Here is a 57,671-nt window from a genome sequence, read left to right as displayed (position 1 = left end):
CCGGCATGGCAAGCACAGCCAGCAAATTAAAGATATTTGAGCCAAGAATATTGCCGACGGCAATGTCGTGTTCATTTTTTAATGCGGAAGAAATACAAGCGGCTAATTCTGGCAAGCTGGTGCCAATGGCGACGACGGTTAAACCAATAACCAGATCACTGATACCTAATATTTGTGCAATACCAGTCGCTCCCCAGACTAATAGCTTTGAGCCACCCAACAGGGTAATCAAGCCAATCAAAAACAGTAAGACAGATTTTTTCAGCGAGAGGTTAGGCTGATCATATTCTTGGGTGAATTCTAATTTAAGCGGGTCGTCCTGTGTGCTTTGCACCGCTAACCAAGCCATGCCACCCAAAGTTAGTAGGAAGCCGGAAAACAGAATAATGCCATCAATTCGATCTAACTCCATATCCCACAGCAATAATACTAGGGCCAGGATCATGATAAAGACCAATACCGGGAATTCTCTTCTTAAAGTCACTGAGTGAACTACCAACGGGGAGATGAGAATGGTCACGCCCAATACCAACCCAACATTGGTGATATTCGAACCAATCGCATTACCAATGCCTAATGCGGGAGCGCCATCAAAAGCGGCAAGGGCAGAGACCATCATTTCAGGGGCAGAGGTACCAAAGCCAACAATGGTCACTCCAACAATAAGAGGAGCGACACCTAGATTGGAGGCAATACCTGCCGCACCATCAATAAATTTATCCGCTCCCCAAATCAGTAAAACAAAACCACTGATAACAGCGAAGGTAAACAAGAGTGAAGTCATTTAACTACCGATGATGGAACCTTGAAACGAAAAAGAGCCGGAATAAATCCGGCTCTTTTTATTATAACGATGAAGATTAGTATTGTCCCGAAGGCTTACTCATCATCAAATAGATCGTAATCATCTGTATCTGGTGGATTACCATCGTAAACTAGATATTGGCGACGTTGCAGATAAGCATTTCTTACATAAGCATATTCATCATCGGTTGCCTCATTCAGAACACGTTCTGATTTCAGAAGGTTGGCACGTGTATCAATAACCCGAGTTGCGGTAAACGCATTACGTGCACCTGGACCTTCTACATACATGACAGGATCTGTGAACATATCGCCAACTAAGCCAAATGAATCACGCACAGTTCGTGGACCAAAAAAAGGTAGTACGACATATGCGCCAGGCTCAGCACCCCAAGCGCCAAGAGTTTGGCCGAAATCTTCGTTACGCTTACGGTTTCCTGCATGACCAGCCACATCAAAAATACCTGCAACACCAACCGTACTGTTTAACAGGAAACGGCCTGTATCATCCGCTGCTTGACTGAATTTGCCTTGCAATAAACTATTAACGGCGACGGTAATATCATTCAGATTGCTGAAAAAGTTGCTGACGCCCCAACTAATCGCATCAGGTACTATTGCGTCATAACCTTTTGCTACCGGTTTCAATACAGCACGGTCAACCGTATCATTGAATTTATACATTGCACGGTTGTAGCTTTCGAACGGATCTCGTTCGTCGGGATTTTGTACGGTGGCGCAACCTGTAAACAGAACAACCATACTAATTAGGCTGATTCTGAAAAAACCTCTTAATTCAAACATTGTGGCATTCCCTGAAACTTAAATATGCAGAGAATAATCTCACGGCAGTTCTAGGCTAATCAAGTAGTCTGTTGTACGAATACAAGTAAAGTATGACGCTGTTGTCATTTTGCAACATGAGAATGATAATGCTTCAGCTTTTTTGACTGAGGATTTGCGCTGTTTTAACTTGGGCGGGAAGATGATTGTCGTACATTAATCCAGCAAAAACCGCAGTGCATTTCTGCCAACTATTTTCATGTGCATAGGTAATACAATCTGTTTTACGTAAATTCAGCGCATTTAAAGCGGCCTTTTGCAGGTCCCAGTCGAGCTGACCCGTTTGGCCTGCAATGATAATATCTTTAGGTCCTGTTACCGGAAAGGCGGCGACTGGGAGACCACAGGCCATGGCTTCCAAAATCACCAAACCAAAGGTGTCGGTTTGGCTGGGAAACACAAATACATCGCCACCTGCTAGATATGAAGCAAGTTCCTGTGCAAATTTGGCTCCGGTAAACACCACATCAGGATAACTTTTTTGCAGCATTTCTAAATCGGGGCCATCACCAATCACCACTTTGCTGCCTGGTAAATCAAGATCCAAAAAAGCTTCAATGTTTTTTTCAACTGCCACACGACCCATATTGATAAAAATAGGTCTAGGTAAATCATAATGTTTAGGATTATTTGGGGTAAAAATCGTGGTATCTACGCCACGCCCCCAAACATACACATCCTGAAACTCATAGTGCTGCAAGCGTTGCTGCTGAGAAATTGTGGGTACTAAGGTTCTCACTGCAGGACGATGAAAGCGGCGTATCCAGGCATAACTCCAACTGAGCGGTATGGGTAAACGCAGCCGTACATATTCTGGAAATTGGGTATGGAATGAGGTGGTAAATTGAATCTTATGACGTAAGCACCAACGCCGGGCAGCCATGCCTAATGGGCCTTCGGTCGCAATATGCACGGCATTGGCTTGCACATTGTTCAACATATTAGAAAGTTTACGATAAGGCAGTATAGCTAGTCGAATCGAAGGATAAGTCGGGCAGGGGATGGTTTTAAAATTCAGAGGGGTAATCATAATTACCTCGTAACCCATCTCCTGCAAATGCTCACGGGTTTTGCCTAAGGTGCGCACAACCCCGTTGACCTGAGGCTCCCAGGCATCTGTCACAATCACTAATTTCATTAAGCGGCTTTGGCGATCAAGACTTGCTGATTGAATAACTCTGCCCAAGGAATGATTTCCATCTGACCATCCGGGTGTTCCACCAAAGCCGTACAGCTTTCCACCCAGTCACCGCAGTTGTAATAATCAATGTCTTGGATTCGGGTAATTTCAGCACGGTGAATATGTCCACAGACCACGCCATCCACGCCTTGTTTAGACGCTTCATGGGCCACAGCTTCTTCAAAATTACTTATGTACTGAACGGCATTTTTCACTTTATGTTTCAAAAACGCTGCCAACGACCAATAAGAGAAGCCCATCTTGCGACGGAAGTAATTTACCCAGCGATTGGCGCGCAATAAAAACTCGTAGAGCCGGCTTCCAATTTTGGCTAACATCGGTGATATTTTCACCACGCTATCGAATTGATCGCCGTGAATAATCAGCAATTTTCGTTTATCAGCGGTGGTATGAATGATTTCGTTATGAATCTGCACATTACCGAAAACCGCACCATCATAATCCCGCAATATCTCATCGTGATTGCCGGGGACAAAGATGACCTTGGTATTGTGCTTGGCTTTACCGAGCAGGGTACGGACAACGTTATTGTGTTCCTGAGGCCAGTACATGCGCTTTTTCATTTCCCAGACGTCGATAATATCGCCGACCAGATAAAGATATTCACATTCCACATTATGTAAAAAGTTAAGGAGGAGCTCTGCACTGCAACCTCGGAAACCCAAATGGATATCCGAAATGAACACGGTGCGAACTTTCAGCTTTTGCTTGTGACTTAGTTGTGTTTGCATAAGGCACTCTTTCACTTAAAATTCTGAGCAAACCTTATCTATTAGATATTGCAGTGTGATGACTGTTTTGTTGCGTTACCATGACAGTAACTTCACGCGCTACACTGCGGGCGATACCGAACTTAATCAGGACACTATTATGAGCAATCCATTACTGGAAAATCACCGTTTACCGCCATTTTCCGCAATAAAAGCCGAGCATGTTGTGCCCGCTATTGATCATGCGTTGAGCACGGCACGCAATAAAATTGACACTATTCTCAGCACGCTGACAGAACCGACATGGGAAACATTGGTACAGCCAATGGAAGATATGGACGCACTGATTGACACTGTCTGGTCGCCAGTCAGCCATATGAATTCAGTGGTGAATTCCGAAGAACTGCGTCAGGCCTATAACGCCTGTTTGCCAAAGCTCAGCGAATTTTCCACTGAGCTGGGTCAGAATGAAACGCTGTATCAAGCCTATAAAGCCATTGCCGAAGGCGCTGAATATCAGAAATTAGACACAGCACAGAAAAAAGTTATTGATAATGCCGTTCGTGATTTTCGCCTATCGGGTGTTGAGCTGGATCAGCAACAACGTGATGAGTTTAAAAAACTGTCACAGCAAATGACTGAACGCACAGCTAAGTTTGAAGAAAATCTGCTGGATGCCACCCACGCCTGGCGCAAGCTGATCACCGACGAGTCTTTATTATCCGGTTTACCGCCATCCACTATTGAAATGGCCGAGCAAATGGCCAAGCGTGAAGGTGAGGAAGGCTGGTTATTTACCCTGGATTTCCCATCGTATATGCCGGTGATGTCGTATGCCGATAATCGTGAATTACGTGAAGAAATGTATACCGCGTTTGCCACCAAAGCCTCAGACCAAGGTCCGAATGCCGGCAAATGGGATAACACCGAAGTGATGCTGGATATTCTGAACTTGCGTCACCAACTGGCTAACCTGTTGGGGTTTGCCAATCACGCCGAACGTTCTTTGGCCACCAAAATGGCACAATCACCACAACAGGTTCTGGACTTTTTACAGGATCTGGCCAAGCGCTCAAAACCGATTGCCGAGCAGGAATATGCCGAATTACGCGCCTTTGCCAAATCCACTGCCGATCAGGATCAACTTGAAGCCTGGGATGTCACCTATTTTGCTGAAAAACTACGTCAACAACGTTATTCGATTTCACAGGAAGAATTAAAACCGTACTTCCCGGAAGACAAAGTAGTGAATGGCCTGTTTGCTGTGGTCAATCGTTTATACGGACTGGATATTCGCGAACGCACTGATGTGGATGTCTGGCATAAAGACGTAAGGTTTTTTGAAATTATCGCTGAAGATGACAGTGTTCGTGCTCAGTTCTATCTGGATTTATATGCTCGTCAGCATAAACGCGGCGGCGCATGGATGGATGAATGTAAAGCACGCCGTCGTAGCGCCGAAGGTATTGAAATTCCAGTGGCATTTCTGACCTGTAACTTCTCCGAACCCGTCGGTGATAAACCGGCTTTGTTTACCCATGATGAAGTGACTACGCTGTTCCATGAATTCGGACATGGCTTGCATCATATGTTGACTAAAATTGAATATGCTGGAGTCTCTGGTATTAACGGTGTGGCATGGGATGCGGTCGAGCTGCCCAGTCAATTTATGGAAAACTGGTGCTGGGAACGTGAAGCTTTGGATTTGATTTCCGGCCATTACCAGACTGGTGAAAAACTGCCTGATGACTTGTTCGACAAAATGATTGCCGCACGTAACTTCCAATCAGCAATGATGATGTTACGTCAGCTGGAATTCTCGTTATTTGATTTCCGTCTGCATCTCGAATTTAATCCCAATGAGCCAAATCAGGTCGACAAGATCCTCGAACAAGTGCGTGATGAAGTCACCGTGGTGAAACCGCCTAAGTTCAATCGTTTTGCTCACAGCTTTGCCCATATTTTTGCTGGCGGATATGCTGCTGGTTATTACAGTTACAAATGGGCCGAAGTGCTGTCAGCCGATGCGTTTTCCAAATTTGAAGAGAAGGGCATTTTTGATCGCCAGACCGGTCTGGAATTTCTTGAAGCCATTCTGGAACAAGGTGGATCCCGTGAACCAATGGAACTGTTTATTGAGTTCCGTGGCCGCGAACCGCAGATTGATGCATTGTTAAGACATACCGGCATTGCCGCGTAAACAAAAAAGGGCCGAAAGGCCCTTTTTTATGATGTAAGCATTCTGATTTTTATGAATTCATACAAATTTGAGCGGATTCCTGAGCAGTTTGAATCATCGTCGCCGCCTTATCTTTCGAGAGTTTGCCTGCTTCGATATCCTGCAGCATCTGTTGATTTAAATCATGCGTAGTCTGTGCGATATCTGCTCCCTTTCCTACCGGCATAATGGCTTTTTCACTATATTCTTCAGGGAACTGGAGCAACGCATCTAGCTGGCAAGTTGCCATTTTAGTCACATAGGCATTAGCCTCATCATCAATTGCACGGGCAGACATTTCAGGTCTATCAGCACTCAACTTCTGCACAACCAATGGTTTTAATTGTGAGGTGTAATTTTTTTTATAATTTTCTTTATCCTGATCATCTATTGCCAAAGCTTGCTGTGCAGCAAAAATAAAAGGTAACGCCAGTAATAATTTTTTCATTTTATATCTCTTAAAAAGTACAGCCAGACTAAAGCATCAAACTTTAAAACAGCCGTAATCAAATTCGTGTGAACTGCAGAAGATTCAGCAAACTAAATCTGCACACAGCTTTACACACTGCGATGCTGAAAAGCAAAAGAGCACCGAAGTGCTCACTTTATAGCTAATAACATAGGGGGTTAGCGTAGCTGACTATCCTTACTACCCCGTCGATTAAACAGCTTAAACGCCTTGTCTTCTTTATCGATAATTTCCTGACATTTCACGCACAGTCGAACACCGGGAACCGCCTCCCGTCTTGCTTGGGGGATCTCCTTCTCGCACTCTTCACAATGCGTCAGACTTTCACCTTTTGGCAAACGGGAACGAGCCTGTTGAATACCATCTTCAACACTGGCATCTATCTGATCCTGAACGGCACCATCTCGAGACCAACCTCCAGCCATAACAACCTCCAACTGATTGTCTTCAAAGCTTTTATTTAAGCATATTAAACTTAATATTGGATTGAACAAGACAAAATGCAAAATGAATAAATTATTGTTTGGTTTGAAGTAGCATTTTAAATTTTCAACATTACTCAATTTATTGATTGAATTGATATGAAATTTAAAACATATTTCGGTTTGAACTAAAACAGGATTTTATTCCCGATATATATAGCTTGTATTGATTGTAAGTGCTTATAGTCATTATAATTTATAAACAATAGAATCGATCTGATTTATGTTTAACTTTGCATATTAAGAGAAAATCATAACTGGCAACGTTCAGCCATTTTGATCTCAAAAAAAACAAACTAGCGAGAACCCCCATTTTATTTGCCTTTCACTGTTTCTTACAGCGTTGATTGGGACTTTGCACTATATTTTTCATTTCCCGGAGAAAGATTTTGAGTCATTACAAACCATACAATGGTCCGGCAGCAGGTTGGGGCGCGTTGGTCAGCGTGGCCAAAAATTGGCTAGGCAGTAAAAATGCCATGCACAACATTCGCGCAATGCTGAAAACCAATCAGGATCACGGGCTAGATTGTCCCGGCTGTGCCTGGGGTGAAACACCTGAAAAAGGCATGATTAAATTTTGCGAGAATGGTGCTAAAGCCGTCAACTGGGAAGCTACCAGCCGTCGAGTGGATCCGGCCTTCTTTGCCAAACATACCGTTACCGAGTTATTACAACAAAATGATCATTGGCTGGAATCACAAGGCCGCATTACTCATCCCATGCGCTATAACGCTGAATCAGATCATTATGAGCCGACCACATGGCCCAAGGCTTTTGAATTGGTTGCTCAGCATTTAAACAGCATGGATACCCCCCATCAAGCCGAGTTTTACACCTCCGGCCGAGCCAGTAATGAAGCCGCTTTTTTGTATCAATTGTTCGTCCGTACCTTGGGCACCAATAATTTCCCTGATTGTTCCAACATGTGCCATGAAGCCAGTGGCATCGCGATGTCTGAAACCTTAGGCGTCGGTAAAGGGACTGTCGAGTTTGAAGATTTCGAGCATGCCGATGCCATCTTCGTTATCGGTCAAAACCCGGGTACTAACCACCCGCGTATGCTGGAACCTTTACGTGAAGCGGTCAAACGTGGCGCTCAGGTAATCTGCTTTAACCCGTTAAAAGAACGTGGTCTGGAACGTTTTCAACATCCTCAAAACCCCTTGGAAATGCTTAAAAATGATTCTGAACCTACCAATACCGGGTATTTCAGACCAGCATTGGGCGGCGATATGGCCGCAATTCGAGGCATAGCAAAATTTCTCTGGGAATGGGAAAAACAAGCACTCGAGAATGATAGTGCAGCCGTTTTTGATCGCGAATTTATTGCAGAGCATACCAGTGGCGTAGATGACTATCTGGCAGTATTAGACAACACCAGCTGGCAGCATATAGAAACCCAATCCGGTCTTAGTTTGGCCGAGATTGAAATGGCTGCCAATATGTATCGCAGAGCCAATCGGGTCATTATGTGCTGGGCCATGGGAATCACCCAACATTTACATTCCGTACCTACTATTCATGAAATTGTCAGCCTGCAATTATTGCGTGGCAATGTAGGTAAGCCAGGAGCAGGTCTTTCTCCTGTCCGTGGCCACAGTAATGTGCAAGGTGATCGCACTATGGGTATCGACGAACAACCACCGGAGTGGTTACTCGATGCATTGGAAAATCGCTTTAAAATTAAAATGCCTCGTGAGCATGGTCATACAACGGTTAAAGCTATTTCCGCAATGGAACAGGGTGATATCAAAGTCTTCTTTGGACTGGGAGGAAACTTTGTACAAGCCGCACCAGATACACCGCGCACCCATGCTGCGATGAAAAATTGTGATCTGACAGTTCAAATTTCGACCAAATTAAACAGAAGTCATTTAGTCACTGGTAAGAATGCTTTGATGTTGCCTTGTCTGGGCCGGACAGAAATTGACTATCAGATGAGCGGCAAACAGGGTATCACGGTGGAAGACACCTTTAGCATGGTGCATATTTCCTATGGTCAATTGAAACCTTTCTCACCATTAATGAAATCAGAAGCTGCCATCATCGCTGGTATTGCTGAAGCCACCTTGGGTAAACACCCAGTAGACTGGAAATGGTTGGTAGAAGATTATGATCGAATTCGTGATTTGATTGACGAGGTCATTCCCGGGTTTACTAACTTCAATGAGCGTATCGCCAAGCCAGGCGGGTTCTATTTGGGTAATCCAGCCGCTGAACGTCAGTGGCAAACGACCACCGAGAAAGCACGTTTTATTGCTAACACCCTGCCTGAATCACTGATTCACAAACAGATTTCTGATACGGGTGAAGTGCCCGATTTGATTTTGCAGACCATGCGTTCACATGATCAGTACAACACGACTATCTACAGCATGAACGATCGTTATCGTGGGGTATATGGCATGCGTGATGTGATCTTTGCTAACGAAGCTGATATTCAGCGTCTGGGACTGGAGCATGGCCAAAAGGTGGATATCTATTCACTTTGGGATGATGGCAAAGAACGCCGTGTGAGAAATTTCACCATTTTGAGTTTTGATGTTCCTCAAGGTCAGGCGGCTGCCTATTATCCGGAAACCAACCCGTTGGTGCCGCTGGATAGTTATGGTGATCATACCTTTACTCCGACATCCAAGTTTGTGGCGATTAAAATTACACCTAGCCAGGCATTGGATGCTGCGTGAGTTTTTAAATAAAACTTATAATCAAGGTTGGTTGGGTGGAGCTTGCGAAGCCCAACAATTGTGGGTTTCGTAAATTCAATAAGTTTATTGACTTAATGACTTGGGACGCTGCCGCGGGGCGTTCATTTCTTTTGTTTGCCCAAAAGAAACGAACCAAAGAAAAAGGCACCCCATGTGTTGGCCTGCGGCTCCCCGATAAAAATACTTATCTCAGGGAAATCGAAAAAACTCGCTACGCTCAGACATTCCGATTTCTAATCCTGAAATAACCATTTTTATCGGCAACACAAAAGGGGGATCCACTAGCCTCACGTTTTGGGATTCTTCCTTAATGCCCTTATGCGAAGCCGAGCATCGCAGAGCTGGTCGGATCAGCATGATGGTTGTTTGGCCGAAGTGAGTTTCCGTCATTCCTGCGCAGGCGGGAATCTAGTGCTTTCATAGGCTTGCGCTAAGTTTTTCTAAGCCTACAAAGTCATTGGTTCCATGACTTGGAACGCTGCCGCGGGGCGTTCATTTCTTTTGTTTGCCCAAAAGAAACGAACCAAAGAAAAGGGCACCCTATGTGTTGGCCTGCGGCTCCCCGATAAAAATAGTTATCCCAGGTAAATCGAAAAAACTCGCTGCGCTCAGACATTCCGATTTCTTATCCTGGGATAACTATTTTTATCGGCAACACAAAAGGGGATTTAGGGAGTGTCTGTAGGTTGGGCTGAATGCAATGAAGCCTAACAATCTTGAAGTCATTTTTAAAAATGTTGGGCTTTGTTCCTCAGCCGCAACCTACCAAATATTAATAATGATACCGACAAGAAATAATCGTAATCGCTGAATCCTCAATGGCATAAACCAAGCGATGGGTATCATCAATCCGTCGTGACCAGAAACCGGAGAGGTTTTCTTTTAAGGCCTCCGGTTTGCCGATCCCTTCAAAGGGACTACGTTGAACATCGGTGATCAATTTGTTGATTCGGCGTAGTGTTTTTTTATCCTGACCCTGCCAGTAGAGATAATCTTTCCAAGCCTCGTCAGTCCATGACAATAAGCGTTTAGTCATCCATCAACTCTCGCGGTTTAGCCTTGCCAGCTTTGAATTGTTCAATGGATTTGTTCAGATGTTTAACGTTCTCGGGTGAGCGCAGTAAATGCACGGTTTCCATCAAGCCGTTGAAGTAGTCCAACGACATCACCACCGCATCTTCAGCATCACGGCGGGTAATGATGGTGGTATCAGCATCGTTCACCACACCATCGAGAACGGTTTTTAAGCTATTTCTGGCTTCAGAAAATGAGACGATTTTCATATCGGCACCTTTGTACAATCAGTTGTACAAGTATAGGAGGATAGGGTTACTTGTACAATAAGTTGTTCAAGTTTTTATCGTCAGGAAATTAATCTTTGGTAGGTTGCGGTTGAGCTTATGATTTGGATCGCTGCCGCGGGGCGTTCATTTCTTTTGTTTGCCCAAAAGAAACGAACCAAAGAAAAGGGCACCCCATGTGTTGGCCTGCGGCTTCACTGCGTTGCGTTTTTTGTCAGGGAGACTCACCAAACTCGCTACGCTCAGACAGGTAAGTCTCTAATCCTGACAAAAATCCGCTACTCGTCAACACAAAAGGGGAGTTGTGGAGCTCACCTGAACGTTAATGCCCCTGTTGCCCTTATGCGAAGCCGAGCATCGCAGAGCTGGTCGGAACAGCATGACGGCTGTTTGACCGAAGGGAGTTTCCGTCATGCCCGACCAGATCGAGAAGCACAGGGAACCCGCAGGGCGAGTATGGGCTGGCCTTTTTTGGTTCGTTTTTTGGCCACGCAAAAAATGAACAGCGGGCTTTAGTCCATAATTAAAAATCAAGTTTTCGTACAATTACATTAATGGCAATTGCTTATGCTCAAGGTTAGGTGCTCATTGTGCTCACCATTCTCATGGGGGAAAGGGCACGATGAAAACGTTAGAAAATTATTACTGGTATGGTCGATAAATTTCAGTCTCTCAATGGCGAATTAATCCAAAATAAGTCAATAGAGATAGCTGCTAAGCCAAATCATGTCCTAAGCTGGTAAGCTACAACATTACTATTCAAAAATCATATCTCATGAAATACACCGACCTAAGAGACTTCATCACCAACCTTGAAAAACAAGGCGAGCTAAAACGCATCACCACCGAGGTAGATCCCCATCTTGAGATGACGGAGATTTGTGATCGGGTGTTGCGTGCTGGTGGTCCGGCGATTCTGTTTGAGAACCCGAAAGGCAGCAAGATTCCGGTATTGGCCAATTTGTTTGGTACACCTAAACGAGTAGCTCTAGGCATGGGGGAGGATTCGGTTGAGGCGTTACGTGAAGTCGGTAAGTTGCTGGCATTTCTGAAAGAGCCTGAACCACCTAAGGGCATGAAAGACGCTTGGGATAAGTTGCCGATCTTTCGTCAGGTTTTGAATATGGGCCCGAAGGTGGTGAAAAAAGCACCGTGTCAGGAGCAAATAATTGAAGGTGATGCCATTGATCTGGCTGAGTATCCTATTCAATTATGTTGGCCCGAAGATGCGGCACCGTTAATTACCTGGGGCTTGGTGGTCACCAAAGGTCCACATAAAACTCGGCAGAATTTAGGTATTTATCGCCAACAGGTGATCGGTAAAAATCGGGTGATTATGCGTTGGTTATCGCATCGTGGTGGGGCGCTGGATTTTAAAGAATGGCAGCAAACCCATCCGGGAGAACCGTTCCCGATTGCTGTTGTGCTGGGATGTGACCCGGCGACTATTTTAGGTGCTGTGACGCCTGTTCCCGATACACTCTCTGAATATGCTTTTGCGGGTCTGCTACGTGGCAGCAAAACCGAACTGGTGAAATGTATCGGCAGTGATCTGCAGGTGCCTGCTCATGCCGAAATTGTGCTGGAAGGATTTATCTATCCGGATGATATGGCGCCGGAAGGACCGTATGGCGATCACACCGGTTATTACAATGAAGTGGACAGCTTTCCGGTGTTTACTATTGAACGCATAACTCAGCGTAAAAACCCGATTTATCACAGCACCTACACTGGTCGACCACCAGATGAGCCGGCAATTCTGGGTGTGGCATTAAACGAAGTGTTTGTGCCGATTTTGCAGAAGCAGTTTCCAGAGATTGTCGATTTTTATCTGCCGCCTGAGGGTTGTTCATATCGCATGGCAGTGGTCAGCATGAAAAAACAATATGCCGGACATGCCAAGCGGGTGATGATGGGAGTATGGTCGTTTTTACGGCAGTTTATGTATACAAAATTCGTGATCGTCGTCGATGATGATGTGAACGTACGCGATTGGCAAGATGTGATTTGGGCGATTACTACACGAATGGATCCGGCACGCGATACCGTTTTAATTGAAAATACACCGATAGATTATCTGGATTTTGCTTCGCCGGTATCGGGGCTGGGTTCCAAAATGGGCATGGATGCGACCAATAAATTGCCTGGCGAAACTAACCGCGAGTGGGGTAGACCGATTGAGAAAGATCCTGCAATTGTTGCTCGGGTTGATGCGATTTGGTCAGAGTTGGGATTGGATGAAGACGACTCAGCCCGGTAGCTGAATACCGATAAAAGCTAATAGATTCAACACTGCCATTATGATCAGTAACCAAATGGTCAATTGCATACCAATGATTCGTCGGGGAATGATGGATTTGCTGATGCCATTGGCATGAATTACTCGACCAATGATAAACAAAATGCCGAGTACATGGATTAACCAGATTGGGCCTTGGTTAAGTTCAAAAACAATTAACAACAGCAAGCCAATTGGCAGATATTCAACTGCATTAGCATGCGCCCTAATCGCGCCGAGTAGATCTTTATTTCCGCCGTCACCTAATGCCACTTTATGTCGACGTCGTAGCGCAATGACATTGCGTGCTAAAGCGACAATGAGAAATGCTGCTAGTGAGATATAAATGGTGACATGCATAAACCCTAGTCCCAGACATTTAGTGAGAGACTAAGGGTGCCTTATTCAGCCGTCGTTGATCCAGATTTATTTTCTTTCTGATTTTGCCACCAATGCGAATGACTGTTTTGTACATGATGATTGCTATGTACCGGCCGCATCATGCGGTTACTGATAAGCGCCACAATTAGCAACGATGCCATCACATACATGGTTGTGTTATAGAGACTTGGCGTTGGATCCATGGTGCCAGCGGGCACGATTTCCATGAGAGAGGCGATTGAAACGGTGCTGGTTTGAATCAAGGTATCGAGTTCTGTAATAGGCGCGCCAAAGCGGCTAAGAAATACATTCGGGTCGACAGTATTTGTCAGGTTGTGAATAGCCTTATAAATCGATTGTTCACGTAAATGGGTGAGTAATACCGGCCCCAGAATGCCAGCGACGCTCCAGGCTGTTAACAGACGCCCATGAATACCACCGACATGCAAAGTGCCAAAAATATCGGCCAGGTAGGCGGGAATAGTGGCAAAGCCTCCACCATACATAGTGAAAATCAGCATGGTGACAGCATAAAACAGAATCAACCACATCACGGCTGGATTAATGCTGGCTTGCATCGCAATAAAAGGAATCGACAGATATAACAACGCACCGAGCATAAAGAAAATACTGTAGGTGGTTTGCCGACCAATATAGTCCGACATGGATGACCAGAAAAACCGACCCGCCATATTAAACACGCTGATCATAAGCACATAGGTGGCGGCAAATCCTGCATCAACTATTGATGGCAAACTGGGGCCAAAGATATCGGTGACCATGGTCTTCGCCACGCCAATCACGCCGATACCTGCAGTGACATTGAAGCACAACATAATCCACAGTTGATAGAACTGTGGGGTTTTTAATGCTTGATCAATATGCACATGATTTTGGCTAATCAGTGATTTAGCCGCTTTTTTGTTTGGATCTGGATTCCAGCCTGCCGGTTTCCAATCTGCTGGTGGCACCCGAAAACTAAATGCGGCAATCACCATCACCAGAAAATAAACAATGCCCAGAGTTAGAAATACTGAAGCCGCGCCGGTACTGCCAGAACCGACGATATAGACACCTTCTGGGCCGGGCAATGGCATATTGGCCATATCTTTGGCAGTAGCGACGACTACTTCTACTTTATCACCGGCCATTTCTACAAAACGTCGGCCATTTTCAGTAATTAAAGAAAGGTCGGTGGCTTTACCTAAATAGGTTGGTGCTTCGTAAAAAAGTGATAACAGATAGCCTTTCAATGGTGCGCCGATAATGGCGCCACCACCAAACCCCATAATAGCAATACCCGTTGCCATACCTCTTCGATCGGGAAACCAACGAATTAATGTACTGACGGGGGTTACATAGGCTAGACCAAGACCACAACCACCAATAACGCCATAGCCCAGATAGATTAACCACAGTTCATGCAGATAGAGACCCAGACTGCTGATTAAAAAACCTCCACCCCAAAGACAGGCAGCAAGAAATCCGGTGGCTCTTGGCCCCACCTGTTCAAGCCATTTGCCACCAATGGCAGCGGCAAGCCCGAGAAAAACAATGGCAGTTGAGAATATCCAGACCACCGATGAAAAATGCCAGTCATCGGCAGCACTGGCCACCACACCCAGTTGCTTGATGAGTGGCGGATTAAACATGCTCCAGGCATACACTGAGCCGATACACAGGTGAATGAATACCGATGCTGGGGCAATCCACCAACGATTAAATCCGGGCTTGGCAACAATATGCCGTTTATGAAGATGGGCCAGCATGATGTTTTATCCTTAAATACTCATGGTTTCTGCTGAGTGAGGCAATGTTGTCAGCGGTTATGCAGACTGTTTTTGTATCTGCAGGTTTTGTAAACGTTGGATCGCATCACGCGCTAAGGGTGAAATATCGGTGTCATCTTTAGCAGCATCAATCAGATCGTGACGCATTTTGGGCGTCCAGAAACGAAGCAGATGTTGTTCAATCCGTTCAGCGGCTTCGGCAGGTTCATAAGCACTGAGGTTGGCAGCAATCTGGTTGACCATCTTTATTAAGGTGGCCGTTTGGGAATGGCTATCATGGCTCATGGATTTACTCTCTAGATGACGTGACTTAATAGCTCAGGTTGATGGGGATCGTGATAAATGATGTGTTTATCCGCACGGGCAAATCCGACTAACAGCAATCCCGCCTGGCGTGCCTGTTCAATAGCCAGGCTGGTTGGTGCCGAAATGGCGACCAGACAACCTACGCCGGCCATACAGGTTTTTTGCACCATTTCATAACTGGCGCGGCTGGTGACGAGAATAAAACCTTGCTGGCGATCTATCTTCATGCTCGACATTGCCCCAATCAATTTATCAAGCGCATTGTGGCGGCCAACATCTTCCCGCACGAGTTCAATCTTTCCGCTTAATGAACACCATGCAGCCGCATGAGTGGCACCTGTTATTGCGTTGATAGGTTGATTTGCTCGGATAGTTTCAAGGGATTGAGCAATGACGTCCTGACTTACCTGCGGAGCATGCACAGCAGGGATAGGTCGGATGGCTTGTTTCAGTGATTCAATTCCACATAAACCGCAACCCGTTCGGCCTGTCATATTGCGGCGTTTGGACTTAAGTTTTTCAAAAGCATCATCGGCGATTTGCAAACGGATGGTGATGCCAGCTTTGGCCTGAGTGATATGAACATGATTAATCTGCTCACGGGATTCGACGATTTCTTCGGTCAAACTGAAACCAATAGCAAAGTCTTCCAGATTGACTGGAGAAGCCATCATTACTACGTGCGAAATATAGTTATAAACCAGCGCAACAGGCACTTCGACAGCCACCTCATCAGAAGCCCAATGCGCCTGTTTCAGGTTCGGCTGATAAATTGAAACAGGTGTGGCTAACGAGGTTTTATAAACAAAGCTCATGACGATGATGATCCTGTGGGCATCGATTGATCGTGTTTTCGATTCTTTAACAGATTCAATTGCAGCGTTTCAAATGCCTCGAAGTTTTTCTGCCATTCAGATGGCTGGCTGACCCGTTCGATTTGTACCGCGGTAACCTTGTACTCAGGACAGTTGGTCGCCCAATCCGAGTTATCGGTTGTGATAACGTTGGCACCACTGCCGGGATGATGGAAAGTAGTATACACCACACCAGGCAGTACTTTTTCGGTGAGGCGGGCACGTAACACGGTTTGTCCGGCTCGGCTGGTAATACCGACCCAATCGTTTTCCTTGATACCTCTAACTTCTGCATCATGCGGATGAATATCTAACCTGTCTTCATCATGCCAAAGCTGGTTTTGGGTACGACGGGTTTGTGCACCCACATTGTATTGCGACAGAATTCGTCCGGTAGTGAGCAATAACGGGAAGCGGCTGTTGGTCCGTTCCTCGGTGGCAACGTATTCGGTGACACTAAAACGGCCTTTGCCAATCGGAAAATCATCGACATGCATGGTCGGTGTGCCGATTGGATGCGCGTCATTGCAAGGCCATTGAATACTGCCCAATTCATCAATGCGTTTGAAACTCACGCCAGTGAAGGTCGGTGCCAGTTGGGCAATTTCATCCATTATTTCCGAGGGATGGTTGTAATGCATCGGATAACCAAGCGCATTGGCCAAATCCATTGTGACTTGCCAGTCTTCTTTACCTGCCAATGGTGGCATGACTTTGCGAACACGGTTAATTCGGCGTTCGGCGTTGGTGAAGGTACCGTCTTTTTCCAAGAAGGATGAACCTGGCAACAACACATGGGCGAATTTAGCCGTTTCGTTAAGAAACAGATCCTGCACAATCAGGCATTCCAGTGAACGTAAGGCACTTTCAACGTGTTGCGTTCCGGGATCAGACTGAGCGATATCCTCGCCCTGCACATAAAGCCCTTTGAATTCACCGGCAATAGCAGCATCAAACATATTTGGAATGCGCAGTCCCGGTTCATTATCCAGTTTGACGCCCCAGACGGCTTCAAAATGTGCCCGTGATTCATCATTCGATACATGCTGATAACCGGGTAATTCGTGTGGGAAAGAGCCCATATCACATGAGCCCTGGACGTTATTCTGTCCACGCAGTGGATTTACACCAACACCTTCACGACCCAGGTTTCCGGTCGCCATAGCGAGGTTGGCAATCCCCATCACCATGGTTGACCCCTGACTGTGCTCGGTCACCCCCAGTCCGTAATAAATGGCACTGTTTTTACCTTGAGCAAAACTACGTGCTGCCTCGCGTACTTTTTCTGCAGCGACGCCGGTAACCGCCTCAACAGATTCAGGAGAATGACGCTCATCACGAATAAACTCACGCCATTTTCCATAGGTTTCCATATCACAGCGCGACTCAATAAACTCGTGGTCTTCAAAGCCTTCAGTCACAACAACATGTGCTAAGGAATTAATCAACGCCACATTGGAACCCGGTTTGAGTGGCAGATGCAGAGCTGATTTGAGATGTGGTGTTTTCAGTAAATCGATATGTCTAGGATCGGCCACAATCAACTGTGCACCTTCACGCAGACGGCGACGCATCATTGAGCCAAATACCGGATGGGCGTCGGTGGGATTGGCACCGATCACCAGAATCACATCCGATTTCATTACCGAGTCAAAATTCTGGGTACCGGCTGATTCGCCTAGTGTGACTTTCAGTCCATAACCGGTGGGGGAGTGGCAAACTCGGGCACAGGTATCGGTATTGTTATTGCCAAATGCGGCACGGATCAGTTTTTGAACCAAATAGGTTTCTTCATTGGTACAACGAGATGACGTAATGCCGCCAATACTGTTGCGACCGTATTTTTGCTGGATGCCTTTGAGTTTGTCTGCGGCAAACTGAATGGCTTCTTCCCAACTTGCTTCCTGCCACGGTTCATTGATGTTATTGCGGATCATCGGCGTGGTCAGGCGATCTTTATGCGTGGCATACCCAAAGGCAAAACGGCCTTTAACACAGGAATGGCCATGATTGGCGTCACCACCTTTGTAAGGCACCATGCGCACCACTTGATCGCCTTTCATTTCCGCTTTGAATGAACAACCCACGCCACAATAAGCACAGGTAGTGATCACGCTATGTTCCGGTTGGCCCATTTCCACAATGCTTTTTTCCATTAGAGTGGAGGTAGGGCAGGCTTGTACACAGGCCCCGCAGGACACGCATTCAGAATCCATAAAATCTTCATGCTGACTGGGCGATACCACCGAGGCAAACCCCCGACCATCAATGGTTAACGCAAAGGTACCTTGTACCTCTTCACAGGCTCTTACACAACGTGAGCAAACAATACATTTGCTCGGATCAAAATCGAAATAGGGATTGCTATGATCTTTTTCACTCTCCAGGTGATTCTCACCAGCATAGCCATAACGCACATCGCGCAGCCCCACTGCGCCGGCCATATCCTGTAGTTCACAGTTACCGTTTGCCGGGCAGGTCAGGCAATCCAGTGGATGATCGGAAATATACAATTCCATGATATTGCGACGTAAGTCAGCCAGTTTTTTATTCTGAGTGGTCACTTTCATGCCGGCATCCACTGTGGTGGTGCAGGATGCGGGATAACCACGCCGGCCTTCAATTTGCACGGCACATAAACGACAGGAGCCGAAGGATTCCAGATTATCGGTGGCACACAGTTTGGGAATGTTGATATCAACCAGTGCCGCAGCCCGCATAACGGACGTGCCCTCGGGTACCGAGATTTCAATACCGTCAATTTCCAACGTCACCAGCTTTTCTGATAAACGTGCTGGGGTTCCATAATCTTTGTTGGGGTTAAATCTTTCTACTTTCATGACTTACTCCTGACGCCCATGGCGCAGTTCGTCGGGGAAAAACTTCATCACACTTTTAACTGGAATTGGCGTCATACTGCCCATGGCGCATAGCGATCCATCGACCATGGTGTCGCACAGATCTTCGAGTAATTGCCAATTGTTATCGGGTCTTTCACCAGCACGAATCCGATCAATGACTTCCACACCTCTGGTCGAGCCAATACGGCAGGGCGTGCATTTGCCACAGGATTCGACGGTGCAAAATTCCATCGCAAATCGGGCCTGATCACCCATATCGACACTGTCATCGAACATCACCACACCACCATGACCAAGCACGGCTTGTTCAGAGGAAAAGGCTTCATAATCTATAAGCGTGTGCCACTGACTTTCTGGGAGATAAGCCCCTAATGGACCACCGACCTGCACAGCTTTCAGTGGTCGACCGCTACGGGTGCCACCACCAAATTCATTCATCAGTTTGTTCAGTGGAATGCCAAAGGCCAGTTCGACCAGACCGCCATTTTTGACGTTGCCAGCGAGTTGGATCGGCATGGTGCCGCGAGAACGTCCCACACCATAATCGGCATAGGCCTGACCGCCTTTATCGAGAATGTAAGGAATGGCTGCCAAAGATAAAACGTTATTGACGACCGTCGGTTTGCCAAATAAACCGACAATCGCAGGAAGTGGCGGTTTGGCACGGACTAATCCGCGTTTACCTTCCAGGCTGTCGAGTAACGACGTTTCTTCACCGCAGATATAGGCACCTGCACCTAAGCGAACTTCCAGATCAAACTGTTTTTGGCTACCGCGAATATTGCTGCCCAGATAACCCTGCTGATAGGCGGTTTCAATGGCTTTATTCAATATGTGATGGGCAATTGGATATTCTGAACGTAAATAGATATAGCCTTGAGTGGCACCGACGGCGAGTCCCGCGATGGTCATGCCTTCGATGAGCATGAACGGATCACATTCCATCACCAGCCGATCGGCAAAGGTGCCTGAGTCACCTTCATCGGCATTACAGACAATGTATTTCTGCTCTCCAGGCGTATCCAGAACGGTTTGCCATTTAATGCCGGTAGGGAAAGCCGCGCCGCCACGACCACGTAAGCCGGAGGTTTTTACTTCATCGACAATCTGTTGTCCGGTCATTATCAAAGCATTGTCCAGACCGGTGTAACCATCATGTTCTAGATAGTCATCTAGCGACAATGGATCGGTAATACCAGCACGAGCAAAGGTTAAGCGTTGTTGGTTTTTCAAGTAGGGAATTTGTTCAACCAGTCCCACACAAAGATCATGCTGCGTTTGACCTTGATGAAAATTATGTTCGAAAAGTGTTTGCACATCATTTGGGGTGACGGGCCCAAAACCTATTCGACCGTTTTCGGTTTCGACTTCAATTAAGGGTTCCAGCCAGAACAGACCTCGCGAGCCATTTCTAACTAAGGTGATGTCGATGCCACGACTTAATGCTTCAGCCTGTATCAATGTGGCAATCTGATCTGCACCTAAGGATCGGGCCGTGGTATCACAGGGAACAAATATCTTTATCGACATTAACCTGCCTCCTGCAAACGCTGACGGCAGTTTTCCATCAATTCATCAAAACGTTCCGGGCTGACGCGGCCATGGATATCATCATTAATGCGTATTGAAGGACCAGTGGCACAATTGCCCAAGCAATAAACGGGTTCCAACGTGATACTGCCGCAATCGGTTGTTTGCTGGTAATCAATATTGAGGGTATTTTTGGCGTGCTCTTCCAATTGACGACAGCCCACCGATTGACAGGCTTCAGCACGACAAATTTCGACGATATGTTTACCGGTGGGATGATTACGAAAATGTGCGTAAAAGCTGATAACCCCATGCACTTCGGCACGGGTGAGTAACATTTCATCTGCAATAATCGGCACCACATTATCGGGTATATAGCCGATGTATTCCTGAACAGCATGTAAAACCGGTAATAAAGCACCAGGCTTTGATTTTAGCCGCTGTATGATTTCATGGACGGTTTCTAACCGCCATTGCCCGGGTGTTATCATTTTTGCCTCTCTCATTCTATATATGAATAGGTATGCATATATAATTTTTATTTTTATTGTTTTATCAGACAATAACACAGCAAAATTAGCTTAAAAATATGTAAATAATTGCATATTTAAGTTATGGTGAATTAAGGTGCTGAGAGAGCGATTTTTAATGAGAGAAAGGTTGTGAGTGGGTAGTGTTTGGGTAATAAAAACTACTGAATAATCAGATTGAAATCAGGCAAAACCGGTTTCAAAAATTTGTTCAAACGTCACTTCCTGTCCACAACGGGAAAGTTCGTAACCCTCAAGACCAGCTAAAGCATCATGAAACGTTTTGCCCTTTACGCACTCGAGTAAAGTTTGCACGCTTTCATGTTCGAATTGCTGCTGACTGACTGCTAGGCAATAGTGTTCCCATTGAAGGGGCACAAAGTCGAGTCCGAACTTTTTGGCCACTGCAGCAATGCCAAATCCACTGTCAGCCACACCACTGGCTACCATCGCGGCCACAGCCATATGGGTGAATTCTTCTTGCTGATAACCGGTAATAGTTGTCGGGTCAATGTGTTGCAAAGCGAGTAACTGATCCAGTAATAATCGTGTGCCGGAATCTTTCTGGCGATTAATAAAGCGATAGTGTCCTTTGCTTAAATCAGCCAGTGATCGGATGGCGAGTGGATTGCCTTTGGGCACCATTAATCCCTGTAAACGTCTGACCAGATAAATGATACGATGATTTTCCGGTGAAATATGTTGCAAATATTGTGACGAAACACGTTTGCCAAGCTCGCCCTCAGGCACGTGAAAACCAGCTATATCACATTGATTTTCTTTTAGGGCAAGCAGGCTTTCCACGCTGCCGTGAAAGTGTAATTCAACCGGCATGTCTTTCAGCTGGTTCAAGGTGTCTTGTAACGCGCTGACAGCTAAACCATGGCTTGCAAAAATCTTCAGATGATAATGTTGCTGTGATTGTTGAATACGCGATAGCTGATGGGCCAGTTCAGTAGCTTGATTAGCTAGTTGGGGCGCGTGACGTGCCTGTAATTGTTGTTGTGCCTGCAACAGTTTTACACCGGCTTCGGTTAATTTTGCGCCACGGCCACGGTGTTTGATAACCAATGGTGAGCCAAATAGTTTTTCCCATTTTTCCATCAAGCCCCAGGCATGACGGTAGGAAACCTGACATTGCAATGCGGCTTGCTGCAGTGAACCCAACGAATCAAGGCTTGTCAGCAGATTAAACAATATGGGATCCATGGTGATGGTTTTCCCTTCATGTTCAATCTGCCACAGGAAGTTGATTTGAATATTCAATTGTTCAACCGGATGGTTTGATGAGGAAAAGACACTATTAAGTTCAACACTTACACCTTATAAACCATCGGTATTGGATTCTACCCAACGTTCGCCGTTCTGATTTTGCTCTTTTTTCCAGAACGGGGCTTTATATTTCAGCTCTTCAATCAGCCAGTTGCAGGCATCAAGTGCTGCACGGCGATGTGCTGACCAGCAACCAATTAACACAATTGCTTCGCCGGGAAACACTTGGCCGACGCGATGCACGATCAGGCAATCATTTAATGGCCAGTCGGTTTTAGCCTGTGTTTCTAATTGGTCGAGGTAACGCTGAGTCATGGCAGGATAGTGTTCCAGTGTCATGGTTCTGACGGTAGCGTCATCATTATAATCTCGCATAGTTCCTATAAAGCTGGCGGCTGCGCCATCTCTGCCAGCAGGCATCTGCTGAGCAAATTTACTGAGCCATTGATAAGGTTGGAAATCTTCATCAAGAATATGCGTGGTCATGATTAACCTCCGGTGACCGGTGGAAAGAAAGCGACTTCATCACCATCCTTCACCTGACTTTGCATATTGGCGTAGTCAAGATTGACAGCAACCAGTAAGTTGTTCGGTGGCGGGGCTGAATGGGTAGCCAAATCCCAAACTTCGGCCACAGTCGAAGCCTTTTCTAATGTGGTCTCACTCTGTCCCAGACTTTCTCGCAGGCTGGCAAAAAATTTGACTTGAATAGACATCTGGTTGATTGTTCCTCGATAAAAACATAAGGATAACACCCCAAATGGCAGAATTAACCCATTTTAATCAGGCCGGTGAGGCACATATGGTCGATGTCGGCGACAAAGCGGTGACGCAACGCAAAGCTGTCGCCATTGGACGGATTGTTATGTTGCCGGAAACCCTCAAATTAATTGAACAGGGCAATCATAAAAAAGGTGATGTGCTCGGCATTGCACGAATTGCTGGCATCATGGCAGCGAAGCGTACTTCAGATTTAATTCCGCTGTGTCATCCGCTAGCGTTAAGCAAAGTCACTGTAGAGTTTGAGATTGATGCCGCCAACAATGCGGTGAATTGTCAGGCTGAAGTTGCCACTGCTGGCCAAACCGGTGTGGAAATGGAAGCACTCACTGCGGTTCAAGTTGCACTGCTAACTATCTACGATATGTGTAAAGCAGTTGATCGCGGCATGACAATGACCGATGTTTGCCTGCAGGAAAAGGCTGGTGGTAAATCAGGTCACTGGCAACGTTCCATCTAAACAAGATTTCAACTACGACTCTTTAATTTCTTAAATTAAGTTTGAATTCAGCAACGGTTACCTAAACTGTATAGGAGTTCTTCCTGTTCTTTCTGGTGAGTATTTTCCCGATACTTGCAATTTAATGCTGAGTTCTTCGATGTCCAATTTTGTGTCAATACTGTTGTTTGTTTTATTTCTCGGTTTACCACTGGTAAGTCATGCTTCTGAATTACGCTTGTTGATCGATATGCTGCATGAAAATGGCACGGTTAGTGAAGAGCAATATAGTCGGTTATTGGCCGAGCTGGAACAGACCCAGCAGCAGTCAGCAAAAGAAAAACAGGAAATCACTGAAAAACTGGAATTAGCCACGCAACCTCCTGAAGTTGAAGTTACCACCAGGGGCGGTCTTCGTGTTAGAACAACTGATGGTGAATTTGAAACCCGTTTACGTGGCCGGCTGATGATCGATGCAGCCGATTACAAGGGCGAACCGGAAATGGGTGACGGCACTAATATTCGCCGTGCTAGATTAGCCTGGACCGGTCGTATGTATAGGGATTGGGGGTTCCAACTCGATTATGATTTTGCCGACGGTGGTAAGTTACGCGATTCGTTTGTGTCATATCTGGGATTTGAAGATACCCGTTTACGTATGGGGTTGATGGAAATCCCTTTCCAATTGCAATACCGCAGCAGCTCTAGCAATTCTCAAATGATCGAACGTAGTTTATTGGGTGCCTTTGGTGGTGATCGTTATATCGGCGTTATGGCCGATACCAAAAAACAGCACTGGACTGCTGCCGCTGGTCTGTTTGGTGAAACTGCGACTCGTCAGAATCCGATTGTCGATGAAGGTTGGGGAGTAGGAGCCCGCTTTACGGTTGCGCCTATTAATAATGAAAAAGATAAATTGCTGCATTTTGGTATTGCCAGCATGTACCGAAATGTTGAAGATGTGGGGGTAGTTGAGTTCAGTGATGAACCGGAAGCCAGGGTTGCCGGTAATAATATTGTTGATACCGGTGAGATTTTTAATAGCGATAGTTTCACGCGTTACGGCGCAGAGTGGGCGATGATAAACGGTCGTTTATCGGCTCAATCAGAATATGTGCTTACCACTGTACGCCGTAACAATGCAGAAAACCTGCAATTCAGCGGCTGGCATTTCCAAACCGGTTTCTTTCTAACCGATGATTCATTGAATTATCAACGTGGCGATTTTGGCAGTCCTTCTCCAAATTATCGAGTCGGTGATGGTGGGATTGGCGCATGGGAATTAACCTTACGTTATAGCAGCCTAGATCTGAATGACAAGATGATTGATGGCGGTGAAATTCAGAACATTACTTATGGGGTCAACTGGTATCCGGTACCAATGCTGAGATTTTCAGCCAACTATATTGATGTGCTCAATGTAAGCGGTGGTCCGAATGATGGGAAAGAACAACGTATCTTTTTGGTTCGCAGCCAATGGGCGTTTTAAATCAAATATTACAATTGAAATTGATGCTTAAAGCGATTGGTTAGTTTTAGGTAAATGGAAACGCTAATTTTTAGAATGATCTCTTATACGAATTGATAAAATATCTAGCCAAAATAAAAAAAAGCTTTGTTTTTAAGTATTAACGATAGTTACGGAAGATTATTTTTTTAATTAGAACTGTTTCACAATAGAAAAAATTAAATAGGCTTTTCGCAAAAAATATTAATGCTGGTTCCAAATGTGTCGATAATATTACAGAAAATTATTGACCATTCAAAAGGAACACGGTTATGCGATTTAAAAAACACTTGCTGACAGCGGCCATCGGCTTAACGCTCAGCTTTTCAACACATGCATCCGAATTGGAAACACTGATTAATATGCTGCATGAAAATGGCATGGTGACCGACGAGCAATATGGTCGGTTAATGAACGAACTGGCAGAAAACAAAGCAAGCAATGAACAACAAAAGGCCGAGCTGGATGAAAAGCTGGCGGAAGCAACCAAACCTTCTGATGTAGAAATATCAACAAATGGCGGCTTAACGCTGAAAACCCGCGATGGACAGTTTTCAACTAAAGTCGGTGGTCGTTTACAAGTAGATGCTGCCACTTATGGCGGCTCACCGGATATGGGCGATGGCACTGATATTCGCCGTGCCCGATTATATCTTTCAGGTACTTTATACCGTGATTGGGGTTATAAACTTGAATACGAGTTTGATAACAGTTCGATTACCGATGCTTTTATTTCTTATGATGGCTTTGAAAACTATCAAATCATGGCAGGTAACTTCAAAGATCCATTCAGTCTTGATTATATGATCAGTGCAAATAACACCATGTTTATGGAACGTGCTTTACCTACAGCCTTTAATGCGGGTCGTCATCTCGGTGTTATGGGGGCTCGTAATAGCAAACATTGGACGTTGGCTGCAGGTTTGATGGGTGATACTGTTAGTAGTACTCGAGATGCTGACGAAGATGAAGGTTGGGGCTGGAGTACACGTGGAACTCTGGCACCCATTAATGAAGCCGGTAAAGTGGTTCATCTGGGGGTAGGTTTTAATTACCGTGATTTGCAGCCGAATAATCAGGTGCGGTTCAGTCAAGCCTCTGAAACAAATGTTTCAAGTGTTCGCATAGTCGATACTGAGATTCTGACAAACGCTGACACGATGCTGAAAAGTGGTTTAGAACTTGCGACAGTAATGGGACCTTTTACAGCTCAGGCAGAATATATCCGTACTTCAGTAGAGCGGGACAATATTAGCGATGCCGATTTTGATGGTTGGTATTTGCAAAGCAGTTATTTACTTACTGGAGAATCTCGCCCATATAAAAATGGCGTGTTTGGTGGCATAAAACCGAATCATAGCGTTGGAGATGGTGGCATCGGTGCTTGGGAAGTGGCCATTCGTTATAGCTCACTGGACTTAAATGATGGTGATATTGATGGCGGTGAAGCGGATTCAATGACCTTGGGACTGAACTGGTATCCAGTGCCAATGTTACGTTTCTCAGCAGATTATGTGCATGTACTGGATATCGACGGTGGGATCTATGATGGAGACGAACCTAGTGTGTTCCAGGTTCGAAGCCAATGGGCATTCTGATCCAAGATACATAGTTACGTAGTAATAAAAGCTGCTGTTAATGTGAATTAACAGCAGCTTTTTTTAGTGTTATTCGTCTGTACTTGGCTGTGCGGTAAAGAATAATTGCTGATTATTAACCTTAAAGTTATCAATCAACTTTTTACCCGATTCGCCTGTCATAAAATCAATGTACTGCTTTGCCATAGCTGATTGAACATGAGGATGTTTGTCAGGATTTACTGCCATGATGTGGTAAGGATTGGATAACATCGCGCCGCCTTCAAATAAAAGCGTCAATTGCATCTTGTCCTGATAGGCGATCTGCGTTCCTCGATCAGTTAATGCATAACCTGACATTTCATCGGCAATTTTCAATACAGCCCCCATACCTTGGCCAGCTTGCACATACCAACTCCCTGTTGGAATGATATTGGCAGCTTGCCATAGTTCGAGTTCTTTTTTGTGGGTGCCGGAATCATCACTACGTGAAATAAATCGGCTACCCGATTTGGCAATTTTTCCCATGGCTTCACCAATGGTTTTGGCAGATGCAATCCCGGCAGGATCGTTGGATGGGCCGACTAGAACAAAATCGTTATACATCACATAACGGCGATCAATGAAATAACCTTCTTTAACATACTCAAGCTCTGCTTTTGGTGCATGCACCAGAGCCACATCCACATCACCATTGGCCCCCAGTTTTAACGCCTGCCCGGTGCCAACTGCAATGACTGCTACTTTAATATCAGTAGATTCAGTAAAAGCTTGGTTTAAAACACCCAATAAGCCCGTATTATCTGTGCTGGTGGTGGTCGACAATTTGAGTAATTGTTCAGCATGAACGGGTGACGTCAGCAGGTAACTGATTAACAATACGATTGAAAAACGTTTCATTTTTTATACTCGCGATATGCACAGGAAAATTTCAATGTATTCCAACATACATATCGAAAGCTGTAAATGTGTTTGTAAACTGTGTTTGAGGAGAAGTTTAACGAGTTAAATGATGATATAAGCTGAGCATTTCAACTTCGATGGCTTTTTCAGCATTCAGTAGTGCTTGACGATACTGCTTTAAAATCTGTTGGCCAAACTCTGTGACTTCTGCTCCGCCGCCATGACTGCCACCTTTAGCGGTAACAACGATGGGGTTGGCAAAACTCTCGTTCATCGTGTTGACTAAATCCCATGCTCGTTTGTATGACATATCCATTGCCCGACCTGCAGCAGAGATAGAACCATTTTGCATGATGGCATCCAGTAAGTCGGCTTTCCCTGGACCAAGTGCCACCTTATCGTTCAAATAAAGCCGAATTTTGATAGAGGATTTATAAGACATTTATTGATGAACCTATTTGGTCACTTTAAAGAATAAGTGCTGGTTTTATCCTTGTTCCAATAAACGACGTAGATCCATCATGGCAGCATTGGCTCGAGAAACATAAGACGCCATCACTAAAGAGTGATTAGCAAATAGACCAAATCCACTGCCATTTAAGATAATTGGGCTCCACACTGTGGCCTGAGTGGCTTCAAGTTCGCGAATGATTTGACGCAGACTAATTAACGCGTTTTTCTTCTGTAACACATCGGCAAAATCATGCTCAGCGGCTTTAAGCAGATGAATCATTGCCCAAATAGAACCACGTGATTCGTAAAAAACATCATCAATTTCTAACCAAGGCGTTTTAGTAACTTTTTCATTCTGAGTCAGCGTTGATTGATGTGCCGATATATCACCAGCCAAAGCGGTATTGATACGTGTCTGACCAACGCTGGCACTTAGACGTTGAGAAAGACTACCTAGACGTTTTTCGGCAATGCCCAACCAAGCTGCAAGATTATCTGCTCTGGCATAAAACTGTGCTTCATCACGTTGCGGATCTGAAAGGCGAGCCAGATAACTTTCCAGCGCTTTAATACCTTTACGATATTCACTTTCGGTTGGTGGAAACAGCCAAGAATCGGAATTAAAATTGAACTGCGGTTCGGCAATAATTAAGTCTCTATCTTCTGCAGATTGTGATTGCGAACGACTGATATCGTTACGTAGTGCGCGGGAGTAATCACGAATTTGTACCAATACACCGAACTCCCAATTAGGCATATTGTCCATCCATACCGAGGGTGGCATCACATCATTAGTTAAATAACCACCCGGTTTATCGAGTAAGGTATTGGCAAGTGTGATTAACGTAGCGGTGGAGGTATAACCAACGACTAAATCTTGTTGTTTTTCTGCGGCCATTTCGCGAGCATTGGTTTTAGGGTCGAACGCAGTAGGCGTTGCACTCCACCAAAGCATGATCACTAAAAAAATTAACAAGATGATGGCGATTGCCACGAATAACGCTTTGGATAGTTGTCGACGACTGTCGGGGTCTCGAAAGGAATCGATTACATTCCACCAAACCTGACGACTGCGCTGAACAAAAGAATTTGCGGCCATAAATTATCCAAAGAGAGTAATTAAGATTTCACCATAGCGTATTTTAGACAGCAAAAAAATGCTTAGGGTTTGTTTATCTTTCAAAGCCACCTGGGTTATCGCTGAAAAAGTGGCTTAAGTTGTGAGGAAAGGTTTTAACTAAACGACCAGTGGAGCGGGATGAGATTTTCTTCCAATGGTGTTGGAATTGAGTCATATAGAGCAGTTACATTTCGCTATTTCTTCCTGTTTGGGAGAAATTATCGCCTGCAGAAGTCGAGGGGTTAAAAGATAAAGAGGCCTTAAAGCGAGTCGGGAGAGCTTTCCTGGAATTGGGCGGGAGAATTTCCTGAAAACTTTACAGTATTAAGCTTGACGTAATAGTGAATGGGGCTGAATAATGCCCGGTTTGAAAATGCTTTTGATGAAGCGGGGGACGCTTTAAGTATGACACTCAGAGTTGAGATTGAAGATCTGGCCAAACATTTTGGCGAGATTCGAGCTGTGGATGGTGTGACATTCTCAGTGAGCAAAGGCGAAGTACTGGGTTTTCTCGGACCGAATGGCGCCGGTAAATCCACCACAATGAAAATGATAACCGGCTTTTTAGCCCCGACGCGAGGTACAGTCCGCGTCTGTGGTTATGATGTTTCTACCGATCCTATTTCTGTAAAAGCTAACCTGGGTTATTTGCCCGAAGGTGCTCCGGCTTATGCCGATATGACGCCGGACAGTTTCCTCAAGTTTATTGCTGATATTCGTGGTTTATCTGGTGCAGATAAAAAAAGGGCGGTGGCTTCAGCTGCGGAACGTGCCAGGGTGCTAAACGTGATGTATCAACCGATTGAAACGTTATCTAAAGGCTACAAACGCCGGGTTGGTTTGGCACAAGCTATTTTGCATAATCCACCGGTGTTGATTATGGATGAACCGACCGATGGTCTGGATCCTAATCAAAAGCATGAAGTTCGTACCTTGATTAATGAAATGGCAGAAGACAAAGCCATCATCATCTCCACGCATATTCTCGAAGAAGTGAATGCTCTTTGTACGCGAAACGTGGTTATTGCTAGCGGTAAAGTGGTGTTTGACGGAACACCTGCTGAGTTAGAAGCAAAATCACGTTATCACAACGCTGTTGTGTTAACGGTCAATGCGGTAGATAACACTAAATTGCTGCAGTATGTGACGTCATTAGAATTTGTTGCCGAAGCCGAACCATTATCTACGGGTAACGGTATCCGGGTATTTCCAAAAGACGGTCGTCATATCACTATTCCGTTATCAGAAAAAATCCGTGAGCAAGGTTGGGAAATTGCATCGCTGTATGCTGAAAGTGGGCGTCTGGATGAGGTTTTCCGCAGCATCACCATGACCAAAACTGCGGGAGTCAAATGATGAATATGCTGAATATCTGGTTCATCATGAAACGTGAGTTTGGTGGTTACTTTGCCACCCCGGTTGCTTACGTTTTTATTATTATCTTTTTATTATTAGCTGGTTTTTCGACTTTTTACGTGGGTAATTTCTTTTCCCGCGGTGAGGCGGATTTATATCCTTTTTTCTCATTACATCCCTGGTTATACATTTTATTAATCCCAGCGATTTCAATGCGCCTTTGGGCTGAAGAACGTAAAAGCGGGTCGATTGAATTACTGATGACTTTACCGGTATCCGTTTTTGAAGCGGTATTGGGAAAATTCTTTGCGGCATGGGCCTTCACCGGTTTGGCATTAATCCTGAATTTTCCTTTATGGATTACCGTGAATTATTTGGGTAACCCGGATAATGGGGTCATATTCACTGGCTTTATCGGCAGCTTTTTAATGGCGGGTGGCTTCTTGGCAATTGGTTCGTGCATTTCAGCCGTCACTAAAAATCAGGTCATTGCATTTGTACTGAGTTTGATTGTGAGCTTGATCTTTGTCCTGTCAGGCTATGGCATCGTACTGGATTTCTTTAGCAGTTGGGCTCCGCAACCATTGGTGGATGCCATCAGTTCGTTTAGCTTTCTAACCCACTTTGATGCGATTTCCAAAGGGGTGATTGATTTACGTGACATGTTGTATTTCGCAGCGCTTATCGCTATCTGGTTGTTTGCCAACGCCTTGATAGTGAATGCACGTAAAGCCGATTAGGAGTTAAAGTCAGCAATGAATAAACAATTATTATCCAAAACCGGTTTGATTCTGGCGATCATTCTGTTTATCGCTTTTATTATCGTGGTAAACGGCAATTTCAAATCGGCTCGCGTCGATTTAACCGAAGACAAACTGTATACCCTGTCTGAAGGCTCGTTGAATATCTTGTCTTCATTACAGCAACCCATCACGCTGCGATTTTATTATTCAGAGCAGGTTGCTCAGGCATTGCCATCACTGAAAGCCTACGCCCAACGGGTACAAGAGCTGTTAATGGAATATCAGCGTGCTTCGGATGGCATGATTCAGGTCAAAATTATCGATCCAAAACCTTTTTCAGATCATGAGCAGCGAGCTAAACAATACGGGTTGCAATCGATTCCAATTGAAGGTGAAACCGATCCGTTATTTTTTGGGGTAGCGGGCACCAATATTCTTGATGGTCTGGAACGTATTCGTTTCTTTCAACCGGAAATGGAAGATGTCCTGGAATACGATCTGACCCGCATGATTTATCAATTGTCAGACGTTGAACGTAAAAACGTAGCGGTGATGAGTTCGTTGCCAATTGATGGTGAAGGTTACGATCCATTGAAAGGCCAGTTGGATACTGAGGGTGGTGCGAAACCTTGGGCGATGATGGGTAAATTACGTGAAATGTTTAATGTTTCCGTGTTGCCGGAAGATATCCGCCGTATTCCATCATCAGTTGACCTATTGATGGTAGTACATCCTAAAGATTTACCAGAGCAAACCTTGTATGCGATTGATCAATATGTGTTGCGTGGTGGCAAATTAATCACCTTTGTTGATCCGTTTGCAGAAATAGATGTACCGGAAAAAGATCCTGATAATCCGATGGCAGCGATGGTTGCTAATCGAAGCTCAAATATGCCAGAACTGTTGAGTAATTGGGGAGTGGAGCGGCATGCTTCAGATGTGGTGGCCGATCGTAAAACGGCCCGCCAAGTAGATTTTGGGGCTCGTAGTAATAATCAACCAATTGAATATGTGTTGTGGAATGCGCTCAGCGAAGAGAACATGAATCAACAGCAACGTATTACTTCTAAATTACGCAAGATCAACGTGGCAACTGCAGGTCACTTTATCACTTTGGATGATGCAACAACCGAGATTACACCGTTACTGAGTTCCAGCAATGAAGCGATGCTGGTGGATAAGCGAGTGGTGCAATTTCGTAATGATCCAGTCGCCTTACTCACTAAATATGAGAGTGGCACTATCAGCTATCCATTAGCCGTTCGCATTACCGGCCAATCTGATTCAGCCTTTCCAGATGGCGCCAGAGGTGCAGGAAAAGAGATGGTAAAAATGCCTGATCATATTGATGAAGCAGTTGATGGTATCGATGTGATTGCTATTGCTGATGTGGATCTACTCGATGATCGCTTCTGGGTCATCATGCAGGACTTTTATGGACAGGATTTAGCCTTCAACACCTCAAACAATATCGATTTTGTTCATAACGCTATCGAAGAATTGACGGGGTCAGAAGGACTTATAAGTGTCCGTTCGCGTACTGGTTTTACGCGTCCATTTGTGCGGGTTGAAGCGTTACAACGTGAAGCGGAAAGACTCTACCGGGCAAAAGAACGTGAACTGGAAACTAAATTACAGCAAACACGCCAACGTATTGCCCGTATGCAAGTGGAGCAACGTGGTGATGATGAAGCGATTACCACGCCAGAGCAGCAAAAAGAAATCGCTGAATTTAGAGAGATTGCTGATCGTACAGAACTCGAGTTACGTGCTGTAAAAGGTAATTTGCGTAAAGATATCGATCAGCTGGAAACTACGGTGAAATTCATCAATATCGGTTTGATCCCCATTATTGTGGCGATATTGGCATTGATTACGGGATGGTTACGGGTTCGTAAACGTTCACGTGGTCGTTTCCAATCATAAATTCTGCATGCGTCAGATGACGTTGCCAAATTGAACAGATAGGTTCTACAGATGCTGAAAAAACTTAATAGTCTTTCCATACTCGCTATCCTCACCGCAGTGATGGTGTTGTGGATGTTGATAACAATCTATCAGGCAGAAGACACCAGTGATGATTTTTCATTGTTGTATCCTGAACTTTTCGAACAACTTGATGATGTAGATAAAATCACCTTTAAAGGTGAGCAAGATGAATTTACACTTCAATATGATGGTAAGAATTGGGTAATTTCGGACTACCATAATTATCTTGCTGATAAAGAGTTGGTCAGAAGAATGTTAGTGGATATGGCCGATGCGCGGATACTGGAGCAAAAAACAGAAGATCCTGAGTTATACCCTGTGCTGGGTGTGGAAGGATCCGAAGTTGAAGGCGGGGCATCCTTTGAAATCGAACTGTTTAATGATGAACAAGTTATTGCTGGTCTTATCCTTGGACAAGCTCGGGATTTAAGTTCAGAGTCAGCCGGACCACAACAGTATTTTGTCCGTCGAGTTGGAGAACAACGCAGCTATCTGGCTGAAGGCTATTTCCAATTAAGTCCGATGATGTTGAATTGGATTGATGGCCAAATCATGGATATTGCTCGTGAACGTATTGCTCGAGTTGATATTATTCAACCAACGGGCGAAGCTGCAACCCTGATTAATCTGGGACAAAAAGATAAATTCGGCACGCCAGAAGATCGTGAAGAAACCGTGTTCCGTTATGAACAGCTTGGTTATGATATTGCTGGATCATTATTCCAAATGCGTTTGGAAGATGTTCAGCCGGTAAATGACTTTTCTCGAGGTGATGCAGATGTCGTTCGGGCAGAGTTCCTGACATATGATGGTTTGAAAATCATTGCCGAAACTTCGTTTAACGATGGTTTTTACTTCTCTACTTTCCGTGCGGAATATGCACCGGATGCAATCACTGAAATACCGGAAGCAATCGCTAGTTTGGACGCGTTAAAAACACCTGAGCAGGTTCAGGCTGAAGTGGCCGAAATTAATGAAAAAGTTGAGCCTTGGGTCTATCGTCTGGGCGGCTTTGTCGGTAACAACTTGATGCGTGCCAAAGCGGATATGGTCACAGTACAAGATCAAGTTATTCCAATGCCAAGTGGTTTTGGGCCGTAGTTCATTTTTTCCGGCATAAAAAAAGCCCCGGAAGGGGCTTTTTTTTTAGGTTGTCTCAGCTTTTTCACGCCATTCTTCCAATAAAGCTTGTACGGTAATAGCGAGATCATCGGGGGCGAACTTGGCAATAAATTTATCGGCGCCCACTTTTTCCACTAATGCATTATTAAACGTACCACTCATTGAAGTGTGCAGCAGGATACGAATATCTCTCAGGTTAGGATCCTGACGAATAGCCGTGGTGAGGGTATATCCATCCATTTCTGGCATTTCGATATCGGAAATCAGCATGGCAATATGTTTGCTGACATCAATGCCTTCGGCGACCCATTCTTTTAGTTGATCCAATGCCTGTTTGCCATCATTCACAATGGTACAGCTGACACCGATCTGCTCCATCGTCCGACGAATTTGATTACGTGCGACGCTGGAATCATCCGCCACCAGAATATGATGTTTGTGTTCAGCATTGGCCGCTGCGAAACGTGTTACCAAATCATTTGAAACCGTATCATCAACTCCGAGTACTTCGGACATGACTTTTTCTACATCGATTATTTGAATCAATTCATTATCAATTTTGGTGACGGCGGTCATGTAGTGATTTGAACCTGATGCAGAAGGCGGGGGTAAAATATCTTTCCAGCTGATGTTGACGATCCGATCCACTTCACTGACCAAGAATCCCTGCACATTTCGGTTATATTCGGTAATGATGACAAAATGTTCTTGAGGATTAACCACTGGCCGTTTGCCGATGCCTTGGGATAAATCAAAAATGCTGATGGTTTTATCACGAATGCGTGCGGCACCGCGTACAACTGGATGTGAATGTGGCATCTGCGTCAGCGGCGGGCATGCTATGGCCTCACGGACTTTAAATACATTAATCCCATAGCGCTGGGTGCCACCTAACTTGAACAATAACAGTTCTAACCGGTTCTGACCGGCAAGTTGGGTGCGTTGGTCAATACCATCAATCATGCTTGCCATAAAAATTCTCCCGATAATTACTTGGGTCTGTTTATCTTTCAGAGCCACCACTGCTGGAGGCTATTTTTTCGTCCTACAAGGCGGAAATGATGCGATGTAGTTATTCTACATCGGTCATTTTCAACGCCGTAGGGCGTAAAAATAGCCCCAGCCCTGCGGGTTGAGGCTGAAAATGTACCACTCTGCGTTGCTCGTCGTTTATTTAGAATGACTAAACTGCTCTCCTCGCGCCTTGATTGGTACATTTTCAGTCACAACAGAGGCGGCTATGTAAGATCAACAGACCCTAGGAGTATAACGGCAGCTAGACAGAATTCTGAACAGTAATTGTGGGAACGATATTTGCAGTCAAGATTATGTTTACAGCTAAACCGTGCCTATTGCCGGGGGGAAACCATGTATAAATTATTGAGGAATTTAACGTTAGTGTTAACTGTCAATTTATTGACAGTTAATGTATCTGCCAACAATCTACAATCTCTAGCAGATGTAGAGCATGCAGCTTATGTTTTCACTCTGGCTCAGGCACAGGCGCGTTTTAATAATCCTGAAATCAGCTTAACCCCTATGGATAAGCGCTTACGTTTGCAAAATTGTGAGGGTGGGCTTGAGGCGTTCACGAATAGAGAAATGACAAGTGCGGGCAATGTAACGGTAGGAGTTCGTTGTCATCACCCCGTAGCATGGACGGTTTATTTACCGCTGCAAATTAAAGTGATGCAGCCCATGGTGGTTGTTGCGAGGCCCGTATCAGGCAATCGTGTGTTGACTGAACAAGATTTGCGAATTGAGCAACGCGATATAGGAAGTCTTCGGCAAGGTTATATGACAAATATTGCCGCTGTGGTTGGGCAACAAGCAAAATATTCATTGGGTTTAGGCACGGTTGTGCAGAAAAACCACCTGCGCCCCCTGAATGTGGTCAAGCGGGGTGAATCTATTGTGCTGGTGGCCAGTGCAGGAACCATGGAAGTGCGTATGCAAGGTACGGCAATGGCGGATGCTGGAGTCGGTGATCGAGTGCGAGTGAAAAATTTATCGTCAGAACGTGTCGTGGAAGGTGTTGTCGATGCTCCGGGCGTTGTACGGGTTACAATGTAATCAAAATATAGACCGATTCACATTTTATTCAAGTTTATTAAACTCGGTCCGATAACAAATATAGAAACAATATGGAGACATTTTCATGTCGGATATTAACAATATAAAACCACCTCTACAGGGCGGTCTTAACACGACGCGTAACGTCAACGGTGAAGATAAGCGTTCTGATGCGCCTACTAGCCAGATTAAATCAGGCGGCGATGCCGTAACGGATAAGGTCAGTTTGACTGCTACAGCAACACAGCTGCAATCTTTGCAACAAGAAATTGCCGCTTTACCGGTTGTTGATGAACAAAAAGTGGCAGCTTTGCGTGCTGCTATTGAAGATGGTAGCTATCAGGTAGATAGTCAAAAGTTGGCACGAAACATGATTGATTTTGAAGGCAACCTATAACTAAGGAACCTTCATCATGGCTATGTCACCCGGACAACAATTACGCAGTGTTTTACAGTCCGAATTAAATGTTGCCACTCAATTAGCCGAATTATTGGCAGCAGAACGTGAAGCCCTCGCATTGTCCGCTATTGATAGCATCAACGAAATCAATAACAAAAAACAACCCTTAATCATGAAGTTGGAACACCATGGCCGTCAACGTGATGCCGTGTTGATGTCCTCCGGGTTTCCTTCTGGTAAACAAGGCTTAGAAGCGTTCATTGATAATCAAACTGAAGAAGACGCAGTAGCGCTTAATCAGTTGATAAAAACGCTTAAAGTCGTTGCTAAAAACTGCCAACAACGTAACCAAGTAAATGGTGGCATTGTCAGTATTAACCGTCAGTATCTTCAACGAGCCATATCTGTACTTCGCGGACGTGATCCCGAATCCAGTTCTTATGGTCCCGGTGGTGAATATACCAGTGCTGTTGTTAGACAACCGCTTATCGGGCGTGTCTGAATTTAGGGGTAATACTCTTTCATAGTCCCTTTGCTAAGACTATAAAAGCACTACAGAGCCTACGCCGCTTCACACCACTGCGCTAACAAATCAACCCATACCGGATCATCGTTGAGGCATGGGATTAGTGTTAATGAACGACCACCAGCTTCGATAAACACTTCTTCTGCACGAATAGCGATTTCTTCAAGTGTTTCCAAACAATCGGTAACAAATGCCGGACACATCACCAGCACATTTTTAGTCCCGTTCTGAGCTAGTTCAATTAATCGATCTTCGGTATTAGGTCCAAGCCATTTAGCTCTACCTAAGCGTGATTGAAAAGCAACAGAATAGTTGTCTGGATTCAACTGTGCTTTTTCGGCGAAAGCGGCCGTGGTGGCCATCACCTGATGACGATAACAAGTAGCGTGTGCGGCGTGTGGACTTGTGCAGCAATCTGGCTGCTTTAAGCAATGTTGACCGCTAGGATCACGCTTTAAGATATGTGATTCAGGTAAGCCGTGATAGCTGAATAAAAGATGATCATAATCCTCCATCAAATAAGGTCGGGTTTGTTCCACCAAAGCGTTGATATAACCTTCCTCGCGATAAAAGGGCGATTTGATGGTTAATGAAATATCAAGTTGGTTGGTGGCAATCACTTGTTTGGCCGTTTCAATACATGTCGTTACCGTGCTATCGGCAAAATGCGGATACAACGGTATAAATAAAATTTCTTTGATGCCTTCAATGTTTGCCAGTTTTAACAATCCCGCTTCAATGCTGGGATTGCCATAACGCATGGCTAATTCAACCGGCATATCGACTTGTTGTTGTACGGCACCATGCAGTTTTTCAGATAAGGCAATTAGCGGTGATCCGTCTTCTGTCCAGACACTCTGATACGCCTCAGCAGAGGCCTTGGGCCGACTGGGTAAAACAAACAAACTGACTATAAGTCGGCGCATCAGCCATGGTAGCTGAATCACATAAGGATCCATCAAAAACTGATTTAAATAACGTCTGACGGAGGGCACATCAGGATTATCGGGTGAACCAAGGTTAACTAGTAAAACTGCACGTTGCGTCATAAAAATTATTATTTTGAGTGAGAAGGATTAATAACATCGCTTAGCGCGCTATGTATATCAGTATAGAGAAATTCAAAGCCCGCAGCCTGTGCTTTTTCAGGAATCGCCCGTTGACCACCCAACAGTAAACCGGCCATTTCACCCATCGAAAGTTTAAGTGCACAAGCTGGAACTCGAAAAAAAGCAGGACGGTGCAATGTTTCAGCCAATACTTCACTAAATTGCTGATTGGTTACTGGACGGGGAGCGGAGCCGTTAAACACGCCGGAATACGAGCGATTCTCTGCCAAAAACAAAAAGAGCCGACAGATATCATCAATGTGAATCCAGGGCATATATTGTTGCCCATCGCTAATTGGACCACCCAAGCCCATTTTGAAAGGCAATTTCATTTTGGCAAGGAAACCGCCTTTAGCTGCTAACACCAGACCTGTGCGAACAATGGCGACACGCATTCCCAAAGGTTCAGCTGTTAACGCTGCTTTTTCCCATTGTTCGCATAACTCATGACTGAACTCGGGTTTAAAGCCACTATTTTCGGTGAGTACCGTGTCACCCTGATCGCCATACCATCCCACTGCAGAACCACTGATTAAACTATCAGGCAGGCTGGGACGTTTCGCCAGTTGCTGAATCAAATTTTGCGTGTAAACCACCCGACTATTGAGAAGTTTCTGTTTACGATCATCGGTCCAGCGTTTATCCACAATCGGCGCGCCAGCGAGGTTAATCACGACATCAATATGACTATCAGCAGGAAATTCGTTGACTGATTCAGCACATTGCACTTGAGAACCCAGGATTTTTTTGGCTGCTTGGTAATTACGGCTTAAAGCAAAAACGGTTTCACCATTGTTTAAAAGTCGTTGACACAGCGCTTGGCCGATGAGTCCTGTCGCACCGGTTATTAAATAAGCCGCCATGATAATTTCCCCTGAATAATTATGATTATTCCTTGTATAGAGTCATAACAGCTGGCAAAGTTTACCCAGAGTTCATATAAAGTTTTCTAGAAATAAGTTATCGAGCGATTGATGCGGATTAGGGTCGGAATCAGCAGTTGTTTATTAGGTGAAAAAGTTCGTTTTGATGGCGGGCATAAACACCTACGTCTATGCAGCGAAAGTCTTTCACGTTTTTTTGAGTTTGTACCTTTGTGTCCAGAAGTAGGCATTGGTATGGGCATTCCTCGCAAGCCTATTCGTCTGGTGGGGGATGTGGAATCGCCGCAAGCTGTGGCAGTGCATGATTACAGTTTGGACTATACCGACAGATTAACTACCTATGGGCAGCAGAAAGCGCGTGAACACAGCGATTTATGTGGTTATATTTTTATGAAGAATTCACCTAGCTGTGGTTTGTTTCGGGTGAAGGTTTATCAGGAAAACGGTTACCCGGCCAATGAAATGGGTAGAGGTTTGTACGCTGATGCGTTTAAAAAAGCCCATCCGTTAATGCCTATGGAAGAATCTGGCAGATTGAATGATCCTTTGTTACGTGAAAATTTTATTACTCGCGTTTACGCCTACCATGACTGGCAACAGCTGTTAGACAGTGGATTAACTCCTCATAAACTCACTCAGTTTCATGCACGCTATAAATACGTTTTAATGGCCCATTCGCCAAAAGATTATGGTGATCTCGGCAGGATGCTGGCTGATGCTGGTAAGCATGACATTGAAACATTAGCAGCAGATTATTTTTCTGCGTTAATGGCTGTGCTATCAACAATTGCCTCGCGGAAAACGCATACCAATGTGTTGATGCACATACAGGGCTATCTGAAGAAAAAGCTTTCCAGTGCAGAAAAGCAGGAACTGGCTGACATCATTGATCGTTACAGAACGGCAGAATTACCGTTGATTGTTCCCATTACCTTACTTAAACATCATTTTAATAATCACCCTGATCCCTATATAGCGAAACAGGCATATCTGCAGCCTTATCCTGATGCATTAAGCTTGAGGAATACTATTTAGCTTTATTACGTCATTATCAGACTAAGTCCATGTATCTCTGCTGCAATGATTAAAGCGGAAAATATCGAGCGCATCATCATTTGCACGATGATCTTTTGAATTTAGTAATGAAGTAAGCGTATGGTTAAACCTGTCATTAATTGTTGATGAAGTGGTAAAGCCAGCCTGGGAAAGAAAAATGCAACGCAGAGATTTATTGAAATTGGGTGTGTTAGGGGCGGTTAGCACTAAAACCTCAGCGGTTACTCAATCGGCTTTAACGGGTCTAGTTTTGGATCCTGGTTTTACCGAACATCATATTATGCCCCAACATCCAGAATCTCCTGCCAGATATGAGCGTTTGCTGGATGAACTAGAAGTGACTGAATTGCTGTCTAAGGTCACATTGTTAAAACCCAAAAGTAATATTGAAGCAGAATTATTACTGGTTCATTCAGCGACCCATATAGCGTCAATAAAGCGACACGATGCCAAAGCTCACCAGATCGCTATGCTGGCTACCGGGGGAGTTTTGGTTGCCGTTGATGCCGTCTGCAAAGGACTATTAGATAATGCATTTTGTGCGTCAAGACCGCCAGGTCATCATGCTACTAATACCGGTAAGGAGGAAGGATTCTGCTATTACAACCATGTCGCAATAGCAGCCCGATATGCTCAGAAGCGCTATGGATTAAAGCGAATTTTGATTGTTGATTGGGATTACCACCATGGTAATGGCACTGAGTGGGCTTTTTATCATGATCCATCCGTCTTATTTTTTTCCACCCATGATGCTGAAGCTTATCCCGGCACGGGGTTACCTGATAAAACAGGTACTGGTGATGGCAGAGGTTTTAATATAAATGTGCACTTGCCTTGTGGAGCAGGGGATGAGGATATCTTGGCGGCATTTGAAGAAAAGCTTCTGCCTGCTGTAGCCAGTTTTAAACCTGAACTAATCCTGATTTCAGCCGGTTTTGACAGCCGTGAGGATGACTTGTTGGGATGCTACAAAATCACTGATCAAGGCTTTATCCAGCTTACAGAAATGATGATGCAATTAGCTAAACAGTATTGCGATGGCAAACTTATTTCAGTACTAGAAGGTGGCTATAATCTCACTGGTAACGCTAAAGCCGGTGCGGCACATTTAGAGACTTTATTGAAAATAATTTAATCGTCAAATTCTAAATCATTATTAACGGCACAGTTCGTGCTAAACCTTAAAAGAATCCATTTTAGTGACAAATTTCAGTCACTTGTTGATTGGCAGCCCAAGCCCTTTTAAGGAGAAAACGATGAACGCTGTTGTGAAGCTGAGAGAAGAGAACGGAGTTGGTCTTGACGAAAATCAGACAAAGCAATATCAACATCTGAATACGTATTATGATCCAACCTACAAAATTGGTTGGTTCATGATGGATGCTGCCCCCCGGCCTTGTTTTACGCCAACCCTGCTGAATGAATTATCAGATTATCTGGCTAATGTTAAAGCCGATATGCAACTCACGAATCAAGAAAAATATGATTACTTAGTTGTCGGTTCAAGTGTAGATGGTGTGTTTAATCTAGGGGGGGATTTAAATCTGTTTACCTCGCTGATTGAAAATGGTGACCGTGAAGCGTTATTGGGTTATGCCATCCACTGCATAGATATCCTTTACGACAATATGTTCCACTTTAATTGTGATCTGACCACAGTCAGTCTGATCCAGGGTGATGCATTAGGTGGGGGGTTTGAAGCTGCTTTATCAAGCAACATTATTATTGCTGAGCGTGGCGTTAAATTAGGTTTACCGGAAGTGTTGTTTAATCTGTTTCCGGGCATGGGTGCTTACACCTTATTATCGCGAAAAGTTGGCGCCGCCAATGCAGAGAAAATGATTCTTTCGGGTGCGCTTTATACGGCTGAAGAGCTTTATGAAATGGGCGCAATCGATATTCTTGCTGAGAAAGGCGAAGGCGAACTGGCTTTATATAAATACATCAAAGCCGCCAAAAAATCGCCGAACAGTTACAAAGCCATGTCTCGTATAAAAGATCTGTGCAATACAGTGACTTATGAAGAGCTGGTTGCAATTGCGAATGTTTGGGCTGATGCGGCATTAAATCTGACTAGCAAAGATATTCGAATGATGACACGTTTGGTGAATCGCCAGACTGCCAAATCAAACAGCGAAGCTTAAAAATTAGTTGTCGGCTTTTTGTGATTGCCCTTGATCTTTGAGGGCTGTCTCCAATTCGTTCAGCGTTTGAGAGAACGCGTGTTCCAACTTTTCGGTAAGACGTAATAGCTGAACGGAGCCAATATCAAAAGGTTTATACGATTCTCCCTCTCGGCATAGTTCGGCAACACTGTTTGCACCTAATTCAGATGATGAGCCCTTTAACGCATGCAAACTTTCGCGGTAGGTTAAGTAATCGTCATGGGCTGCTTGACGGATCAATTTAAGATGTTTGGTTCCATCCTCTTTATAACCGTTTAACAAAAGCTTCAAGAAAGCGTCACCACCCCCCAATTGAGATAATTCAACCAGAATTTGTGGGTCACACCACTGTTTCGATGCAGCAGAAGATTGATGGGCAAGTTTACGAGTTTTGGCTTGGTCTTGATTATTCATTGCCAGCCGGGCAATGGATTCCAGCAATGAGCGCGAATTAATGGGTTTGGTTAAAAACTCATTAGCACCTGCTTCCATGCAACGCTGTTTTGCTTGTGGTGTGGCGTCTGCTGTTAAGATGATAATCGGGATATCGTGACCCGTATCCATGTAACGCATGGCACGAATCACTTCAGGGCCACTAAAGTCTGGCATATTCATATCTAGAATCAGCATTTCGATACTGTCAATTTGTTGACTCAGAATATCCAGTGCCTGTTCGCCACTACTTGCAAGTAATACGTTATGACCTGCATGTCGCAGAATACCTTCCAAGACTTGCTGATTTACCAGATTATCCTCTGCGATTAAGATGTTTAATGCCTTAGCATAAGATTGAGCGGCATAATGTTGCGCCAACGTGATGACTTTTTCATCCTGAATAGCATGGTTACTTTGTGCCGCGTGGATGGCATTGAATAAAACGGGTTTAACCTGCACGTCATTCACAATGGATATAAAATGATGACGCAATCGTGGATCTTGTTTACTAAAATCTGAAGGGTTCAACAATATCAATGCCGTATTAGCCAACAAAGGCTCGCCATGAATCATATTGGCAAACTGAATGGGATCAATATCGTGCATACAATCTTGATCGAGCATAACGGTTTGATACGGTGTTTGATTTTCTGCTGCTCGGATCAAAGCCGAAAAAGCTTTGGCAGTGCTATCGACATGTTGATAATTCACTGACCAAGCATCAACAATGGGCTTAAGAAGGTCATGTAGTGAATCGGTGCTTAAAATCAGCATAGGGCTCTCAGATAAAGTTAATTCATTTTGCTCGTTGGCGGTGAAGGGTAATTCAAACCAGAAAAGTGTGCCTTCTCCCAGTTCACTGGAAACACCAATTTCACCCCCCATCAACTCAACCAGTTCTTTGGCGATTGTCGTACCTAAACCGGTTCCACCTTTGTTCAGTGTATCAGGTGAGATCTGCGTAAAATCATCAAAGATACGTTGCAGTGCTTCCTGCGGGATGCCAATTCCGGTATCACTGACTTCAAAGCGGATCCATAAATTCTGATTCGATTTGCGTTTGATTTCATGTGCCGAGAGCTTAACGGCACCATTGTCAGTAAATTTAATACTGTTACCAACAAGATTGATTAAAACTTGTCTTAAATGTTGTAAATCACCATTTATGGAATAGGGGAGAGCAGGATCGATGTAGCAATTGAGATGCAATCCTTTGCCATTTGCCATGGGTTTTTGCATGGCAATGATGCTATTTAATAATTGATGTAAATCAAAAGCTTTATCACTGATTAATATCTTGCCAGCTTCGATTTTGGCAATATCCAATACATTTTCAATCAGGCTAAGTAAGGTATGTGCTGAGGTCTTCATGATTTTTACAAAATCATGTTGTTGTTTATTGAGTTGGGTTTCAGCCATTAAATCGGCAATACCGATAACACCATTTAGCGGTGTTCGAAGTTCATGCGACATATTTGCCAGAAAACGACTTTTTGCCTCATTCGCTTGCTTTGATAAATCGATTGCCACATGCAGTTTCTTGATCAAAAAAGCCGAATACAGCGGAATAATGAGCAGCAAAAATAACAGACTGAAACCAAAAGGTTCATGTTGCGGATGTGACCAGTACTCACCGTTTACTATGGCAATAGTAAAGCCAATCAATCCAACGACCAAAGAAATATAAAGGTAATTCACGCCAAAGCGAAAGCCATTGCCTAAAATGACCCAAAGATATAAAACAAACAAAAAGACACTTTGTTCACCTGCAATCAACATCACAATTGAAAGCGCAATAAGATCTAAAAGAATCCCACAAATCCTTCTGATGGGGGATGGTCTAGGATTAAGCACCAAGGCTGCTACAATAACCATCCCCAGCGAGTAGTAAGCAAGCGTTATTAGGCTAGGCAAACTGAAGAGGTTTTCAAGAAAAGTTTTTTCTTTACCCCACGGCAGACAAAAATAAATTAACAAGGCAATGCCAAGTGTCATTCGAATGGTAATTGCCTGTTCGGGTTCGGTATCACCGGTTTTAGGCATTTTGTCGAAAACCCGAGAAAGCAGCTTTTTGTTTTGGGGCTTTTCGTAACTATTTTTCATAGCTGAAAAATTCTAATCAGCATATTCGGCTTGAATTTGCTGGATTACATCGAGTCGGTCAAAAAAGGCTTGTACACAACGTGGGTCAAGCTGTGTTCCTGCACTTTGTTCAATGTAACGACAAGCATCTTCACTAGACCAAGCCTTTTTATAAGGTCTTTCAGTGACCAGTGCGTCATAAATATCTGCCACCGACACAACGCGAGCAATCAAAGGTATTTCTTCGCCTGTTAGCTGGTTTGGATAACCTTTTCCATCGTAGCGTTCGTGGTGGTGAAGGGCTATCACAGCACCAATATGCATATATTTTGACTGGCTATCAGACAGGATCTCATGCCCGATAGTGGTATGGGTTTTCATTATTTCCCACTCATCTGGATCCAATTTTCCGGGCTTTAATAGGATGCTATCGGGGATACCAATTTTGCCAATATCATGCATCGGTGCTGCATATTCGAGGTCTTCACACTGCTGTTCATCAAAGACGCCCAGTGCCTCAGCAATAAAACGCGAATATTTGGCCATACGAATAACATGGTTACCCGTACCTTCATCCCGGTATTCACCGGCTTTGGCCAAACGAATAATGGTTTCTTTCTCTCGTAGGATAATTTGCTCAGTGGCAATTTCAACTTGTCTGGCGAGCCAATTGGCACGGTCTTCGATGATTAAATGCTGTTCATGCATTTGCAGCAGATTACGACAGCTGGTGCGGCATTCTATTTGGTCGATTGGTCGAGTGAGAAATGCGGTAGCGCCCGCATCCAATGCTTCATAACGCACCGCTTTTTCACTGACGACGGTAATCATCATGATGGGAACGCTTTGTAAAGCTGGCATTTGGCGTGCAATGCGAATGAATTCTATGCCATCAATTTCAGGCATTCGATAATCGGTTACAATCAAGTCCGCTTCGTTATGCTGAAGCCATTCCAGGGCCTCAGAAGAATTACTCATCGCCGTGACATGAATATTTTCGCCAATCTGCTGGACTATCTTTTCCAATATAGTTCTGCCGGTGGATTGATCATCAATAATCAACACCTCTTTGGTCTTCTTAAGAATACTCAGTCTCCTTGCTGATTCATAAGGTTTTAAATTGTCAGGACGACCATATTGGTTTGCCAAGACACGTTCCTCATTAAGCTTGCCTTTCCGTCACATCCCTGCTTTGGCAAATTTATTAACAGAGGTCTTTTCCTTGAATCCGTGTCTGTCATTTTGTTTAAATACAAATATTTCTTATCACCGCATTATGCTGGCACAGTTCGTAGCTGTCTATCCTATTTATTTAGTAATCCCTTACGAATCACCATTTAACATGATTTCGATGTTAGGAAAATGTGTTTGTCTTGTTTAAAAAGTACTTGGTTAGGAATTTTTTTAATCTGTTCACAGGTAATTCACATTACTAATGGGACTATATCCAACATGAAAGCCTTATTACTAGTTGCCCACGGTAGTCGCCGTCAACGGTCGAATGACGAAGTCATCGAGCTAGCTCAAAAACTCAAATCTGAATGTGTCGATCATTATGATATTGTGCAAGCTGCCTTTTTAGAGCTGGCTGATACCTTAATCGCAGATGGTATTGAGAATTGCGTGAATGCGGGTGCCAGCCATATTACAGTGCTACCTTATTTTCTGAACTCTGGTCGGCATGTGACAGAAGATATTCCTCATGATGTCGATAACACGCGGTCCAAATTTCCTAATGTTCAGATCCATATTGCACAGCATATCGGTGAGTCGCCGGCGATGATCCCGTTGTTGAAGGCTGCTGCTGTCAATAATTCATGATGATGACAATTCCACACACCATGTGAACTGAGTTAGAAACTGTTTAGGCGTGTGATTGAGGGAAAGAAATCCACCAATGAAATAAATCACTTCATCAGGAATGCTCTGAGATGGTCTTTAATCAACCCGCATCATGGCTTTAAGAATCGTGACTGGATGATCATGGAGTCTGCATTTCTCTCACGTTGCACTTGCCATCCTTGGGCCAAAATATAATCTAAAGCCTGCTGATGATTTTCGAACGTTTTATCAACCGTCTGCGATATTCCATCAATCTGCTTATGAATAATAAATTCAGGTTCAGCTATGCTGCCGATCTGCTCAATACGGCATTGCGGAATAGATGACATCGTGGCTCTCCAATGATCATGTAATTGATATGTCTAGGTCTTATACCATCTCAGTATAGTCGTTCTGGAAAAACATATAGTTACAAAAAAGCCCCTGTGAAGGGGCTTTTTTGATCAAGCAATTTCGATTAACGGTTACAAATGTACATAGTAACTTCAAAGCCGAAACGCATATCTGAATATTCTGGTTTAGTCCACATGATCATAACTCCTGAGATGAGAAAAATGCTGCTTGGTACGGTTCACATAATAGGCATCTCACAGCAGGTTCAGTAGCGGAAATTGCTCGGCAGATATCAGTATTTTCCTTGATTAAAAACTGAAGTTACACCTGAAACCTAATGTATCGTTAACTTATGAGTTATACCAAATAGAGGTCGTAGTCCACAGCCACGACCCTGACTGTTAAAATTGCCGCCGATGTCCCTGTAGCTCAGATGGGGATGGCATCAACAAAGTCGATTAAATTTTCTTAATTCTGCAAATCTCTACACCGCGATGTTTACCTAAATAGAAGTTCAAAAATTAAAAACATGTTTTAAAAGAATGGCTTGGCACTAAAAAGTGTTGACATTGTGTCACTTTCATATATACATGATCTGGTGATTGAATCACGCTCTTTTACATTGCCAAACTTGGCGTGAGCCAGGGACGGAAAGCCACAGCTGTTCATTGCTTCTTGACAGGGCTGGGTTGCATTTTTGATAAGGAAACTTTGATGAATAGACAAACCTTGTTCTTCTTTTTGTTATTGGCCTCATTTAATGCGAATGCGGCTTTTTTAAATGGCCATACGATTACCTCTCAATATTACTTCCCAGATACAACTTCACCTGCGAATAACATTGGCAACGGAAGTTACCTAGTGGGGCCAGGTATTGAAGTTGACTTTTTTTATATGGGTACTTTAGATATTTCTGATAATACCTTTCTTATCACCTTTCCCCATGTGCCTTCAGGAGGGTTTTCTTTTCCCAGTTTTAATGGTTTTAAACTCTCTGACACTTTTGGAACGATTCGTGATTTCAAGAGCGTTTCTATTAATCCAATAACCAACATGGTTGGTTTTGACTTATCTCGCATTACGGTGTTTGCTGATGAAATTTGGGTAAATTGGGGAGGACTTCAATACACCATGGATACGATTGTATCCCTAGATATAAAACCTTCTGCTGTGCCAATTCCGGCTGCCGCTTTCATGTTTGCACCGGCATTACTTGGATTGATGGGATTACGTCGAAGAGCAAAAAATAAAGTTGCTTAAGTTTATTTCTTTTAGAAAGCCGTGATGATTAATTTCATCACGGCTTTTTTTATTTACAAACTCGAATGCCGTTTCACCGCCGTTCATATCTGCTCTTCTAGGGCTTAAGCAAAACCGAAAGTTCATAGCCAAGACCCTGACTGTTATAATTGCCGTCAATGTCCCTGTAGCTCAGATGGATAGAGCGTCCCCCTCCTAAGGGGAAGGTCATGCGTTCGAATCGCATCGGGGACACCATTAATTTGATATGTATTTTATTTTTCAAGAATGATTTTGGATTGATGGGAGTCTGTTTCGCTGTCAGATAGTCCCGCTGTCAAAACCCAGCGCATGGTATCTTCGTTGGACATTTTTAACGATTTAATCTGTTCTCGTGAAATACAGATGGTATAACCGCCTATCTGATAACTCAGCGGTAAATAAACCGCCACTAGGTCATTTTCTTCGTTTTCCATCTCTAGCAGATGGCTGACATCATCTTTTACTAGGAACCCAATGAACTGAACGCCGCCAATGGTGACTGCAACAGCATGATTAAGGTTGTCCTGCTGCTTTTCGCGAGAGAAAAAACGTGTAAAGTCGCGAAGCGCGCCGTGAATTGATTTTACTAATGGAATGCGATCTAAAAGCGATTCCCCCATGTCGAATAAACGCTTAACCAGCCATGCATTTACTGCAATACCAATAACAAAAATTAATGCGATGGCTGCCAATAAGCCTAAACCAGGCCAATAAAAATCGTAAGGTAAAATGGCAATCATCAGTGGACGTAACGCACGTTCCGCAGAGACGGCCAACCAGTAAATCAAATAGAGTGTTAGCGTGACCGGGAGTACCGTTGCCAAACCTTTGAGAAAAGTTTTCCAGACAAATTGCATAAAGCTGCTTCCCGTTCGTAATTAAAGAATGATGGATCTATATATATAGTGTGATATCAGCTTCACTGGCAAATTCTAGAAATGTCGCGGCGCCACCATGGCTGATTCCATCAATAAAATCCGAGTTTTTAAAATCAAATAAATCAACGGTCATTTGGCAGGCGATTAATTCAACGTCTGATTCCAGACAAATCTCTCTTAATTCTGCAACACTGGCGACGCCTTTCTTCTTGAGTTTTCGTTGCATCATCCAGGTGGCAAAGGCTTCGAGTCCTGGGATAATCTGCACGATGCTGGGCACAGGAACCGGCATTGGCATTGCTGGGTTGCCCAAAGGCGAGACTTTTAATGACAAGTCTTTTTTGAGCAGTTGCAAACCATAAAAAGTAAAAAATATTTTGGCTTCAAAACCTAATGCTGCAGCGGTAGAGGCAAGTAGAAAAGGCGGATAAGCACCATCTAAAGTGCCTTTGCTTGCAATGATAGCGAGCTTTTTGGCCATTACATCATGCCCCTTTTTCAATAATGAAATAGAGTTTTCCGTCGACTTCTTCGCTACTTAACAGCGGATTGCCGGTCATTTTGCAAAAAGCGGGGATATCTTTTAGCGCACCACTATCGGTACAGATAAGTCTAAGACGTTGGGTAGCATTCATTTCATTGAGCATTTTACGGGCTTTGAGAACCGGAAGTGGACAGTTTAAGCCTGAGGTATCAATTTCTGTATCAAAATCTGACATACTGATTTCCTTTAAAATGTGCGTTTACATAATAAACGCAAGCGGCGTTTTTGTCTTTGCGGAACCGGTCTTAATGAGCCAAGGTCTATAGGCGTTATGAAATATCTGATCGCTACATTTATTCTTCTTTTTAGCAGTGCAACACCTGCACAGGCTAATTTAGAAATAGCGTTGCCAGAAATGGGAGACAGTGCCGGTGCATTAGTTTCGCCATTGGAAGAGTATCAGGTTGGTCAGTCTTTTTATTGGCGGCTACAACAATCTGTGACACTAGTAGAAGATCCTGAAGTAAACAGCTATATCAGCTCATTAGGCTACCGGCTGGTTGCTAACAGCGATGATCCTGGCCGTACCTTTACGTTTTTTGTAGTGCCAGATTCCTCGGTGAATGCCTTTGCTGCCCCTGGTGGGTTTATTGGGATTCATACAGGTTTGATGCTGACCAGCGAATCAGAAAGTGAATTAGCTTCAGTCATGTCGCATGAGATAGCTCACGTCACCCAGCGCCATATTCTACGTAGCTTTGAACGCTCCAAACGCATGAGTGTACCGATGACGGCAGCCATGGTTGCAGCGGCTTTATTAGGCATTGCCGATCCCAGTGTGGGGTCGGCGGCAATTATGGCGGTACAAGCGGGTAATGTTCAAATACAGTTGGATTACAGCCGGGCACATGAGGCTGAGGCAGATAACCTGGGTATGCAGACATTAGTGGATGCAGGTTTTGACCCTCAGGCAATGCCCCGTTTTTTTGAACGATTACAAATTGCCGGCCGTTTTTATGGCGGCAGCCAAGTTCCTGAATTTCTCCGGACTCACCCCATCACCGGTTCGCGTATCGCGGATGCGCGTGGTCGTGCTGCAAAACTTGAAACGCCATCTCGGGTTAGAAATTCTGATCAATTCTTTCTAATGCGTGAAAAGTTACGGGTGATGGGCTCCACCAATATGCGTGAGCTGATTAAAACGTATGAAGACCAGCTCAAAGAAGATTCCTCAAATCAAACGGCTACTCGTTATGGTTATGCATTGGCCTTATTAAAAAATGGTAATTTCACCCAGGCTCGTGATGAGATTAACGCCTTAATTGATTCGGATGATAATCAATTAAGCTATCATTTGGCGCTGGCTGATGTGGAAATTGCGCTAGGAAGAATGAACGCCGCTCTCGCTATTTATAACGACTTTCAAAGGGTTTACCCTGATGATTGGGCATTGTCGATTAAACAAGTCCAAGCTTTATTAAGAGCTAATCAGCCACGTGAGGCAGTTAATCTTTTGCAACGCCAATTGGATGTGGGTGGATCTTCTGCAATTTTGTATAGATTATTAGCTCAGGCTTATGGTGACATGGGCCAGAAAAGTAAATCGCATATCTGGTTGGCCGAACATTACCATAGCTCTGGTCAATTAATGCAGGCAGCAGATCAGCTTCGTATCGCGGCAGATTATGCCCGTGGAGATGAATTTGAATTGGCAAAAATCAGTTCGCGGTTAAGACAGATTGAAACGGATATTGCGATGATGGAAGAAGTTCGATGAGTAATACTTTTGATGACTACCGTCGAAAGATACTAAAAAAATCTATTTCTGCTTCAACGTTAGCTTTAGTGGCAACCAGTGGTTTGATAGCCCCTCGGATGCTTTTAGCACATTGGCCCCAAGATGCCTTTAATGCAGAAACATTAGAAGATGCGATTTTAACTTTCCTGGGTGAAGCAGAAGAGGTTAATGAGGAAGCTATTCAATTTACTATTGGCTCTCCTCCAACATACGCCGTCAACGGTGCCAGTGTTCCCGTTGAGATAAGTAGCAGTCTGCAAAATATTCAGCGTGTCGCGTTATTAGTTGAAAAAAATCCTTTCCCGTTAGCCATGGCGCTTGAGCCTACTTCTGCTATAAGCTTTCCGTTTAAAACAATGCTGAAAGTTGCTGAAGATTCTGAAATCATCGCTATGGTCAGGGCGGACGATAAACTTTATCGAACCAGCCGTTATGTGGAAATTGATATTGGCGGGTGTGCTTAATGACAACTCAAACCAGAGACCGGATTCGAGCCAAACTGCAGGATGACAATACGGTGGTAAGGATTTTACTGGCTCACCCGATGCACACAGGTCGAGGCAAAAATGAGCAGGATGAACTTATCCCGGCTGAATTTATTCAGGATATTCGCTGTTGGCGTAACAACGAAGAAGTATTAACTGTTAAATGTGGCACAGCGACTTCACGTAATCCTTACTTTGCTTTTCAACTTAACGGCGGTGAAATTGGCGATGTAATACGTTTACGCTGGGTGGATAATATCGGTGCTAAAGGAACAGCGGAAACGACAGTCGTATGAGCCTGAAACTTCGCGCCAATTTATTTTTTGCTCTCTTGTTACTGCTCTCTATGTTGGGGAGTGGTGCGATTCTGATAACTAACGCGAAGCGCTCTGTAGAAGCTGAAGTTATGTCAACCATGGATGCTACCGCGCATATTATTACGGTTACGCTGGCGGGCGGTTCCCTCACCCGTAATACGGGGGTCAGTGAGCATATGCACGAATTAGTTAGGGCGTTAAGTGAAATTCGCAGCTTGCATATTTTACTGTTTGATAGACAAGGACTGCTGTTTGAAGGTACCCCTGAAAAAGAATTATCAGTCCAACCTCCAGCCTGGTTTGTTAAGTTATTGTTTCCTGATGTTTCTCCACTCTCTAAGCGCTTTGGCACCGGTCATATGGTGATTTATCCTGCCCCAATGCAAGAAATCAGTGAACGTTGGCAAGATATCCGCGCCATTATGGCTCTGGGTATGATTATCTTTGTGGTCGTGGCTTTCTTAATCTATTGGGGCGTTGGTTGGGTTATTAGACCGTTGCAACGTTTATTGGATGCGTTGGCTGGATTTGAGCGTGGTGATTTGCACATGCGTTTGCCACGCTTTTCGCTCAAAGAAATGGATCAGATCAGCCAAAACTTTAATCGGGTGGGGGATGCTTTAGAACAAAGCACAACTGAAAATCGCCGGTTAGCTATGCTGGTTAAACAATCAGGTGATGCAATACTTTCTTTAGATCATGCCGGATATATCACCTTCTGCAATGCCGCCGCAGAACGGTTATTTGCTGATATACCGAATTTGCTAGGCGAGTCTTTAGCCTCGATGCCATTCCAGGAAGATCGTAATAGCATTCTTGCAATATTGAATGGATTTCAATCCGTTGAAAATTTGGAAACCACTTTAAAGCGCAATGATGGTGAGGTGCTTTCATTGCTAATTTCGACTGTACCACTGACCGAGATTGATGGTTGTGTTGCCGGGATGATTTGTACGTTGCGAGATATTACTGAGCATAAACAGGCTGAAAAAGCTCGGGCTCAACTCTATGAAACTCGTCTATTAACTAAACATATGGATCAGGTGCAAGAAGCAGAACGTCGACATCTGGCCCGTGAATTACATGATGAGTTAGGGCAATGTCTAACGGCAATAAAAACGGATGCCGTGTTAATTCGTAATCGTTCAGAAGAGACCGATAAGAAAATTTATCAAAGCGCCCAGGCGATTATTGATACTGCAAGTCATATATATGATGTGGTGCACAATATGATTACCCGTCTACGGCCAAGTCCATTGGACGATTTGGGTTTGATGGCCACCTTAGAAGAAAGTATTAGCAAATGGCAACAACGCCAGCCCGACATCAATTTTAATTTGATCACCGAAGGATCATTAAGTGGCTTTGATGAAGCGACTAATATGACGGTATTTCGTGTGGTGCAGGAAGCATTAACCAATGCGGTTCGACACGCCGATGCTGAAAACATTATGGTATCGGTGATCCGTGATAAAACCGAACTGACAGATCAGTTAAAGATTAATATTCGAGATGATGGCAAAGGCATGGTGGTCCATGACTTTCATTCCGATGTAGATTTTGGCTTGCTAGGGATGCGTGAAAGAGCGCAAAGTTTAGGGGGCAGCTTTGATCTGCAAAGTCAGTTAGGCGCTGGTGTCAATCTGACCATCACCATACCATTGGGGGTAAATGTTCACCATGAGTCTTAATAAAATTACGGTATTACTGGTTGATGATCATGAATTGGTTCGCGCCGGGTTTCGTCGCCTATTGGAAGACGGCGACAAATTCCAGGTCGTGGCGGAAGCAGGCTCTGGCGAACAAGCTGTGCAGGATTTTGCCAAATATCATCCGAATGTTGTGGTGATGGATATTTCCATGCCGGGCATTGGTGGCGTTGGAGCCATTGAGAGGATTATTGCTCGAGAACCGACAGCCAAAATCTTGGTGTTAAGCGTACATGAAGACAGCGTGTTTACTACTCGCGCGATGCAGGCAGGCGCTCTAGGTTTTATCCCTAAACGCAGTGCACCTGAAGCCATGTTAAAAGCTGTTGAAATGGTTTCGCAAGGAAGAACCTGTATTGCCCCTGAAATTGCTCAGCAACTTGCCATGCAGAAACTAACGGGTTCTGAGAATCCACTAGACGTGCTCAGTCAACGCGAATTCGAGGTATTTAGATTACTTGCAGAAGGCAAAACGGTTAACGAAATCGCAGATATTTTGAATCTAAGCCCCAAAACTGTTGGTACTCATCACACTAATATTAAACAAAAGCTCAATGTTTCAAACTCTGCCGAATTAGCTCGATTAGCCATTCGTAGTGGATTGCTGGAAGCTTGATATAGCCGCATTACTTTGTATTGTTGTCAAAAAAACAGTCGCATAAAATTTTTTTACATGCTTAAAATTCCCCTTAACACAAAGTTTTTAAGAGGACACAGTCACATCTATTGAGTGTTTAAAGCTGCACTACATAACTCACGTACTATAATCTTATTCATTTGGTGATTATGGCAATACGCTTTCGGAAGGATCTTTTAAGCTCGTGAATCTCATTCTCCAAGTGAATCTCGTCATATTGATGGTATTCATGATTATGTGTGGTCTAGGTGTCAAAAGTACACTCGATGACATTCGTCTGAGAGTTGATCATGAATTACATGTTTCTACCGAAGTGGCGAATTATGCGATTGAGGCCCAAATTGCACGTTTGGAAATGGAATTATTACAGCAAAATATTCCGGTGGATCAGTGGTCATCACGTTTCCACTTAGAAGATCTTCGTGATTTGCTCCATGTTGATATTGAATTGATTGCAGAAAATGGTCAATTACTTGATTCAAATCATCCAGACACCCTTGGTACACCTACAAATCTGCCCTTATGGCTGGAAAATTATCTGAAAGCGTATTTGGGTCATACCGAAGTGGTCATTACCCCGATAGTTTCTGCTGGACAGCACATAGGCGATATCGTTATCAGCCCAAACTTCGCTGCTGAATGGAATGACATTCGAACTTATATCAAAAAGTCATTAATCCCGCTGATTATGACTTTTTTGATTGGTAGTCTAATTATTGCATTGATTGCATCGATAATTTTATGGCCAGTTTCAGAAATGCTACCCCAGAAAAGTAAACAAACTGTACCATCACGATCACCATTTGCTTTGTTAAAATTAAATCAATTATTGGCCGTGAATAAGCAGCTCAAGTTATTAAAACAACGCTATCTGGACACTGACCAACAAATAGACATGCTGAATCAACAGTTGATCACTATTCAGGAATCCGAACGAAAGCGATTATCTGCCGAATTGCATGATGAAATTGGTCAACATCTGACAGCAATCCAATTTGATTTAAATGCCATAAAACATTCTGCTTCGTTGGATGAAGCAAAAACCAGTGCGGCGGCAATTGATTCAGTTCATAACCGCATGACAGGAATTGTCCGCTCCATGTTACAGCGATTGCGCCCACCTGAATTAACTGAATTGGGCTTGAAAGGTGCGGTCACAGATTTGTTTAATGACTGGGTATTTCGTCATCCCCATCATCAAGCTGAACTCTCAATAGAGGGGGATTTTAGTCAGCTTGATGAGACCAGAAAATTAACCTTATATCGGATTGTTCAAGAGTGTCTAACCAATGTCTCTCGTCATGCCGGAGCAGAAAATGTTCATGTAAAAGTGAATTTATGGTGTAACAATGAGTCTGTAGATATAAGTGTAAGTGATAACGGAAACGGTTATCATCCCAGCCAATCTAATAAAGGTTATGGTTTAACTGGAATGCGAGAGCGAGTAGAAGCGTTATCAGGTAGTTTTGAGATTGTTACTGAACCTGGTAAAGGATTTATGTTTTCTGCCACCTTTCCAACCCTAGGTGTTACTGAATGAAGAATAAGATCCGAATTTTACTGGCTGATGATCATGAAGTGGTCAGATCTGGTTTGGCAAGAATGCTTGAACGTAATGATGATATGCATATAGTTGGTGAAGCGATAAGCGGCGAACAGGCCTATCAGATGTATACAGACTTAGATCCTGATCTGCTAATCATGGATATGAGTATGCCAGGTATTGGCGGGCTGGAAGCTTTGAGACGTATTTTGGTTCGTTATACCAAAGCACGAGTCATCATGTTTTCCATGCACGAGAACGTGACCCTTGCCGTACAGTCTATGAGTGCTGGAGCTGCAGCTTATTTAGCCAAGTCGGGTGATTCTGACGATATCGTTAAGGCAATTCGCCAGGTAATGGATGGGAAAAGTTACCTAAGTTCAGAAATGGCACAACGTATTGCTCTGCAAAGTGTCTCCGGTTCAGAAGATCCTATTCAGCGGCTTACCGTTAGAGAATTTGAAGTATTCAGGTTGCTGGCAGAAGGTCATGCACTGGAATATATTGCCGAAACCCTGAATTTGGGACAAAAAACTGTCGCGAATTACCAAACAATGCTTAAACAGAAGCTTGGATTTCACTCATCCGTAGAGTTAGTGCGGCTTGCGATCAAATATAACGTCATAAAAAGTCATTAATTTTTTAACCCTCTATAGGCACGAAACTGAGTAATAATGGGAATTTCTTCCCTGCTCGGGAAAAAATCCCGATATCAGAGTGATTGGTTCCTAATGATTCTCAGGCAAAATCGGAATAAAGTCACAACCTCATGAAAGAACAGCGACGCTGGCGTCATGAACGATAAAAACTATAGAGGACAACTTTATGAAGCTGAAAACATTATCAATCGCAATGATGGGTTTAGTAGCACCAGGTCTGGTTGCTGCAGATGAACTCATCGATATGCAAAAAAATGCTAATAACTGGGTTATGCCAGCAGGTAACTATGCTAACCAACGTTATAGCGAACTGACTCAAATCACAAAAGACAACGTCAAAGATTTGAACATGGCTTGGTCTTTCTCAACTGGTGTATTACGTGGCCACGAAGGTAATGCTTTGGTCATGGACGGCACTATGTACGTTCATACAGCGTTCCCAAAC

At 44.2% G+C, this 57,671-nt stretch carries 56 protein-coding genes, 1 tRNA gene, 1 pseudogene and 1 riboswitch (1 of these 59 running past the window's edge); of the genes and pseudogenes, 27 read left to right on the top strand and 31 right to left on the bottom strand.

Annotation, left to right across the window (positions count from 1 at the left end; genetic code table 11):
- The 4 genes from ACN0V2_RS09750 to ACN0V2_RS09735 form a co-directional block, all read right to left on the bottom strand.
- On the bottom strand, positions 1-784 hold the 5' portion of the coding sequence (locus tag ACN0V2_RS09750; protein WP_417550618.1) for a calcium/sodium antiporter. Its footprint begins 203 nt before the window's first position; 784 of the gene's 987 nt are visible here — the first part of the coding sequence; the start codon lies at positions 782-784; the stop codon falls past the left edge of the window.
- Positions 785-879: 95 nt separating this feature from the next.
- The gene (locus ACN0V2_RS09745; RefSeq protein WP_417550617.1) at positions 880-1,608 is read right to left on the bottom strand and encodes a VacJ family lipoprotein; all 729 of its coding nucleotides are present in this window, start codon (positions 1,606-1,608) and stop codon (positions 880-882) included.
- A gap of 133 nt (positions 1,609-1,741) precedes the next feature.
- On the bottom strand, positions 1,742-2,833 hold the full coding sequence (locus ACN0V2_RS09740) for a glycosyltransferase family 4 protein (protein ID WP_417550616.1): 1,092 nt from the start codon (positions 2,831-2,833) through the stop codon (positions 1,742-1,744).
- A complete protein-coding gene (locus ACN0V2_RS09735) occupies positions 2,785-3,579 on the bottom strand; it encodes a UDP-2,3-diacylglucosamine diphosphatase (RefSeq protein WP_417550615.1) in 795 nt (264 codons plus the stop codon). The genes ACN0V2_RS09740 and ACN0V2_RS09735 overlap by 49 nt, the downstream gene beginning before the upstream one ends.
- Positions 3,580-3,718: 139 nt before the next feature.
- Here ACN0V2_RS09735 and prlC point away from each other — a divergent pair, with 139 nt between their 5' ends.
- Entirely contained in the window at positions 3,719-5,758 is a 2,040-nt protein-coding gene (gene prlC, locus ACN0V2_RS09730) for an oligopeptidase A (RefSeq protein WP_417550614.1), read from the top strand.
- Positions 5,759-5,807: 49 nt separating this feature from the next.
- Here the strand turns inward: prlC and ACN0V2_RS09725 are convergent, their stop codons facing one another.
- Positions 5,808-6,224 (bottom strand): hypothetical protein, encoded by a 417-nt coding sequence (locus tag ACN0V2_RS09725; protein ID WP_417550612.1) that lies wholly within the window; start codon positions 6,222-6,224, stop codon positions 5,808-5,810.
- Positions 6,225-6,403: 179 nt separating this feature from the next.
- Complete coding sequence (locus tag ACN0V2_RS09720) at positions 6,404-6,670, bottom strand: DksA/TraR family C4-type zinc finger protein (protein WP_417550611.1); 267 nt, start codon at positions 6,668-6,670, stop codon at positions 6,404-6,406.
- Positions 6,671-7,116: 446 nt separating this feature from the next.
- Here ACN0V2_RS09720 and ACN0V2_RS09715 point away from each other — a divergent pair, with 446 nt between their 5' ends.
- The gene (locus ACN0V2_RS09715; protein ID WP_417550610.1) at positions 7,117-9,417 is read left to right on the top strand and encodes an FdhF/YdeP family oxidoreductase; all 2,301 of its coding nucleotides are present in this window, start codon (positions 7,117-7,119) and stop codon (positions 9,415-9,417) included.
- Between the two features lie 793 nt (positions 9,418-10,210).
- On the opposite strand, the gene ACN0V2_RS09710 is transcribed toward ACN0V2_RS09715, so the two are convergent.
- Together ACN0V2_RS09710 and ACN0V2_RS09705 are read right to left on the bottom strand one after the other, a co-directional pair.
- Positions 10,211-10,474, bottom strand: coding sequence for a Txe/YoeB family addiction module toxin (locus ACN0V2_RS09710; RefSeq protein WP_417550609.1), 264 nt, complete (start codon positions 10,472-10,474; stop codon positions 10,211-10,213).
- Positions 10,467-10,721, bottom strand: a complete 255-nt coding sequence (locus tag ACN0V2_RS09705) for a type II toxin-antitoxin system Phd/YefM family antitoxin (RefSeq protein WP_014706018.1) — start codon at positions 10,719-10,721, stop codon at positions 10,467-10,469. The genes ACN0V2_RS09710 and ACN0V2_RS09705 overlap by 8 nt, the downstream gene beginning before the upstream one ends.
- A gap of 793 nt (positions 10,722-11,514) precedes the next feature.
- Here ACN0V2_RS09705 and ubiD point away from each other — a divergent pair.
- Complete coding sequence (gene ubiD, locus ACN0V2_RS09700; RefSeq protein ID WP_417550608.1) at positions 11,515-12,999, top strand: 4-hydroxy-3-polyprenylbenzoate decarboxylase; 1,485 nt, start codon at positions 11,515-11,517, stop codon at positions 12,997-12,999.
- Here the strand turns inward: ubiD and ACN0V2_RS09695 are convergent.
- The 10 genes from ACN0V2_RS09695 to ACN0V2_RS09650 all read right to left on the bottom strand — a co-directional run bounded on the left by ACN0V2_RS09695 (position 12,988) and on the right by ACN0V2_RS09650 (position 23,257).
- Positions 12,988-13,377, bottom strand: coding sequence for an MAPEG family protein (locus tag ACN0V2_RS09695; protein ID WP_417550607.1), 390 nt, complete (start codon positions 13,375-13,377; stop codon positions 12,988-12,990). The genes ubiD and ACN0V2_RS09695 overlap by 12 nt on opposite strands.
- Before the next feature lie 41 nt (positions 13,378-13,418).
- Positions 13,419-15,167, bottom strand: coding sequence for an OFA family MFS transporter (locus ACN0V2_RS09690; protein WP_417550606.1), 1,749 nt, complete (start codon positions 15,165-15,167; stop codon positions 13,419-13,421).
- Between the two features lie 57 nt (positions 15,168-15,224).
- On the bottom strand, positions 15,225-15,473 hold the full coding sequence (locus tag ACN0V2_RS09685) for a formate dehydrogenase subunit delta (RefSeq protein ID WP_417550605.1): 249 nt from the start codon (positions 15,471-15,473) through the stop codon (positions 15,225-15,227).
- An 11-nt stretch (positions 15,474-15,484) separates the two neighbouring features.
- The gene (fdhD, locus tag ACN0V2_RS09680; RefSeq protein WP_417550604.1) at positions 15,485-16,309 is read right to left on the bottom strand and encodes a formate dehydrogenase accessory sulfurtransferase FdhD; all 825 of its coding nucleotides are present in this window, start codon (positions 16,307-16,309) and stop codon (positions 15,485-15,487) included.
- Entirely contained in the window at positions 16,306-19,188 is a 2,883-nt protein-coding gene (fdhF, locus tag ACN0V2_RS09675) for a formate dehydrogenase subunit alpha (RefSeq protein ID WP_417550603.1), read from the bottom strand. Before fdhF ends, fdhD begins: the two co-directional genes overlap by 4 nt.
- A 3-nt stretch (positions 19,189-19,191) precedes the next feature.
- Entirely contained in the window at positions 19,192-20,739 is a 1,548-nt protein-coding gene (locus ACN0V2_RS09670) for a formate dehydrogenase beta subunit (RefSeq protein WP_417550602.1), read from the bottom strand.
- On the bottom strand, positions 20,739-21,230 hold the full coding sequence (locus ACN0V2_RS09665) for a formate dehydrogenase subunit gamma (protein WP_417550601.1): 492 nt from the start codon (positions 21,228-21,230) through the stop codon (positions 20,739-20,741). The genes ACN0V2_RS09670 and ACN0V2_RS09665 overlap by 1 nt, the downstream gene beginning before the upstream one ends.
- A 222-nt stretch (positions 21,231-21,452) precedes the next feature.
- Positions 21,453-22,535, bottom strand: a complete 1,083-nt coding sequence (locus ACN0V2_RS09660) for a substrate-binding domain-containing protein (RefSeq protein ID WP_417550600.1) — start codon at positions 22,533-22,535, stop codon at positions 21,453-21,455.
- A gap of 57 nt (positions 22,536-22,592) precedes the next feature.
- Positions 22,593-23,027: a molybdenum cofactor biosynthesis protein MoaE gene (locus tag ACN0V2_RS09655; RefSeq protein ID WP_417550599.1), complete on the bottom strand. Its 435-nt coding sequence runs from the start codon at positions 23,025-23,027 to the stop codon at positions 22,593-22,595.
- A gap of 2 nt (positions 23,028-23,029) precedes the next feature.
- Positions 23,030-23,257, bottom strand: coding sequence for a MoaD/ThiS family protein (locus ACN0V2_RS09650; protein ID WP_417550598.1), 228 nt, complete (start codon positions 23,255-23,257; stop codon positions 23,030-23,032).
- 44 nt (positions 23,258-23,301) lie between these two features.
- Here ACN0V2_RS09650 and moaC point away from each other — a divergent pair, with 44 nt between their 5' ends.
- The 3 genes from moaC (at position 23,302) to ACN0V2_RS09635 (ending at position 26,865) form a co-directional block, all read left to right on the top strand.
- Entirely contained in the window at positions 23,302-23,781 is a 480-nt protein-coding gene (gene moaC, locus ACN0V2_RS09645; protein ID WP_417550597.1) for a cyclic pyranopterin monophosphate synthase MoaC, read from the top strand.
- Positions 23,782-23,920: 139 nt separating this feature from the next.
- Positions 23,921-25,249, top strand: coding sequence for a porin (locus tag ACN0V2_RS09640; protein ID WP_417550596.1), 1,329 nt, complete (start codon positions 23,921-23,923; stop codon positions 25,247-25,249).
- A gap of 290 nt (positions 25,250-25,539) precedes the next feature.
- Complete coding sequence (locus tag ACN0V2_RS09635) at positions 25,540-26,865, top strand: OprO/OprP family phosphate-selective porin (RefSeq protein ID WP_417550595.1); 1,326 nt, start codon at positions 25,540-25,542, stop codon at positions 26,863-26,865.
- 69 nt (positions 26,866-26,934) lie between these two features.
- Here the strand turns inward: ACN0V2_RS09635 and ACN0V2_RS09630 are convergent, their stop codons facing one another.
- The 3 genes from ACN0V2_RS09630 to ACN0V2_RS09620 form a co-directional block, all read right to left on the bottom strand.
- On the bottom strand, positions 26,935-27,744 hold the full coding sequence (locus tag ACN0V2_RS09630; protein ID WP_417550594.1) for a substrate-binding domain-containing protein: 810 nt from the start codon (positions 27,742-27,744) through the stop codon (positions 26,935-26,937).
- Between the two features lie 97 nt (positions 27,745-27,841).
- On the bottom strand, positions 27,842-28,189 hold the full coding sequence (locus ACN0V2_RS09625; protein ID WP_417550593.1) for a winged helix-turn-helix domain-containing protein: 348 nt from the start codon (positions 28,187-28,189) through the stop codon (positions 27,842-27,844).
- A gap of 45 nt (positions 28,190-28,234) precedes the next feature.
- Positions 28,235-29,299, bottom strand: coding sequence for a DUF2333 family protein (locus ACN0V2_RS09620; protein WP_417550592.1), 1,065 nt, complete (start codon positions 29,297-29,299; stop codon positions 28,235-28,237).
- 426 nt (positions 29,300-29,725) lie between these two features.
- Here ACN0V2_RS09620 and ACN0V2_RS09615 point away from each other — a divergent pair, with 426 nt between their 5' ends.
- The 4 genes from ACN0V2_RS09615 to ACN0V2_RS09600 are packed head-to-tail and all read left to right on the top strand — an operon-like array spanning position 29,726 to position 34,509.
- On the top strand, positions 29,726-30,676 hold the full coding sequence (locus ACN0V2_RS09615) for an ABC transporter ATP-binding protein (protein WP_417550634.1): 951 nt from the start codon (positions 29,726-29,728) through the stop codon (positions 30,674-30,676).
- Positions 30,676-31,416 (top strand): ABC transporter permease subunit, encoded by a 741-nt coding sequence (locus ACN0V2_RS09610; RefSeq protein WP_417550633.1) that lies wholly within the window; start codon positions 30,676-30,678, stop codon positions 31,414-31,416. Before ACN0V2_RS09615 ends, ACN0V2_RS09610 begins: the two co-directional genes overlap by 1 nt.
- A gap of 15 nt (positions 31,417-31,431) precedes the next feature.
- Positions 31,432-33,345 carry a Gldg family protein gene (locus ACN0V2_RS09605; RefSeq protein WP_417550591.1) on the top strand — a complete coding sequence of 638 codons (1,914 nt, stop codon included), beginning with the start codon at positions 31,432-31,434 and terminating at the stop codon, positions 33,343-33,345.
- A gap of 51 nt (positions 33,346-33,396) precedes the next feature.
- Positions 33,397-34,509, top strand: coding sequence for a DUF4340 domain-containing protein (locus tag ACN0V2_RS09600; protein WP_417550590.1), 1,113 nt, complete (start codon positions 33,397-33,399; stop codon positions 34,507-34,509).
- Positions 34,510-34,554: 45 nt separating this feature from the next.
- Here ACN0V2_RS09600 and ACN0V2_RS09595 read toward each other — a convergent pair whose 3' ends face one another.
- Positions 34,555-35,502, bottom strand: coding sequence for a chemotaxis protein CheV (locus ACN0V2_RS09595; RefSeq protein WP_417550589.1), 948 nt, complete (start codon positions 35,500-35,502; stop codon positions 34,555-34,557).
- A gap of 426 nt (positions 35,503-35,928) precedes the next feature.
- On the opposite strand from ACN0V2_RS09595, the gene flgA reads away from it, so the two are divergent.
- From flgA to ACN0V2_RS09580, 3 genes are all read left to right on the top strand, one after another.
- On the top strand, positions 35,929-36,603 hold the full coding sequence (gene flgA / locus ACN0V2_RS09590) for a flagellar basal body P-ring formation chaperone FlgA (RefSeq protein ID WP_417550588.1): 675 nt from the start codon (positions 35,929-35,931) through the stop codon (positions 36,601-36,603).
- An 85-nt stretch (positions 36,604-36,688) separates the two neighbouring features.
- Positions 36,689-37,000 carry a flagellar biosynthesis anti-sigma factor FlgM gene (gene flgM, locus ACN0V2_RS09585; RefSeq protein WP_417550587.1) on the top strand — a complete coding sequence of 104 codons (312 nt, stop codon included), beginning with the start codon at positions 36,689-36,691 and terminating at the stop codon, positions 36,998-37,000.
- 16 nt (positions 37,001-37,016) lie between these two features.
- Positions 37,017-37,505, top strand: coding sequence for a flagella synthesis protein FlgN (locus ACN0V2_RS09580; RefSeq protein WP_417550586.1), 489 nt, complete (start codon positions 37,017-37,019; stop codon positions 37,503-37,505).
- A 59-nt stretch (positions 37,506-37,564) separates the two neighbouring features.
- Here ACN0V2_RS09580 and hemH read toward each other — a convergent pair whose 3' ends face one another.
- A complete protein-coding gene (gene hemH / locus ACN0V2_RS09575; protein WP_417550585.1) occupies positions 37,565-38,578 on the bottom strand; it encodes a ferrochelatase in 1,014 nt (337 codons plus the stop codon).
- An 8-nt stretch (positions 38,579-38,586) separates the two neighbouring features.
- The gene (locus ACN0V2_RS09570; protein ID WP_417550584.1) at positions 38,587-39,501 is read right to left on the bottom strand and encodes a TIGR01777 family oxidoreductase; all 915 of its coding nucleotides are present in this window, start codon (positions 39,499-39,501) and stop codon (positions 38,587-38,589) included.
- A 111-nt stretch (positions 39,502-39,612) separates the two neighbouring features.
- Here ACN0V2_RS09570 and ACN0V2_RS09565 point away from each other — a divergent pair, with 111 nt between their 5' ends.
- From ACN0V2_RS09565 to ACN0V2_RS09555, 3 genes are all read left to right on the top strand, one after another.
- Positions 39,613-40,557 (top strand): YbgA family protein, encoded by a 945-nt coding sequence (locus ACN0V2_RS09565; protein WP_417550583.1) that lies wholly within the window; start codon positions 39,613-39,615, stop codon positions 40,555-40,557.
- 178 nt (positions 40,558-40,735) lie between these two features.
- Positions 40,736-41,713 carry a histone deacetylase gene (locus ACN0V2_RS09560; protein ID WP_417550582.1) on the top strand — a complete coding sequence of 326 codons (978 nt, stop codon included), beginning with the start codon at positions 40,736-40,738 and terminating at the stop codon, positions 41,711-41,713.
- A gap of 121 nt (positions 41,714-41,834) precedes the next feature.
- Positions 41,835-42,722 carry a crotonase/enoyl-CoA hydratase family protein gene (locus ACN0V2_RS09555; protein WP_417550581.1) on the top strand — a complete coding sequence of 296 codons (888 nt, stop codon included), beginning with the start codon at positions 41,835-41,837 and terminating at the stop codon, positions 42,720-42,722.
- Between the two features lie 3 nt (positions 42,723-42,725).
- On the opposite strand, the gene ACN0V2_RS09550 is transcribed toward ACN0V2_RS09555, so the two are convergent.
- Positions 42,726-45,281, bottom strand: coding sequence for an ATP-binding protein (locus ACN0V2_RS09550; protein WP_417550580.1), 2,556 nt, complete (start codon positions 45,279-45,281; stop codon positions 42,726-42,728).
- A gap of 12 nt (positions 45,282-45,293) precedes the next feature.
- The gene (locus ACN0V2_RS09545) at positions 45,294-46,409 is read right to left on the bottom strand and encodes an HD domain-containing phosphohydrolase (protein ID WP_417550579.1); all 1,116 of its coding nucleotides are present in this window, start codon (positions 46,407-46,409) and stop codon (positions 45,294-45,296) included.
- Between the two features lie 303 nt (positions 46,410-46,712).
- Between ACN0V2_RS09545 and ACN0V2_RS09540 the strand changes: the two genes are divergently transcribed.
- The gene (locus tag ACN0V2_RS09540; protein WP_417550578.1) at positions 46,713-47,081 is read left to right on the top strand and encodes a sirohydrochlorin chelatase; all 369 of its coding nucleotides are present in this window, start codon (positions 46,713-46,715) and stop codon (positions 47,079-47,081) included.
- A 131-nt stretch (positions 47,082-47,212) separates the two neighbouring features.
- Here ACN0V2_RS09540 and ACN0V2_RS09535 read toward each other — a convergent pair whose 3' ends face one another.
- Both ACN0V2_RS09535 and pqqA read right to left on the bottom strand, forming a co-directional pair.
- Positions 47,213-47,431: a hypothetical protein gene (locus ACN0V2_RS09535; RefSeq protein ID WP_417550577.1), complete on the bottom strand. Its 219-nt coding sequence runs from the start codon at positions 47,429-47,431 to the stop codon at positions 47,213-47,215.
- Between the two features lie 128 nt (positions 47,432-47,559).
- Positions 47,560-47,631, bottom strand: a complete 72-nt coding sequence (gene pqqA, locus ACN0V2_RS09530; RefSeq protein WP_081443609.1) for a pyrroloquinoline quinone precursor peptide PqqA — start codon at positions 47,629-47,631, stop codon at positions 47,560-47,562.
- Positions 47,632-48,049: 418 nt separating this feature from the next.
- A riboswitch (cyclic di-GMP riboswitch) is annotated at positions 48,050-48,132 on the top strand.
- Positions 48,133-48,149: 17 nt separating this feature from the next.
- Here pqqA and ACN0V2_RS09525 point away from each other — a divergent pair.
- Both ACN0V2_RS09525 and ACN0V2_RS09520 read left to right on the top strand, forming a co-directional pair.
- Positions 48,150-48,695, top strand: coding sequence for a hypothetical protein (locus ACN0V2_RS09525; RefSeq protein ID WP_417550576.1), 546 nt, complete (start codon positions 48,150-48,152; stop codon positions 48,693-48,695).
- Between the two features lie 160 nt (positions 48,696-48,855).
- Positions 48,856-48,932, top strand: a tRNA-Arg gene (locus tag ACN0V2_RS09520).
- A 17-nt stretch (positions 48,933-48,949) separates the two neighbouring features.
- Here ACN0V2_RS09520 and ACN0V2_RS09515 read toward each other — a convergent pair.
- Genes ACN0V2_RS09515 through ACN0V2_RS09505 form a run of 3 tightly spaced genes read right to left on the bottom strand, consistent with a single transcriptional unit; the run spans position 48,950 to position 50,313 of the window.
- Positions 48,950-49,573 (bottom strand): DUF502 domain-containing protein, encoded by a 624-nt coding sequence (locus ACN0V2_RS09515; protein WP_417550575.1) that lies wholly within the window; start codon positions 49,571-49,573, stop codon positions 48,950-48,952.
- A gap of 37 nt (positions 49,574-49,610) precedes the next feature.
- Complete coding sequence (dsrE2, locus tag ACN0V2_RS09510; protein WP_318989423.1) at positions 49,611-50,075, bottom strand: sulfur carrier protein DsrE2; 465 nt, start codon at positions 50,073-50,075, stop codon at positions 49,611-49,613.
- 4 nt (positions 50,076-50,079) lie between these two features.
- Entirely contained in the window at positions 50,080-50,313 is a 234-nt protein-coding gene (locus tag ACN0V2_RS09505; RefSeq protein WP_417550574.1) for a sulfurtransferase TusA family protein, read from the bottom strand.
- A gap of 96 nt (positions 50,314-50,409) precedes the next feature.
- Here ACN0V2_RS09505 and ACN0V2_RS09500 point away from each other — a divergent pair, with 96 nt between their 5' ends.
- The 8 genes and pseudogenes from ACN0V2_RS09500 to ACN0V2_RS09465 all read left to right on the top strand — a co-directional run.
- Positions 50,410-51,855 (top strand): M48 family metalloprotease, encoded by a 1,446-nt coding sequence (locus tag ACN0V2_RS09500; protein WP_417550573.1) that lies wholly within the window; start codon positions 50,410-50,412, stop codon positions 51,853-51,855.
- The gene (locus tag ACN0V2_RS09495) at positions 51,852-52,340 is read left to right on the top strand and encodes a thiosulfate oxidation carrier protein SoxY (protein WP_417550572.1); all 489 of its coding nucleotides are present in this window, start codon (positions 51,852-51,854) and stop codon (positions 52,338-52,340) included. The genes ACN0V2_RS09500 and ACN0V2_RS09495 overlap by 4 nt, the downstream gene beginning before the upstream one ends.
- Entirely contained in the window at positions 52,340-52,657 is a 318-nt protein-coding gene (gene soxZ / locus ACN0V2_RS09490) for a thiosulfate oxidation carrier complex protein SoxZ (RefSeq protein ID WP_417550571.1), read from the top strand. The genes ACN0V2_RS09495 and soxZ overlap by 1 nt, the downstream gene beginning before the upstream one ends.
- Positions 52,654-54,369: a histidine kinase gene (locus tag ACN0V2_RS09485; RefSeq protein ID WP_417550570.1), complete on the top strand. Its 1,716-nt coding sequence runs from the start codon at positions 52,654-52,656 to the stop codon at positions 54,367-54,369. Before soxZ ends, ACN0V2_RS09485 begins: the two co-directional genes overlap by 4 nt.
- Positions 54,359-55,003 (top strand): response regulator, encoded by a 645-nt coding sequence (locus ACN0V2_RS09480; RefSeq protein ID WP_226071833.1) that lies wholly within the window; start codon positions 54,359-54,361, stop codon positions 55,001-55,003. Before ACN0V2_RS09485 ends, ACN0V2_RS09480 begins: the two co-directional genes overlap by 11 nt.
- A gap of 205 nt (positions 55,004-55,208) precedes the next feature.
- Positions 55,209-56,564 carry an ATP-binding protein gene (locus ACN0V2_RS09475; RefSeq protein ID WP_417550569.1) on the top strand — a complete coding sequence of 452 codons (1,356 nt, stop codon included), beginning with the start codon at positions 55,209-55,211 and terminating at the stop codon, positions 56,562-56,564.
- The gene (locus ACN0V2_RS09470; RefSeq protein ID WP_417550568.1) at positions 56,561-57,205 is read left to right on the top strand and encodes a response regulator; all 645 of its coding nucleotides are present in this window, start codon (positions 56,561-56,563) and stop codon (positions 57,203-57,205) included. Before ACN0V2_RS09475 ends, ACN0V2_RS09470 begins: the two co-directional genes overlap by 4 nt.
- Before the next feature lie 187 nt (positions 57,206-57,392).
- Positions 57,393-57,671, top strand: a pseudogene (locus ACN0V2_RS09465) (PQQ-dependent dehydrogenase, methanol/ethanol family); the annotation flags it as partial.

This window comes from Methylophaga sp. (assembly GCF_048266885.1).
Taxonomy (GTDB): domain Bacteria; phylum Pseudomonadota; class Gammaproteobacteria; order Nitrosococcales; family Methylophagaceae; genus Methylophaga.
This window is presented reverse-complemented; position numbering and strand designations above follow the sequence as displayed.

Coding starts and splice junctions, on each gene's coding strand:
- prlC (WP_417550614.1), top strand. CDS start 3,719: ATGAGCAATCCATTACTGGAAAATCACCGTTTACCGCCATTTTCCGCA.
- ACN0V2_RS09470 (WP_417550568.1), top strand. CDS start 56,561: ATGAAGAATAAGATCCGAATTTTACTGGCTGATGATCATGAAGTGGTC.
- ACN0V2_RS09535 (WP_417550577.1), bottom strand. CDS start 47,431: ATGTCATCTATTCCGCAATGCCGTATTGAGCAGATCGGCAGCATAGCT.
- ACN0V2_RS09690 (WP_417550606.1), bottom strand. CDS start 15,167: ATGCTGGCCCATCTTCATAAACGGCATATTGTTGCCAAGCCCGGATTT.
- ACN0V2_RS09635 (WP_417550595.1), top strand. CDS start 25,540: ATGCGATTTAAAAAACACTTGCTGACAGCGGCCATCGGCTTAACGCTC.
- fdhD (WP_417550604.1), bottom strand. CDS start 16,309: ATGAGCTTTGTTTATAAAACCTCGTTAGCCACACCTGTTTCAATTTAT.
- ACN0V2_RS09650 (WP_417550598.1), bottom strand. CDS start 23,257: ATGTCTATTCAAGTCAAATTTTTTGCCAGCCTGCGAGAAAGTCTGGGA.
- ACN0V2_RS09720 (WP_417550611.1), bottom strand. CDS start 6,670: ATGGCTGGAGGTTGGTCTCGAGATGGTGCCGTTCAGGATCAGATAGAT.
- ACN0V2_RS09555 (WP_417550581.1), top strand. CDS start 41,835: ATGAACGCTGTTGTGAAGCTGAGAGAAGAGAACGGAGTTGGTCTTGAC.
- ACN0V2_RS09480 (WP_226071833.1), top strand. CDS start 54,359: ATGAGTCTTAATAAAATTACGGTATTACTGGTTGATGATCATGAATTG.
- ACN0V2_RS09525 (WP_417550576.1), top strand. CDS start 48,150: ATGAATAGACAAACCTTGTTCTTCTTTTTGTTATTGGCCTCATTTAAT.
- ACN0V2_RS09515 (WP_417550575.1), bottom strand. CDS start 49,573: ATGCAATTTGTCTGGAAAACTTTTCTCAAAGGTTTGGCAACGGTACTC.
- flgM (WP_417550587.1), top strand. CDS start 36,689: ATGTCGGATATTAACAATATAAAACCACCTCTACAGGGCGGTCTTAAC.
- ubiD (WP_417550608.1), top strand. CDS start 11,515: ATGAAATACACCGACCTAAGAGACTTCATCACCAACCTTGAAAAACAA.
- ACN0V2_RS09670 (WP_417550602.1), bottom strand. CDS start 20,739: ATGTCGATAAAGATATTTGTTCCCTGTGATACCACGGCCCGATCCTTA.
- ACN0V2_RS09630 (WP_417550594.1), bottom strand. CDS start 27,744: ATGAAACGTTTTTCAATCGTATTGTTAATCAGTTACCTGCTGACGTCA.
- ACN0V2_RS09610 (WP_417550633.1), top strand. CDS start 30,676: ATGAATATGCTGAATATCTGGTTCATCATGAAACGTGAGTTTGGTGGT.
- ACN0V2_RS09495 (WP_417550572.1), top strand. CDS start 51,852: ATGAGTAATACTTTTGATGACTACCGTCGAAAGATACTAAAAAAATCT.
- ACN0V2_RS09745 (WP_417550617.1), bottom strand. CDS start 1,608: ATGTTTGAATTAAGAGGTTTTTTCAGAATCAGCCTAATTAGTATGGTT.
- ACN0V2_RS09655 (WP_417550599.1), bottom strand. CDS start 23,027: ATGACCACGCATATTCTTGATGAAGATTTCCAACCTTATCAATGGCTC.
- ACN0V2_RS09665 (WP_417550601.1), bottom strand. CDS start 21,230: ATGATAACACCCGGGCAATGGCGGTTAGAAACCGTCCATGAAATCATA.
- ACN0V2_RS09485 (WP_417550570.1), top strand. CDS start 52,654: ATGAGCCTGAAACTTCGCGCCAATTTATTTTTTGCTCTCTTGTTACTG.
- ACN0V2_RS09710 (WP_417550609.1), bottom strand. CDS start 10,474: ATGACTAAACGCTTATTGTCATGGACTGACGAGGCTTGGAAAGATTAT.
- dsrE2 (WP_318989423.1), bottom strand. CDS start 50,075: ATGGCCAAAAAGCTCGCTATCATTGCAAGCAAAGGCACTTTAGATGGT.
- ACN0V2_RS09600 (WP_417550590.1), top strand. CDS start 33,397: ATGCTGAAAAAACTTAATAGTCTTTCCATACTCGCTATCCTCACCGCA.
- ACN0V2_RS09705 (WP_014706018.1), bottom strand. CDS start 10,721: ATGAAAATCGTCTCATTTTCTGAAGCCAGAAATAGCTTAAAAACCGTT.
- ACN0V2_RS09540 (WP_417550578.1), top strand. CDS start 46,713: ATGAAAGCCTTATTACTAGTTGCCCACGGTAGTCGCCGTCAACGGTCG.
- ACN0V2_RS09505 (WP_417550574.1), bottom strand. CDS start 50,313: ATGTCAGATTTTGATACAGAAATTGATACCTCAGGCTTAAACTGTCCA.
- ACN0V2_RS09565 (WP_417550583.1), top strand. CDS start 39,613: ATGCGGATTAGGGTCGGAATCAGCAGTTGTTTATTAGGTGAAAAAGTT.
- ACN0V2_RS09620 (WP_417550592.1), bottom strand. CDS start 29,299: ATGGCCGCAAATTCTTTTGTTCAGCGCAGTCGTCAGGTTTGGTGGAAT.
- ACN0V2_RS09570 (WP_417550584.1), bottom strand. CDS start 39,501: ATGGCGGCTTATTTAATAACCGGTGCGACAGGACTCATCGGCCAAGCG.
- hemH (WP_417550585.1), bottom strand. CDS start 38,578: ATGACGCAACGTGCAGTTTTACTAGTTAACCTTGGTTCACCCGATAAT.
- ACN0V2_RS09640 (WP_417550596.1), top strand. CDS start 23,921: ATGTCCAATTTTGTGTCAATACTGTTGTTTGTTTTATTTCTCGGTTTA.
- ACN0V2_RS09695 (WP_417550607.1), bottom strand. CDS start 13,377: ATGCATGTCACCATTTATATCTCACTAGCAGCATTTCTCATTGTCGCT.
- fdhF (WP_417550603.1), bottom strand. CDS start 19,188: ATGAAAGTAGAAAGATTTAACCCCAACAAAGATTATGGAACCCCAGCA.
- ACN0V2_RS09500 (WP_417550573.1), top strand. CDS start 50,410: ATGAAATATCTGATCGCTACATTTATTCTTCTTTTTAGCAGTGCAACA.
- ACN0V2_RS09605 (WP_417550591.1), top strand. CDS start 31,432: ATGAATAAACAATTATTATCCAAAACCGGTTTGATTCTGGCGATCATT.
- ACN0V2_RS09580 (WP_417550586.1), top strand. CDS start 37,017: ATGGCTATGTCACCCGGACAACAATTACGCAGTGTTTTACAGTCCGAA.
- ACN0V2_RS09735 (WP_417550615.1), bottom strand. CDS start 3,579: ATGCAAACACAACTAAGTCACAAGCAAAAGCTGAAAGTTCGCACCGTG.
- ACN0V2_RS09685 (WP_417550605.1), bottom strand. CDS start 15,473: ATGAGCCATGATAGCCATTCCCAAACGGCCACCTTAATAAAGATGGTC.
- ACN0V2_RS09595 (WP_417550589.1), bottom strand. CDS start 35,502: ATGGCAAGCATGATTGATGGTATTGACCAACGCACCCAACTTGCCGGT.
- ACN0V2_RS09615 (WP_417550634.1), top strand. CDS start 29,726: ATGACACTCAGAGTTGAGATTGAAGATCTGGCCAAACATTTTGGCGAG.
- moaC (WP_417550597.1), top strand. CDS start 23,302: ATGGCAGAATTAACCCATTTTAATCAGGCCGGTGAGGCACATATGGTC.
- soxZ (WP_417550571.1), top strand. CDS start 52,340: ATGACAACTCAAACCAGAGACCGGATTCGAGCCAAACTGCAGGATGAC.
- ACN0V2_RS09725 (WP_417550612.1), bottom strand. CDS start 6,224: ATGAAAAAATTATTACTGGCGTTACCTTTTATTTTTGCTGCACAGCAA.
- ACN0V2_RS09560 (WP_417550582.1), top strand. CDS start 40,736: ATGCAACGCAGAGATTTATTGAAATTGGGTGTGTTAGGGGCGGTTAGC.
- ACN0V2_RS09625 (WP_417550593.1), bottom strand. CDS start 28,189: ATGTCTTATAAATCCTCTATCAAAATTCGGCTTTATTTGAACGATAAG.
- ACN0V2_RS09550 (WP_417550580.1), bottom strand. CDS start 45,281: ATGAAAAATAGTTACGAAAAGCCCCAAAACAAAAAGCTGCTTTCTCGG.